Annotated in this window: 48 protein-coding genes and 4 pseudogenes (2 of these 52 cut by a window edge); 28 read left to right on the top strand and 24 right to left on the bottom strand. The window is 69.5% G+C overall.

Going from position 1 to position 57031, the window contains the following annotated elements; all coding sequences use genetic code 11:
* Both AC2W7K_RS04390 and AC2W7K_RS04385 read left to right on the top strand, forming a co-directional pair.
* Nucleotides 1–234: the final stretch of a 3-oxoacyl-ACP reductase gene (locus AC2W7K_RS04390; RefSeq protein WP_198499887.1), read on the top strand. 570 nt of this gene lie to the left of the window's left edge; the window shows 234 of its 804 coding nt (coding positions 571–804); its start codon lies beyond the left edge, outside the window; it ends in the stop codon at nt 232–234.
* 115 nt (nt 235–349) lie between these two features.
* Nucleotides 350–1210, top strand: a complete 861-nt coding sequence (locus AC2W7K_RS04385) for a MurR/RpiR family transcriptional regulator (RefSeq protein ID WP_198499886.1) — start codon at nt 350–352, stop codon at nt 1208–1210.
* Between the two features lie 16 nt (nt 1211–1226).
* On the opposite strand, the gene AC2W7K_RS04380 is transcribed toward AC2W7K_RS04385, so the two are convergent.
* The 4 genes from AC2W7K_RS04380 to AC2W7K_RS04365 all read right to left on the bottom strand — a co-directional run bounded on the left by AC2W7K_RS04380 (nt 1227) and on the right by AC2W7K_RS04365 (nt 5633).
* Complete coding sequence (locus AC2W7K_RS04380) at nt 1227–1472, bottom strand: hypothetical protein (RefSeq protein WP_198499885.1); 246 nt, start codon at nt 1470–1472, stop codon at nt 1227–1229.
* Between the two features lie 650 nt (nt 1473–2122).
* The gene (locus AC2W7K_RS04375) at nt 2123–2698 is read right to left on the bottom strand and encodes a dienelactone hydrolase family protein (RefSeq protein ID WP_198499884.1); all 576 of its coding nucleotides are present in this window, start codon (nt 2696–2698) and stop codon (nt 2123–2125) included.
* Nucleotides 2699–2715: 17 nt separating this feature from the next.
* Nucleotides 2716–4299, bottom strand: a complete 1584-nt coding sequence (locus tag AC2W7K_RS04370; protein ID WP_198499883.1) for an FMN-binding glutamate synthase family protein — start codon at nt 4297–4299, stop codon at nt 2716–2718.
* A 965-nt stretch (nt 4300–5264) separates the two neighbouring features.
* Nucleotides 5265–5633: a hypothetical protein gene (locus AC2W7K_RS04365; RefSeq protein WP_198499882.1), complete on the bottom strand. Its 369-nt coding sequence runs from the start codon at nt 5631–5633 to the stop codon at nt 5265–5267.
* Between the two features lie 108 nt (nt 5634–5741).
* Here AC2W7K_RS04365 and AC2W7K_RS04360 point away from each other — a divergent pair, with 108 nt between their 5' ends.
* From AC2W7K_RS04360 to AC2W7K_RS04350, 3 genes are all read left to right on the top strand, one after another.
* Nucleotides 5742–7553 carry an HNH endonuclease signature motif containing protein gene (locus AC2W7K_RS04360; RefSeq protein ID WP_232623747.1) on the top strand — a complete coding sequence of 604 codons (1812 nt, stop codon included), beginning with the start codon at nt 5742–5744 and terminating at the stop codon, nt 7551–7553.
* 66 nt (nt 7554–7619) lie between these two features.
* Nucleotides 7620–8798 (top strand): MFS transporter, encoded by a 1179-nt coding sequence (locus AC2W7K_RS04355; RefSeq protein WP_198499881.1) that lies wholly within the window; start codon nt 7620–7622, stop codon nt 8796–8798.
* Between the two features lie 11 nt (nt 8799–8809).
* A complete protein-coding gene (locus tag AC2W7K_RS04350; protein ID WP_198499880.1) occupies nt 8810–9601 on the top strand; it encodes an enoyl-CoA hydratase-related protein in 792 nt (263 codons plus the stop codon).
* 13 nt (nt 9602–9614) lie between these two features.
* Here the strand turns inward: AC2W7K_RS04350 and AC2W7K_RS04345 are convergent, their stop codons facing one another.
* Nucleotides 9615–10223 (bottom strand): NUDIX hydrolase, encoded by a 609-nt coding sequence (locus AC2W7K_RS04345; protein WP_198499879.1) that lies wholly within the window; start codon nt 10221–10223, stop codon nt 9615–9617.
* Between the two features lie 142 nt (nt 10224–10365).
* Here AC2W7K_RS04345 and cls point away from each other — a divergent pair, with 142 nt between their 5' ends.
* Nucleotides 10366–11853: a cardiolipin synthase gene (cls, locus tag AC2W7K_RS04340; RefSeq protein ID WP_232623746.1), complete on the top strand. Its 1488-nt coding sequence runs from the start codon at nt 10366–10368 to the stop codon at nt 11851–11853.
* Between the two features lie 140 nt (nt 11854–11993).
* On the opposite strand, the gene AC2W7K_RS04335 is transcribed toward cls, so the two are convergent.
* Nucleotides 11994–12650, bottom strand: a complete 657-nt coding sequence (locus AC2W7K_RS04335) for a hypothetical protein (RefSeq protein WP_198499877.1) — start codon at nt 12648–12650, stop codon at nt 11994–11996.
* Between the two features lie 218 nt (nt 12651–12868).
* Nucleotides 12869–13888, bottom strand: a complete 1020-nt coding sequence (locus AC2W7K_RS04330) for an agmatine deiminase family protein (protein ID WP_198499876.1) — start codon at nt 13886–13888, stop codon at nt 12869–12871.
* Nucleotides 13889–14185: 297 nt separating this feature from the next.
* Here AC2W7K_RS04330 and AC2W7K_RS04325 point away from each other — a divergent pair.
* From AC2W7K_RS04325 to AC2W7K_RS04315, 3 genes and pseudogenes are all read left to right on the top strand, one after another.
* Nucleotides 14186–15258: pseudogene (locus AC2W7K_RS04325) on the top strand (CaiB/BaiF CoA transferase family protein).
* Between the two features lie 129 nt (nt 15259–15387).
* Nucleotides 15388–16257 carry a DUF5819 family protein gene (locus AC2W7K_RS04320; protein WP_232623744.1) on the top strand — a complete coding sequence of 290 codons (870 nt, stop codon included), beginning with the start codon at nt 15388–15390 and terminating at the stop codon, nt 16255–16257.
* Between the two features lie 55 nt (nt 16258–16312).
* Nucleotides 16313–17527 (top strand): HTTM domain-containing protein, encoded by a 1215-nt coding sequence (locus tag AC2W7K_RS04315; protein ID WP_232623743.1) that lies wholly within the window; start codon nt 16313–16315, stop codon nt 17525–17527.
* 96 nt (nt 17528–17623) lie between these two features.
* Here the strand turns inward: AC2W7K_RS04315 and clpB are convergent.
* From clpB to AC2W7K_RS04300, 3 genes and pseudogenes are all read right to left on the bottom strand, one after another.
* Nucleotides 17624–20229 (bottom strand): annotated as a pseudogene (clpB, locus tag AC2W7K_RS04310) (ATP-dependent chaperone ClpB).
* 139 nt (nt 20230–20368) lie between these two features.
* Nucleotides 20369–20551 carry a hypothetical protein gene (locus AC2W7K_RS04305; protein WP_486005782.1) on the bottom strand — a complete coding sequence of 61 codons (183 nt, stop codon included), beginning with the start codon at nt 20549–20551 and terminating at the stop codon, nt 20369–20371.
* Nucleotides 20548–21948, bottom strand: a complete 1401-nt coding sequence (locus AC2W7K_RS04300) for a cation:proton antiporter (RefSeq protein ID WP_486005781.1) — start codon at nt 21946–21948, stop codon at nt 20548–20550. Before AC2W7K_RS04300 ends, AC2W7K_RS04305 begins: the two co-directional genes overlap by 4 nt.
* A gap of 285 nt (nt 21949–22233) precedes the next feature.
* Here AC2W7K_RS04300 and AC2W7K_RS04295 point away from each other — a divergent pair.
* Together AC2W7K_RS04295 and AC2W7K_RS04290 are read left to right on the top strand one after the other, a co-directional pair.
* A pseudogene (locus AC2W7K_RS04295) lies at nt 22234–22290 on the top strand (hypothetical protein); the annotation flags it as partial.
* Between the two features lie 74 nt (nt 22291–22364).
* Nucleotides 22365–23195 (top strand): NAD-dependent epimerase/dehydratase family protein, encoded by an 831-nt coding sequence (locus tag AC2W7K_RS04290; protein ID WP_486005780.1) that lies wholly within the window; start codon nt 22365–22367, stop codon nt 23193–23195.
* Here the strand turns inward: AC2W7K_RS04290 and AC2W7K_RS04285 are convergent.
* The 6 genes and pseudogenes from AC2W7K_RS04285 to AC2W7K_RS04260 form a co-directional block, all read right to left on the bottom strand.
* The gene (locus AC2W7K_RS04285; protein WP_198499872.1) at nt 23192–24859 is read right to left on the bottom strand and encodes an FAD-binding dehydrogenase; all 1668 of its coding nucleotides are present in this window, start codon (nt 24857–24859) and stop codon (nt 23192–23194) included. The two genes, AC2W7K_RS04290 and AC2W7K_RS04285, sit on opposite strands and share 4 nt — an antisense overlap.
* A 30-nt stretch (nt 24860–24889) precedes the next feature.
* Nucleotides 24890–25839 (bottom strand): annotated as a pseudogene (gene pheA / locus AC2W7K_RS04280) (prephenate dehydratase).
* Entirely contained in the window at nt 25836–26585 is a 750-nt protein-coding gene (locus tag AC2W7K_RS04275) for a glycosyltransferase family 2 protein (RefSeq protein WP_198499870.1), read from the bottom strand. The pseudogene pheA and the gene AC2W7K_RS04275 overlap by 4 nt, the downstream one beginning before the upstream one ends.
* A 2-nt stretch (nt 26586–26587) precedes the next feature.
* Nucleotides 26588–27460: a DUF5926 family protein gene (locus AC2W7K_RS04270; protein WP_198499869.1), complete on the bottom strand. Its 873-nt coding sequence runs from the start codon at nt 27458–27460 to the stop codon at nt 26588–26590.
* A 55-nt stretch (nt 27461–27515) separates the two neighbouring features.
* A complete protein-coding gene (locus AC2W7K_RS04265) occupies nt 27516–28427 on the bottom strand; it encodes a GTP pyrophosphokinase (protein WP_198499868.1) in 912 nt (303 codons plus the stop codon).
* A gap of 170 nt (nt 28428–28597) precedes the next feature.
* On the bottom strand, nt 28598–29383 hold the full coding sequence (locus AC2W7K_RS04260) for an exodeoxyribonuclease III (protein ID WP_198499867.1): 786 nt from the start codon (nt 29381–29383) through the stop codon (nt 28598–28600).
* Between the two features lie 37 nt (nt 29384–29420).
* Between AC2W7K_RS04260 and AC2W7K_RS04255 the strand changes: the two genes are divergently transcribed.
* Complete coding sequence (locus tag AC2W7K_RS04255; RefSeq protein WP_198499866.1) at nt 29421–30245, top strand: thioesterase family protein; 825 nt, start codon at nt 29421–29423, stop codon at nt 30243–30245.
* Nucleotides 30242–31042, top strand: a complete 801-nt coding sequence (locus AC2W7K_RS04250; RefSeq protein WP_198499865.1) for an SDR family NAD(P)-dependent oxidoreductase — start codon at nt 30242–30244, stop codon at nt 31040–31042. Before AC2W7K_RS04255 ends, AC2W7K_RS04250 begins: the two co-directional genes overlap by 4 nt.
* Nucleotides 31043–31443: 401 nt before the next feature.
* On the opposite strand, the gene AC2W7K_RS04245 is transcribed toward AC2W7K_RS04250, so the two are convergent.
* Nucleotides 31444–32604 (bottom strand): NAD-dependent formate dehydrogenase, encoded by a 1161-nt coding sequence (locus AC2W7K_RS04245; protein ID WP_198499864.1) that lies wholly within the window; start codon nt 32602–32604, stop codon nt 31444–31446.
* A gap of 103 nt (nt 32605–32707) precedes the next feature.
* Here AC2W7K_RS04245 and AC2W7K_RS04240 point away from each other — a divergent pair, with 103 nt between their 5' ends.
* The 4 genes from AC2W7K_RS04240 to AC2W7K_RS04225 are packed head-to-tail and all read left to right on the top strand — an operon-like array spanning nt 32708 to nt 35860.
* Nucleotides 32708–33514 (top strand): MFS transporter, encoded by an 807-nt coding sequence (locus tag AC2W7K_RS04240; protein ID WP_486005788.1) that lies wholly within the window; start codon nt 32708–32710, stop codon nt 33512–33514.
* Nucleotides 33511–33894, top strand: coding sequence for a hypothetical protein (locus tag AC2W7K_RS04235; protein WP_486005779.1), 384 nt, complete (start codon nt 33511–33513; stop codon nt 33892–33894). Before AC2W7K_RS04240 ends, AC2W7K_RS04235 begins: the two co-directional genes overlap by 4 nt.
* Entirely contained in the window at nt 33891–34877 is a 987-nt protein-coding gene (locus AC2W7K_RS04230; protein WP_198499862.1) for an LLM class flavin-dependent oxidoreductase, read from the top strand. Before AC2W7K_RS04235 ends, AC2W7K_RS04230 begins: the two co-directional genes overlap by 4 nt.
* The gene (locus tag AC2W7K_RS04225; RefSeq protein WP_198499861.1) at nt 34874–35860 is read left to right on the top strand and encodes an NADP-dependent oxidoreductase; all 987 of its coding nucleotides are present in this window, start codon (nt 34874–34876) and stop codon (nt 35858–35860) included. The genes AC2W7K_RS04230 and AC2W7K_RS04225 overlap by 4 nt, the downstream gene beginning before the upstream one ends.
* 217 nt (nt 35861–36077) lie before the next feature.
* Here the strand turns inward: AC2W7K_RS04225 and amaP are convergent, their stop codons facing one another.
* From amaP to AC2W7K_RS04200, 5 genes are all read right to left on the bottom strand, one after another.
* On the bottom strand, nt 36078–36674 hold the full coding sequence (gene amaP / locus AC2W7K_RS04220) for an alkaline shock response membrane anchor protein AmaP (RefSeq protein ID WP_198499860.1): 597 nt from the start codon (nt 36672–36674) through the stop codon (nt 36078–36080).
* A complete protein-coding gene (locus AC2W7K_RS04215) occupies nt 36674–37237 on the bottom strand; it encodes a DUF6286 domain-containing protein (RefSeq protein WP_198499859.1) in 564 nt (187 codons plus the stop codon). The genes amaP and AC2W7K_RS04215 overlap by 1 nt, the downstream gene beginning before the upstream one ends.
* Nucleotides 37234–37602 (bottom strand): Asp23/Gls24 family envelope stress response protein, encoded by a 369-nt coding sequence (locus AC2W7K_RS04210; RefSeq protein ID WP_232623740.1) that lies wholly within the window; start codon nt 37600–37602, stop codon nt 37234–37236. Before AC2W7K_RS04210 ends, AC2W7K_RS04215 begins: the two co-directional genes overlap by 4 nt.
* A gap of 5 nt (nt 37603–37607) precedes the next feature.
* Nucleotides 37608–37790 (bottom strand): DUF2273 domain-containing protein, encoded by a 183-nt coding sequence (locus AC2W7K_RS04205; protein WP_137824419.1) that lies wholly within the window; start codon nt 37788–37790, stop codon nt 37608–37610.
* 86 nt (nt 37791–37876) lie between these two features.
* The gene (locus AC2W7K_RS04200; protein ID WP_137824420.1) at nt 37877–38365 is read right to left on the bottom strand and encodes an Asp23/Gls24 family envelope stress response protein; all 489 of its coding nucleotides are present in this window, start codon (nt 38363–38365) and stop codon (nt 37877–37879) included.
* Nucleotides 38366–38694: 329 nt separating this feature from the next.
* Here AC2W7K_RS04200 and AC2W7K_RS04195 point away from each other — a divergent pair, with 329 nt between their 5' ends.
* The 7 genes from AC2W7K_RS04195 to AC2W7K_RS04165 all read left to right on the top strand — a co-directional run bounded on the left by AC2W7K_RS04195 (nt 38695) and on the right by AC2W7K_RS04165 (nt 44552).
* Nucleotides 38695–39228, top strand: a complete 534-nt coding sequence (locus AC2W7K_RS04195) for an RNA polymerase sigma factor (RefSeq protein ID WP_232623872.1) — start codon at nt 38695–38697, stop codon at nt 39226–39228.
* Between the two features lie 79 nt (nt 39229–39307).
* A complete protein-coding gene (locus AC2W7K_RS04190; RefSeq protein ID WP_486005778.1) occupies nt 39308–39703 on the top strand; it encodes an Asp23/Gls24 family envelope stress response protein in 396 nt (131 codons plus the stop codon).
* A 4-nt stretch (nt 39704–39707) separates the two neighbouring features.
* A complete protein-coding gene (locus AC2W7K_RS04185) occupies nt 39708–40421 on the top strand; it encodes a hypothetical protein (protein ID WP_198499857.1) in 714 nt (237 codons plus the stop codon).
* Nucleotides 40422–40567: 146 nt separating this feature from the next.
* Nucleotides 40568–41134, top strand: coding sequence for an orotate phosphoribosyltransferase (gene pyrE, locus AC2W7K_RS04180; protein ID WP_198499856.1), 567 nt, complete (start codon nt 40568–40570; stop codon nt 41132–41134).
* Nucleotides 41135–41284: 150 nt separating this feature from the next.
* Nucleotides 41285–42157: an ABC transporter ATP-binding protein gene (locus AC2W7K_RS04175; protein WP_137824425.1), complete on the top strand. Its 873-nt coding sequence runs from the start codon at nt 41285–41287 to the stop codon at nt 42155–42157.
* The gene (locus AC2W7K_RS04170; RefSeq protein ID WP_198499855.1) at nt 42157–43923 is read left to right on the top strand and encodes an ABC transporter permease; all 1767 of its coding nucleotides are present in this window, start codon (nt 42157–42159) and stop codon (nt 43921–43923) included. Before AC2W7K_RS04175 ends, AC2W7K_RS04170 begins: the two co-directional genes overlap by 1 nt.
* On the top strand, nt 43920–44552 hold the full coding sequence (locus AC2W7K_RS04165) for a TrmH family RNA methyltransferase (protein ID WP_198499854.1): 633 nt from the start codon (nt 43920–43922) through the stop codon (nt 44550–44552). The genes AC2W7K_RS04170 and AC2W7K_RS04165 overlap by 4 nt, the downstream gene beginning before the upstream one ends.
* Before the next feature lie 506 nt (nt 44553–45058).
* Here the strand turns inward: AC2W7K_RS04165 and AC2W7K_RS04160 are convergent.
* Complete coding sequence (locus tag AC2W7K_RS04160) at nt 45059–46204, bottom strand: acyl-CoA dehydrogenase family protein (RefSeq protein ID WP_198499853.1); 1146 nt, start codon at nt 46202–46204, stop codon at nt 45059–45061.
* A gap of 27 nt (nt 46205–46231) precedes the next feature.
* Nucleotides 46232–47425, bottom strand: a complete 1194-nt coding sequence (locus AC2W7K_RS04155) for an acyl-CoA dehydrogenase family protein (RefSeq protein ID WP_198499852.1) — start codon at nt 47423–47425, stop codon at nt 46232–46234.
* Between the two features lie 316 nt (nt 47426–47741).
* Between AC2W7K_RS04155 and AC2W7K_RS04150 the strand changes: the two genes are divergently transcribed.
* The 4 genes from AC2W7K_RS04150 to AC2W7K_RS04135 form a co-directional block, all read left to right on the top strand.
* Nucleotides 47742–50303: a helix-turn-helix transcriptional regulator gene (locus AC2W7K_RS04150; protein WP_486005777.1), complete on the top strand. Its 2562-nt coding sequence runs from the start codon at nt 47742–47744 to the stop codon at nt 50301–50303.
* A 3-nt stretch (nt 50304–50306) separates the two neighbouring features.
* Nucleotides 50307–52871, top strand: a complete 2565-nt coding sequence (locus AC2W7K_RS04145; protein WP_198499850.1) for a helix-turn-helix transcriptional regulator — start codon at nt 50307–50309, stop codon at nt 52869–52871.
* Nucleotides 52872–53124: 253 nt separating this feature from the next.
* Complete coding sequence (locus AC2W7K_RS04140) at nt 53125–55758, top strand: LuxR family transcriptional regulator (RefSeq protein ID WP_198499849.1); 2634 nt, start codon at nt 53125–53127, stop codon at nt 55756–55758.
* A gap of 241 nt (nt 55759–55999) precedes the next feature.
* Nucleotides 56000–57031 carry the beginning of a GNAT family N-acetyltransferase gene (locus AC2W7K_RS04135; protein ID WP_486005776.1) on the top strand. Its footprint extends 2208 nt past the window's final position, so only the first 1032 of its 3240 coding nucleotides appear in the window; its start codon is at nt 56000–56002; its stop codon lies beyond the right edge, outside the window.

Raw genomic sequence — 57031 nt, 5'->3', positions numbered from 1 at the left:
CTCGGGCCGCTCGGGGTGCGGGTCAACATGGTCTCCGGCGGTCTCCTGCGGACTACGGACGCCTCGGCGGCGACGGCGGAGGAGGTCTTCGACCGGATCGCTGAGGCGAGTGCGCTCGGGCACGTGACGACTCCGGAGGAGTTCGCCTCGGCGGTGGTCTTCTTCGCTTCCCCGGACTCCCGCGCGGTGACCGGACAGAACCTCATCGTCGACAACGGGTATGTCATGAGCTGACACCCCATTTCCAGTTCGGCCTCGCTATGCTGGAGCGATAGTTGAGGCGGTGACCTGCGGGAATCGTGCTGCCTGGGCGGTGGAGTCGAGGGCGATTTCCAAAGGAGAGGGACCGATGACGGACGACGGGCCGAGCCTGGCCATCAGCCTGCGTGCGGTGATGTCCCGGCTCACTCCGGCGGAGAAGAAGATCGCACGCGCCGTCCTGGCCGCCTACCCGTTCGCCGGGCTCGAGCCGATCGCTGACCTCGCGCACGCCGCCGGTGTCAGCGGACCCTCGGTCGTGCGGTTCGCGCGCACGCTCGGCTTCAGCGGCTACCGGGAGTTCCAGGACGCCCTCAAGGCGGAGATGCGCGAGCGCGAGGAGTCGAATCTCTCGCAGGCGCTCGCCCCCGGTGAGGGGGCGGAGTTCGATGCGGCGCGGGCCGCGTTCCACGCGGGCATCGATGAGACCTTCGACTCGGTCATCGGCGACGAGCTCGAGCGCACCGTCGAGCTCCTCGCCCAACCCAAGCGCAGCGTCGCCCTCGTCGGCGCGACGTACACGGCCCACATCGCCGACATCTTCCACGCGCAGCTCGGCTCGGTGCGTTCGGGGGTCGTCCGGGTGCACGCGAATCCGCTGCTCGCGGCCGCTGATCTCCTCGACCTCAAACGCGGCGACATCCTCGTCGTCCTCGATGTCCGGCGCTACGATCCGGCGATCACCGAGGTGGTGCGGATCGGGAAGGAACTCGGCCTCACCGTCGTCGTCTTCACCGACCTGTGGCTCTCCCCGGCGGCGTCGCTGGCTGATCGGGTGCTCACCGCCGAGGTCCGGGCGGCAGGGCCGGCGGACACCCTCGCTCCGATGCTCGCGCTCGTCGAGACGGTGAGCGAGCTCGTCGCCGCCGAGCTGGGGGAGGCCGCTGTCGACCGCCTCAGCCGCATCGACCCGCTGCGGCTGCGGCTGAGCAGGGGCGCGGACCGGCTGTGAGGGGCGGCGGTCCAGCTCATCGGCGTCGTCCCGGGTGGCGTCGCTGGCCGAAGGGGACGCTCGGGAACCCGGTCGGGATCGCGTAGGACCGTTCGCCGGCACCGCCGGTGGTCGTGTGCCCGTTTCCGGATCCGCCGAGGCTGCCCGAGCCGCTGTCGCTCGCCCGGTAGGGGGCCGGTCCGTCGGGCCCGGGCGGGGTGACGGGGATCCCGGAGGCCGGGGTGCCGATGATCGGGATGTCACCCGTCCCGCTGTCGTTCATCGCGACCACCGGCACGAGGGATGTCGGTGCTGTGTCGAGGAGACACGGGGAGCGCCGGGGTTCTGGGGTGCCGTCCGGGTACGTCGAGGGGTGGACGCAGGTGGGGAGTCGGGCTGCGTCCGCCGACGGCTCGTGGTGGGAGCCGTCGGATCGGGGCGGGTGCTGGTCATGGGGATCCGTTCGCAGAGGTGGGCGCAGGAGGGGAGCGGCGAAGTTCGCCTGGTGCGCGGTGCTCGCAGCGTGGGGTGGTCGCTGCCAGCCGGTGCGCATCGGAGTGCTGGCGATGAGGGAGCTCCGCCGTCGGAGCTCGCTGGAGGAGGCGGACGGTCGGGGCATCGCAGCCTGAGCCGGGGAATCGAGGGCACGGGGGTGACCGTGCGTCACGGATTCCGAAGGTCGCTCACCGGTATGGAATTTTCATTCCAGAGTAGAACATTGCGTGACGAATGTAACCCCACTTTTAGAAGATTTTCAATGACGTCATCAATGAGGCGGGCTTGTCAGGTGAGCTTGCCTGTATCGGAAACCGCCGCGAAAGGGCTCTGCCGCGGCGTGCGGGGCGCCGCGGGCGACGGCTGAGGGGCCCGGCGAGCGGCTCGGCGAGTGGCCCGGTGAGGGGCCCGGTGCGGGGGCGGCGAGGTGCCGCCGATTCAGTCCGCGAACTCCGCGAGGAAGCGGTCGGCGCGGGCGAGGAGCAGGGCGGCGCTCTCGGGCTCGAAGTCCGGCGATTCGGGGTCGCTGAAGAGGTGTGAGCCGCCCGGGTAGAGGAAGGACTCGGCCGGCGCCCCGGCAGCGGCGGCGGATTCCAAGAGGGTCTCCGCAAGACCCGGCGTGCGCCATTCGTCGTCGACGGCGAAGTGGATCTGCACGGGCACCTGCGGCTGCCAGCGGGTGCGGGAGGGGAAGCCGCCGCCGTGGAAGAGGAGGGCCGCGCGGGCGCGGGAATCGTTCTTGCCCATCTGCTGGGCGACGCTCGCCCCGAGCGAGAGCCCGGCGAACACGAGCGGCCCGGTCAGCTCGCTGCTCAGCTCGGTGACGCGGTCGACCAGCGTGCGGAACCCGACGTCCCGGGAATGGGCCACCCCCGCCTCGGCGCTGGTGAAGGTCTGCCCCGCGTAGTAGTCCGGGGTGTGGACCTCGTGGCCCCGGCTGCGGAACTCGTCGGCGATGCGGCCGATGCCTGGGGTGAGCCCGAACGCGGAGTGGAGGAGGACGATGCGGCTCATGAGCGTGTCCTGACTGGTCAGCGGCTCTGTCCGCGGGCGATGTGGAAGGTGTCCGCGCGGGCGGTGGCCCAGTCGGCGGCCCAGTCCTCGGGGGCGCCGTTGAGGAGTTCGCCGGGTTCGAGCCAGTCGTAGAGGCGGGCGTAGGACCAGGATTCGGACGGGGAGAGGTTGCGGCGGAGCATCGTCGGTTCGAGTTCGCTGGGATGGGCTGCGCCCATCGAGGCCATGAGGCGGACCGCCTCGGCGACGGTGCCGTCGTGGTAGTTGCGCACGCGTTCGGCTTTGTCGGGAACGTAGATCGCGCGAGCGCGGCGGGGATCCTGCGTGGCGACGCCGACGGGGCACTTGCCGGTGTGGCAGACCTGGGCCTGGATGCAGCCGACGGCCATCATCATGGCGCGGGCCGAGTTCGTGAAGTCGGCGCCCTGGATGAGGCGCTTGACGATGTCGGAGCCGCTCGCGACCTTGCCCGAGGCGCCGATCCTGATCTGGTCGCGCAGCCCCGCGCCGACGAGCGCGTTGTGGACGATCATCAGGCCCTGGGTGAGGGGGAGGCCGACGTTGTCCTCGAACTCCAGGGGGGCGGCACCCGTGCCGCCCTCGGAGCCGTCGACGATGATGAAGTCGGGGGTGATCCCGGTCTCGAGCATCGCCTTGCAGATCGCGAGGAACTCGGTGCGGGAGCCGACGCAGAGCTTGAAGCCGGCGGGTTTGCCGCCGGAGAGCTCGCGCATCTTCGCGATGAACTGGAGCAGCTCGATCGGGGTGGAGAAGACGCGGTGGTTCGGTGGGCTGATGCACGTCTGACCGACGGGCACGTCGCGGATCTTCGCGATCTCCTCGGTGACCTTCTTGCCGGGGAGGACGCCGCCGAGGCCGGGCTTGGCTCCCTGCGAGAGCTTGAGCGAGGTCATCTTGACCTGCGGGTCCTGGGCCTTCGCGGCGAACTTGTCGGGGTCGAAGTCGCCGTCGGGGGTGCGGGCGCCGAAGTATCCGGTGCCGAGCTCCCAGATGAGGTCGCCGCCGAACTCCTGGTGGTACGGGGAGATCGAGCCCTCGCCGGTGTCCTGGGCGAAGCCGCCCATCGCCGCGCCCTTGTTGAGCGCGCGCACCGCGTTGTCGCTGAGCGAGCCGAAGCTCATCGCGGAGACGTTGAGCAGGGAGATGTCGTAGGGCTGGGTGCAGTCGTTGCCGCCCACCCGGATCCGCGGCGGGGTGGGGGAGTTGGGCAGCGGGGTCGTCGAGTGCATGAGCGCTTCGTAGCCGGTGCGGTCGACGTCGTGCTCGGTGCCGAAGGCGTGCTCGGAGAGGATGCCCTTCGACCGTTCGTAGATCGTCGTGCGGGCGTCGCGGCTGAAGGGTCGGCCGTCCCAGTTCCGTTCGATGAAGTACTGCTGGATCTCCGGTCGGATCGACTCGAGGAGGAAGCGCGCATGTCCCGCGATCGGGTAGTTGCGGAGGATCGAGTGCTTCTTCTGCGTGACGTCCCAGGCGGCGAGTGCTCCGAGCCCGACCGCCGAGGCGGCTGCGGCGATCCGTGCGATGCGCTGTCCCGTGGTCTCACCGGTGACCAAGCGAACGATGGGGAGCTGACCTTTCATTGCGCCTCCTTGGGTTGCGCGTCAGCGCAGGCACCGAGGCGGCGGTGCGCGACGGTGGTCACTGCACGGACTGACGGTGCTGTGGGAACTGACGGCTCTGTGCGGAACTATCGGCTCTGTGGGAACTGATGGGTCTGTGCGGATCTGACGGCTCTGTGCGGGCGGCGAGCCGCGCAGGCCAGCGCGGACGACGTGCACAGATGTGCCTCAAGCCGAGCCTAGACCGCCGGAACGGAGATTTCAGGAAAGGGCCACCTGAGTTTTCGTGAACCCTGGGTGGTCTCGGTGTGCGCGGTGGGTGGTCTCGGCCTGCGCGGTGGGTGTTCGGAGGTGGTGGTGCGGGGTCGGTGTTGGGGTCGGGAGGGAGCGCGAGTCGGGAGTTGGCGTCTGGGGTGGCGGGGAGTCGTGGGTGGAGGGGAGTCGAGGATGGATGCGGAGTCTGGAGATGGGCGAGGCCGGGACGGAACTGCTCGGAGCTCAGGGGCGGGGCGGTCGGCGCAGCGAACCGAGGGTGAGTGCGGTGGCCCAGGGGCGGACGCGGCGGTGGGTGCGGCGGACCGGGACGGTGGGCGCGGTCGGCGCGGCGAACCGAGGGTGCGGTCGGCGTGGGGCGGTGATGTCGGGTGAAGTCGTTGCGAGTTCGATGAATTCCCGACCGCGTACGTCCGTGACCAGCGACTTCTGTCGGCAGGCGGAAATCACTGAGTGAATGAATTCATTGTGAAAAAAGATCGAATAAATTGGGAACAGACTGTTGTGCATGTCACACTCGCGGAGTAGAATCAGACCAACAACGATGAGCGTTGGCGAACGGATCAGGAGTCATGACACTCACCCCGGACAGGCAGAACCACGGGAACGGCGACCGTGCCCGTACGTCGCCTGCGGGGAAGCGGGGATCCGCGTCGAAGCGACCGGGTTCATCTGGGCCGAGTTCTTCTGGGCCGGGTTCATCTGGACCGGGGTCATCCGCAGGCGGCTCGAGTCGACCGACCGGAGCTCCGGAATCGCTGTTCGACCAGCTCAGGGATGCCGGACTCGACCTCAGCGGCAGCATCCACGCCGAACTCTTCGAGGAGATCCCGGCCGTACCGGAAGCTGAGGGTCCAGCGTCGCCTGAGACGTCGATCGCTGAGGCTTCGATCCAGGAGACTCCGGTCGAGGGGGCTCCGTTCGATGGGAATCCGGTCGGCGAGGTTCCCGTCGTTGACGCTCACATCGACGAGGCTCAGATCGGCGAGGCTCAAAGTGATGCGACTCCGGCCGGGGAAGCCCCCGGCGCTGAGGAGCCCGATGACTCTCCCGGTGCCAACGATCCCGATGACTATGGGCATCGCCGCAGCGCAGCGCTCGCGGCCGACGTCTCGGCGCTGTCGGTCGACGAAGACGTAATCGGCCCGGGACCCATCGATGACGACGACCCGGCTGCGGCGGTCGCCGACATGGCTGACACGGGGAACGTCATCTCCGCCTCGCAGAATGCCACGCTCGACACGGGGAACGCCACGTCTGACTCGACGCGCTCTATGCCGGACACGAGGAAGCTGAGCCGGCATCCGCTGCTCACCGATGCGGCCTGGTCCCGTCTGTCCGAGTTCGCGCCCGAAGTCCTCGACAGCATCACGAACCTGACCCGGCTCGAAAGCGAAGTCCGCACCTTCGAACGGCCGGTGGGCCCCGACGACGCGGTGATCCTCGCCGATGCGCTCGAAGCGATCAACCGCGTCAACGCCTCACTCAACGCCGTCACCCTCGCCATCTTCCAGCGAGTCGGAGTGCCCACGGACTTCGGCGCGAAGACGACGAAGGCACTCGTCAAGGATCGTTTGGGACTGTCGGACCAGGAGGCCTATCGGCGCACCGAGGCGGCGAACAACCTCGGCGGACGCGTCGACCTCTCCGGTCAGCCGATGCCGCCGCTGGCCCCCAAGGCCGCAGACGGCCTCCACGAGGGAGTCCTGTCGGCGAACCAGGCGGCGGTCATCGCCGAATGCATGAAACGACTGCCTGCCTGGGTGAGCGCCGAACTGCGGGCCGAGACCGAGGAGCGACTGGTCAAGGAAGCGCCCAACGTCCGCGTCTCCGACCTGCGCGAGATCTTCCAGCGCATGCTCGACATCATCGACCCCGACGGCAAGGAGCCGTCCGAGGGACGCGACCGGTCGGACTACTCGGTTCATCTGCGCGCTCGCCGCAACGGTGACTGGGAGCTGTCGGGTCGGCTCGACCCGATCACCGGCGGCCTGCTCAACGGCCTGCTGACCTCGAGAATCGAGTCATGCCGGACAACCGGCGAGCAGGGCGGCGCGGATGCAGCGAGCGGTCAGGGCGACGCCGGCAGGAATGGCGACGCCGGCAGGAATGACGACCCCACCAGTGATCGCGATGCCAGCCGAGATGGCGGCCTCGGCAGCAGCGGGTTCCCCGGCACCGAGGCGGCCGGCGAGGAGTCACCCAGCGCCTTCGACGTGCTCGATGCGGTGCTCTCCGGCGACCGGCACGATGCGCCGCTGTTCGCTCAGGACGGCACCGGCCAGCGACTTCCGGGCACGGGCACCAGTGCCGATGCCTCGGGAGGAACGGCTGCGATGGCAGGTCACGGCGGTGCGGACGGCAGCGCCTATGGAGTGCGCAGCGACGGCACGACGGTGAGCACGATCGACGCTCAGCCCTCGGCCCGCCGGTGGATCTACGAACGATTCGCCTCCCTGATCGGCAAGATCGAGATGAATCGCCCGAATTCGGGCGCGAGGTACTCGCTCGTCGTCACGGCGAAGGCCGAGGATCTCGCCTCGAGAACTGGCCAGGGCAAGACCGGCACCGAGAATCCGGTGCCGATGTCCGAACTCACCTCCTCCGGACTCAACGGCAGAGTGTTCTTCCACCTCATGAGCGACTCGGCCAAGACGGTGCAGGTCGCCACCGAGAAGCGCTTCGCCGACGAGAAGCAGACGGCGATCATCACGGCGAGGGATATGGGATGCACTTTCCCGGGCTGCGATGCACCGCCGGGGTGGTGCGAAGTCCACCACATCGTGCCGTGGATCGACAACGGCATCACCGACATCAACAACCTCACACTGGCCTGCGGAGCACACCACCATCTCATCGACAGATCCGATTGGCACGCAGTGATGCTCACCAGCGGGCAGCCGGCGTGGGTGCCACCCGCCTCGATCGACCCGGAGCGACGCCCCATCCTCCATGCGAAGTTCGTCGCCCAGGGGATCATCGACACGCTCTTCGACGGCTGAGCGGTCACGGGTTCGCTCTGCGGAACGGTTTGAGCGATCCCGTCCTGCAGGCATACCGTGAGGACCATGAGCACCGGTGAGCCGAACGCGACGAGCAACCGGCGCACCATCGTTGCAGTGTTCCTTGCCGGCATCTCGGTCTTCCTCGTCCTCTACGAGACCCAGGGCCTCATCCCCGCCATCCGCGAGGCGTACTCGATCGACACCCCCACCGCGAGCCTCACGGTCTCGGCGACGAACGTCGCCATGGCCTGCTTCCTCATCCCGTTCTCACTGCTCGCCTCCCGCATCGGCCACGCCCGGCAGATCGTCGGCGGCGTCATCCTCGCCGCAGTCCTCGCCCTCATCCTGCCGTTCACCCCCAACCCCGAACTGCTCATCACCGTCCGCTTCCTCCAAGGCGTGGCGATCGCCTCGGTGCCGGCCACCGCGATGGCCTACCTGTCACTGCGGCTTCCGCCCTCGGCTCTGCCCGGCGCGATCGGCGTCTACATCGCCGGGAACACGATCGGCGGCCTGTGCTCCCGGCTGCTCACCGGACTCGCCGCCGAAGTCCTCGGCTGGCACGGCGGCCTCGCCTTCACCGCAGCGGTCGCGCTCGCCATCGGACTCATCGTCGTCTGGCTCCTCCGCGGCGACATGGTCCGACCCGAGTCCGATACGACTCCGCGCGACACGACCCGATCGCCTCGACGAACCCCGAGCGGACTGTGGGGAATCTACCTCACCGGGTTCCTCTGCATGATCGTCTTCGGTGGCTCCTTCACAATGCTCGGCTCCCGACTCCAACAGGACCCGTGGAACCTCAGCGAGGGCACCGTCGCCCTCTTCTTCCTCATCTACCTCGTCGGCACCGTCGTGACGACGTACTACGGTCGCCTCGCCGTGGCCTTCACCCGCCGTCGCCTCACGCTCATCGGCATGGCCACCGCGATCATCGGCGCCTGCCTCACCCTCGTCGACTCCCTCCCGCTCATCGTCATCGGCATGTCGCTGCTCACCGGCGGCTTCTTCCTCGGCCACACCGGCGCCTCGGCCGCCGCGAGCACCGCCCGACCCGGCGTCGACACCACGCGGTCCTCCGCCATCTACCTCACCGTCTACTACCTCGGCACGAGCCTCGGGGCCTGGCTCTCCGCCGTGCTCTTCACCGACTTCGCCTGGCCGGGCGTCGTCGGCATGTGTCTGACCTCCCTGGTCGCCGTGATCGTGCTCACCCTTGTAGGGTTCAGACAACGCCAGTGAAAGGATCCTCGATGCCCCAGATCGTCCATTCCATCGCCGACGGCGTCGCCCACGTCGAGATCGACCGCGCCGACAAACTCAACTCCCTGACCAGGGACGTCTTCGAGGAGCTCGTCGAGGTCGGTCTCCACCTCAGCACGCTCCCCGAGGTGCGCGCGATCGTCCTCTCCGGCCGCGGGCGCGCCTTCAGCGCAGGTCTCGACCTCGCAGAGATGGCCCGGATCGCCGAGGAGGGACCCAGTGGCATCGGCGCCGACGGTGACCTCCTCGGTTCAGCCCGAGCACTCGCTCAGAAGGCCGTGCACGTGTGGTCCCTCGTCGAGGTGCCCGTCATCGCCGCGGTCACCGGGCCCGCCCTCGGCGGGGGCATGCAGATCGCCCTCGGCGCCGACATCCGAGTCGCGAGCCCCGACTCCCAGTTCTCGCTCATGGAGATCAAATGGGGGATCATCCCCGACATGTGCGGCACCCAGCTGCTGCCCCGTCTCGTCGGCCCCGGCATGGCGAAGAAGCTCATCGTCACCGGTGAGGCGATCGGCGGCGTCGAGGCGCAGCGGATCGGACTCGTCGAGGAGCTCGCCGAGGACCCGATCGCCAGAGCCCTCGAGCTGGCCGCCGACATCGCCGCGAAGTCCCGTCAGGCGCTCGTGTGGTCGAAGCGCCTCGTCGACCTCTCCTACTCTGTCCCCTTCGCCGAGGGACTCGCCGCCGAACAGCAGGCGCTCTCCGAACTCCTCGGCTCGGACGAACAGCGCAGGGTCGTCGAAGAGCGCCTCACCAGCATGCGGGCCTCCCGCCGCTGAATCGAAGCCTGGCTCAGCGTGCCTCGTCCGGGCGCACGACGTCGATGGCGCGGGGCCCTGCCGTGACCGCTGCGGCGGAGGCGAAGGTCGCCAGCTCGCTGAGCAGGACGAACGTGGGACGCATGAGCTTGAGCTCGCCGGCCGACTCAGCGGCGAGGAGCGCCGCGACCGACAGCCACTCGCTCGTGTGCGCCTCGGTCGTGACATGCTGCGGGGCCAGCGCATCATCGGCGGCCATGACGTAGAAGTACGTGTCGAAGCGCTTCGGCTGTCCGAGCGGGGTCACCCAGTTCGCCCACGGTGTGAGCGCATTCGGGTCGATGACGGCACCCGTCTCCTCGGCGACCTCACGGACCGCGGTCGCGATGAGGACCCGCCAATCGTCGATCGTGGAATCCTGCCACGCCGCCCGGTGGAGCTCGGGGTCGGAGACGATGACCGCCTCGGCGCCGGCGACATCGACGGGATCGACACGGCCGCCGGGGAAGACGACGACACCGGCGGCGAAATCCATCGTCGAGACCCGGTGCTGGACGAAGACCTCGAGTCCGGACTCGCCGTCCCTGACCATGATCACGCTCACGGCTGGACGGATGGGGACGGCGGTGGGATCGACGGTCATAGCAGTGGACACCTTCGGTCGGGGCTGGTCATCACATTATCGCGCGTTCGCACCGCGGATCGGCAGGGTGACCTTGCGCGATACGATGAGGAAGTCAGAGCCGCCCCGGCGGCCGGAGTGCCAGGCGGAGGAGGTGATCGACGTGGAGGTCTACCCTCTCTTCACCGTCGACAGCGCCTGGCCGAACTGGCTGATCTTCCTCCTCTTCGCCGTCGACCTCCTCATCCGGATCATCGCGCTCGGGTGGATCCCGCACAACCGCCGCCCGTCGGTGGCGCTCGGCTGGCTGCTCGCGATCTTCCTCATCCCCTATGTCGGGCTGCTCGCGTTCCTCCTGCTCGGCTCGTCGAAGCTGCCCAAGCATCGGCGGAAGAAGCAGACCGTCATCAACGACATCATCCGCGAGGAGTCGAACGAACAGGCGATCGTCGGCGAGCACAGCCACCTGCCCGAACCCCTGGCGACGGCGGCCCAGCTCAACTTCGACCTCGGCGCCCTGCCGATGACCCACGGCAATGCGTTCATCCTGCACACGGACAACCACGAGTGCATGGAGGCGATGGCCGACGCCATCGACGCCGCCCACGACTACGTCCACTTCGAGTTCTACATCGTCGCCATCGACGCGACGACGAAACGGCTCATCGACTCCCTCTTCAACGCCCACGCGCGGGGAGTGCGGGTGCGGATCCTCATCGACCACCTCGGGTCGATCGGGTATCCGGGCTATTCGGAGCTCGTCAAACGGCTCGACTCGTCGGGGATACCGTGGCGCCGCGCCCTCCCGATCCGCCCCTGGCGAGGCGAGTATCAGCGGCCTGACCTGCGCAATCATCGCAAGATCCTCGTCGTCGACGGGGTCAGGGCGTTCACCGGTTCGCAGAACATCATCGACCGCTCGTACAACAAGGCCCGCAACCGGCGGAAGGGCTTCCAGTGGATGGATCTCTCCCTCGAATGCGAGGGGCCGGTCGTCGACGAACTCGACGCGGTCTTCACCACGGACTGGTATTCGGAGACCGACGAGCTCTTCGACGAGTCCGCGCAGCTCGAACTCAACGCCCCCATCAGCGGTGGCGCCCTCGCCCAGGTCGTCCCGTCCGGTCCCGGGTTCGAGGACGAGAACAACCTGCGACTGTTCAACCACCTCATCTACAACGCCAACCGCACGGTCGTCGTGTGCTCCCCGTACTTCGTCCCCGACGAGTCGCTGCTCCACGCGCTGACGACGGAGGCGCGCTCAGGCGTCGACGTCCGCCTCTACGTCGGTGAGACGAGCGACCACTGGCTCACCCACCGCGCCCAGCAGTCGTACTACGACGAGCTCGTCCGCGCCGGGGTCCGCATCTTCATGTACCACGCCCCGACCGTCCTCCACTCGAAGTTCCTCCTCATCGACGACGATGTGTCGATCATCGGGTCCTCGAACATGGACGAACGCTCGTTCGCGATGAACCTCGAGGTGACGATGTTCATCGTCGACAAGGAGTTCACGGCGCGGATGTACGCGCTCGAAGCCGAGGAGTACGCGCCGAACTCCGTCGAGCTCGACGCCGAGGAGTGGCGGAACCGGCCGCTGCACAAGAAGTACATCGAGAACGTCGCGCGCTTGACGAGCTCGCTGTTGTAGTCGCGGGCAGTGCGCTGCTCAAGGCGCTGCCAGTGTGCCGCTGTAGGCGCTGTCTGACGAGCTCGCCGCAGTAGACATTGGCAATACGAAGCGGCGGCTGCCTCGATGAGGCAACCGCCGCTATCCTGCACTGAGCTCCGTCAGCTGCGGGCAGGTCCTTCGTCCTCGATCGAGCGCTCGGGGTCGGAGATGACATCGTTGACTCGCTTCGGCGTCGGGGTCGTGCCCCCGGCAGGCTTCGCGCTCGACCCAGCACTCGCGGTAGTTCCCGGAGTCGGCTTGGCGCCGGGCTTCGGCGAGGGAGTCGCGCCGCCTGCCGAGCTGCCGGCCGGTTTCGGCGTCGCGGCCGATCCGGACGTCGCCGAGCCGGGCGTGGAACCGGCCGTGGAACCGGTTCCGGTGGTCGGCTTCGAACCGCTGGTCGAGCCGGTTCCGGGCGTCACAGGCTTCGACGCCGCACCGGCAGCGGACGAACCAGCCGAGGCAGAACCGGCCGCGTTCGAACCCTTCGCCCCTGTCGAGCCGCTCGACGAGGGTCCGTCGTGTGCATCCTCGTCACCGTCGAGCTCCTGCGCTGCGGCGTTGACCTTGTCGGTCGCCGTCTGGACGGCATCGGCCACCGCCGGAGCCTTCTCGCGGATCGACTGGTTGGCCTTCTCGACCGTCTCCTGCACCTTCGGGTCGGTCCACAGCTCCTGCAACTGCGCCTTGAGCTTCTCGTAGCTCTGGCGGCCGGTCCGAGATCCGAGGACGTACCCGATTCCCAGTCCGGCCAGGAGAATCAATCGCTTCTTCATGGTTGTGCTCTCCTTCGCTGCGTCGCAAATGTGTTCTGAGCCACCAGCCTATACCGACACACCGGGTCAGTGGTGAGGCAATTTCGCGCTGCGAGGTCGATCGCGCCACCGTCCGCCAGGGCAGGCGCGCACTGCCGCGCACGGCGTCGATGGGGAAAAGCGACATTGCCGGAAAACTCCCAGCGTCAGCGGACTGTGTCCTCAGCGCAGCGACACCGTCACAGACTCGGCTGCTGCTGCGTGATGCAGTGGATGCCGCCGCCGCGGGCGTAGAGCTCGCGGGCATCGACCCCGACCACGGTGCGACCCGGGTACACCCGCTCGAGGATCGCCTGCGCCTCGGCGTCCATCGGGTCATCGAACGTGCACGCGATGACTCCGCCGTTCGTCACGAGATGGTTGACGTAGGAGTAGTCGACCCAGCCCTCGTCGTCCTCGAGGATCTCCGGCGCCGGAATCGGCACGACCTCGAACGGCTGACCGTCGGCGGTCGTCTCGTTCGCGAAGAACTCCTTGAGCTGCTCACTGAACTCATGGTCCGGATGCTCGGGATTGCGCTGATCGTGGACGAGGACGACACCGGGGCTCGGCATCGTCGCCACGATGTCGACGTGCCCGCGCGTGCCGAAGGTCTGATTGTCCCGGTGCAGCCCGTGATCGAGCCAGATGACCTTCTTCGCGCCGATCGTGCGGGCGAACTCGGCCTCGACATCGGCCTCGGTGAGCCCCGGATTCCGTCCCGGATCGAGCTGCACGCTGCGGGTGGCGAGCACCGTTCCGTGGCCATCGACGTGGATGCCGCCGCCTTCGTTGCGCAGCTGCGAGGAGATCACCGGAACGTCCGCGGCCTCGGCGACGAAGCGCCCGATGTGCTCATCGTTGTCCCACGTCGCCCACTCCTGCGCGCCCCAGCCGTTGAACACCCAGTCGACGGCCGCGAGCTTCCCCTCGTCGTCGACGACGAAGGTCGGGCCGATGTCGCGCATCCACGCATCGTCGAGTTCCGCAGTGACGATCTCGATGCCCTCGCCGAGGTGGCGCTTGGCGTGGTCGACCTGCGCCGGGGAGACGACGACGGTGACCGGGGTGAACTCACTGGCCGCATTGGCCACGGCCGCCCACGTCGTGCGCGCCGCCTCGGCGTCCTCCTCCGAGGCACCCAGCGCATAGCCCGAGGACGGGAACGCCATCCAGATGCGGTCGTGGGCGGCGGTCTCTGCCGGCATGCGGTACGTCATCGTCTACCTCTTCTGTGGTGCTCTCATCCGGAAATCTGGTGGTGCGACTGCGGACGCAGTGTGACTCCGAGTCTAGCGATCCTGCTCGCGGCAGGACCTGCGGATTCCGCACCTGCCGACCCCGTATAGTCGGGCGAGGAGATCAGTCCGGCAAGGGAGACCGACTGGCAGCGCCGAAGGGAGTCGCACGTGAAGACCGAGGACATCGACGAGCTCTTCGCCAGGAAGGGGACCGGTCCGCTGGCCGGGATCCTCGTCGCGGACTTCTCCCGGGTCCTCGCCGGCCCGTACGCGACGATGATGCTCGCCGACCTCGGCGCCACGGTCATCAAGGTCGAGGGCCGCACCGGTGACGACACCCGGTACTGGGCACCGCCTCGGCGCGGGGACGATGCGACGTACTTCCTCACGGCCAACCGGAACAAGCACTCCGTCGTCCTCGACTTCACCGACCCCGACGATCGCGCCCTCGCCCAGGAGCTCGCCCGCCGGGCCGACGTCCTCGTCGAGAACTTCAAGGCCGGGGGCCTGGCCAAGTACGGCCTCGACTACGACTCGGTGCGGGCGGAGAACCCGGGCATCGTCTACGCCTCGGTGACCGGTTTCGGGCGGGACAATCCGCAGCCGGGCTACGACCTCCTCATCCAGGGACTGTCGGGGTTCATGAGCGTCACCGGCACCGAGGAGTCCGGCCCGGTCAAAGCCGGTGTCGCGATCGTCGACGTGTTCACCGGCCTCCACACGACCGTCGGCATACTCGCCGCACTCGTCCACCGCCAGGAGACCGGTATCGGGCAGCTCGTCGAGACAACCTGCTCTCCTCGGCGCTCTCGGGCCTGGCGAACCAGACCTCGGCCTACATCGCCGGCGGTGTCGTGCCGCGGGCGATGGGCAACGCCCACCCGAGCCTCTACCCCTACCAGCCGATGCCCACCGCTGACGGCCAGATCATCATCGCCATCGGCAACGATGCTCAGTTCGGCAAGCTCGCCGAGGTGCTCGGCCACCCCGAATGGGCAGCCGACGACCGTTTCGCCCAGGCCGCGAACCGCAACGAGAACCGTGCCGAGCTCGAGCCCTACCTCGTCACCGCCCTCGCCCGGAAGACGAACCAGGAATGGTACGAGATCCTCTCGGCGGCCGGGCTGCCGAGCGCGCCGATCAACACGATCGCCGAGGGCGTCGAACTCGCCGCCCGGCTCGGCCTCGACCCCATCGCCGAGGCGGGCACCGGTGACCGCGTCATCCCCACCGTGGCCAACCCGATCCGCCTCTCCGAGACGCCGCCGAGCTACGATCTCGCGCCGCCGACGCTCGGGCAGAGCACCGAAGCGGTCAAGGAGTGGCTGCGACAGCCGGCGGGGGAGTGAGTGCGGTGGCAGGGCACATGACTCCGGCGGCAGGGATCGTTGCCGGCGGGAACTGTGTGATGGCGAAAAGTCGACGGGAGCGCTCGCGACTCGGTTAGCCTAGAGTCTGAACGAACCCTGAATCGCCAGGTGATCGGTGCCCGCGGCCGCGGGTTCCGCGGCGGTGTGGCCGACGACGAATCCGGAACTGAGATGGACGACACGAAGAGCACTGCTTCGCCGCGAACAGCGAAGTCGAAGACGAATCCCGTGGTCAAACGCACGATCATGGTCATCGCCATGGCGCTGACCGGGTTCCACCTGTTCGCCTCGTTCCTCTGGATCGCGCCGTCGTCGACGCTGCGGGAGGTCATCCCCGGCAACCTGCTCTCGCAGTACATGATCCCGATGTGGGGACAGTCGTGGAGCGTGTTCGCCCCCGAACCGATCAACGGCGACTACTACTTCGACGTCCGCGCCGTCGTCTCCACCCCGGATGGCGGAGAGGAGACGACGGACTGGGTGCGGGCGACCGATGTCGAACTCGACCACTCGACGTACAAGCTCTTCCCGCCGCGCTCCGCCGGCCTCGGCATCAGTGTGGCCTCGGATCTCAAGGGATCGTGGGACGACCTCAGCGACGACCACAAGTCGATCGTCGCCCTCGACTACTTCCGGGGAGAGGACTCGGTCGAGCGACTGACGACGAAGCTCGACGAGTACGCCGACCCCGACGGCGTGGTCGACGACTACCTGGCGGAGGAGAACACGGCGACGGCGTACGCGACGCAGGTCGCGCTCGCCGTCTGGGGCGAGGATGTCCAGCGGGTCCAGTTCCTCGCGGCCCGGCAGAACGTCGTGCCGTTCGCGCAGCGCAACGACAAGGACGCCGAGCGTCCCGCGGTCCAGCCCGCCGCCGTCGGCTGGCGGGCCCTGACCTTCGCCGATGACCAGTCGAATGAGGACTTCGCGGACTACTTCTGCGCCTCGGACACAGTGAGGTGCGTCAGTGAGCAGTGAGACTCCGGCCGGGAAGAGGACCACGACGCCGTCGGACGCAGTGTCGGCGGATGACGTGACGACTGCAGACAGCGCGACGGCTGCGGGCGCAGCGCAGGCGGGAACAGCGCAAGCGACGGCGAACCGTGACGACCGCAGCGGCGGCACTGACGGCTCCGGCGGCGCTGACCGCATCAACGGCTCCTACAGCACCGACACCCTCGAGGGCAGCCACCACAGCGCCGCCGACGACTCATCATCCGCTGACGGCTCATCCACCCCTGTCGCCGCCCGCGTCGTGGCGAAGCTCGCCAGCGGCTGGAACTGGCTCGAGGAGATGCTCACCGGCCGCTACCACGCGACCTACGGCCTCGCCGTCACCCGCATCCTCATCGGGGTGACGGGGCTCGGGCTCATCCTCACGAACTTCGCGGCCCGCAACTATGCGTTCGGCGTCGGGTCGGCCTGGAACGGCGAGATCGCCGAACCCCAGAGCGACTTCCCGAACATCTGGCTGTTCTCTCTCTTCCACCGTGCGGTGACGAACCCGCCGCTGTTCACGGCGATGATCATCGGCCTCGCCGTGCTCGCCGTGACGATCATCCTCGGCTGGCGCACCCGCATCATCCTGCCGTTCTACCTCGTAGCCTGGGTGAGCTTCATCGAGCTCAACGACAGTGCCGGCGACCAGGGCGACAACGCCTACCGGATCTTCCTCATCGCGCTCCTCTTCGCCGACACGACGCGACGCTGGTCTCTCGACTCCCGCCGCCACCGGAAGCGCTTCGGCACTCTCCCGGCAGCCGCCGACGGCCCGTGGATCCTCATCATGGCCAACAACCTCGCGATCGTCGTGCTCGCCTTCCAGGTCTGCGCGATCTACATGTCCGGGGGACTCTACAAGGCCGGCGGCCAGGCGTGGCAGCACGGCTACGCGGTCTACAACCCGCTGCAGACCCTCCAGTTCGGCACCTGGCCGGTGCTCTCCGACCTCGTCACCGCGTGGGGTCCCGGCGTCGTCGTCATCTCGTGGGGGTCGATCCTCTTCCAGTGCGCCTTCCCGTTCATGCTCTTCAACCGCTACACGCGGGTCGTCGCGCTCCTCGGCATCCTCTCGTTCCACCTCGGCATCGCCCTCCTCATGGGCCTGCCGTGGTTCTCGCTGACGATGATCGCCGTCGACGCGATCTTCATCAAGGACAGCAGCTACGAGAAGCTCAGCGCACTCCTGCGACGCTGGTGGTCAGCGACGGGCATCGGCTCCCGGAGCGGTGTCCGACAGACCGGCTGAGTGCGGCAGACCGGCTGAGCGCCGCACCCTCACCGAGGTGGCCGCAGACACAGCGAGGGGGCGACCGGTGCGGTCGCCCCCTCGCCCAATCAGTGGTCACTTCTTCGCGTGCAGCTCCAGGCCCGTCGTGTCGGCGTGCACCGGCATCGTCACCTCGACGGTGTCGCCGTCCTGGACGTCACCGGCGAGCATCGCACGGGCGAGCTTGTCGCCGATCTCGCGCTGCACGAGGCGACGCAGCGGACGCGCACCGTAGGCGGGATCGTAGCCTTCGAGCGCCAGCCAGTCCTTCGCCTCCTGCGTGACGTCGAGCGTGATCCGGCGGTCGGCCAGACGCTTGTCCATGCTCTTGATCTGCAGGTCGACGATCGAGGTCAGCTCGTCGCTGCTCAGCGCATCGAAGAGCACGATGTCGTCGAGGCGGTTGAGGAACTCGGGCTTGAACGCCGAGGCGACGACGTCCATGACCGCATCCTTCTGCTCCTGCTCGGTCATCGCCTGATCGACGAGGAACTGCGAACCGAGGTTCGAGGTGAGGATGAGGATCGTGTTCCGGAAGTCGACCGTGCGGCCCTGACCATCCGTGAGACGACCGTCATCGAGCACCTGCAGGAGGATGTCGAAGACGCTCGGGTGCGCCTTCTCCACCTCGTCGAGGAGGACGACGGAGTACGGCCGACGGCGCACCGCCTCGGTGAGCTGACCGCCCTCGTCGTAGCCGACGTAGCCGGGAGGCGCACCGAGAGCCGCGAGACCGTGTGCTTCTCGCCGTACTCGCTCATGTCGATGCGGATGAGGGCCTTCTCGTCGTCGAAGAGGAAGTCGGCCAGCGACTTCGCGAGCTCCGTCTTGCCGACACCCGTGGGGCCGAGGAAGAGGAACGAACCGGTCGGGCGATCCGGGTCGGAGACCCCGGCCCGGGACCGGCGGATCGCATCGGAGACCGCGGCGACCGCGTCCTTCTGACCGATGAGGCGCTTGCCCAGCTCGTTCTCGGCGCCGAGGAGCTTCTCGACCTCGCCCTGCATGAGGCGTCCGGCGGGGATGCCGGTCCACGAGGCGACGACCTCGGCGATGTCGTTGGCCGTGACCTTGTCGCTGACCATCGGATCCGAGCTCTGCCCGGCATCGGCTTCGGCCTCTTCGGCTTCGGCCTCGGCGATCTCCTTCTGCACGGCGGGGATCTCCCCGTAGAGCAGGCGGGACGCCGTCTCCAGGTCGGTGTCGCGCTGGGCCTTCTCGGCCTGCGACCGCAGCTCGTCGAGCTTCGTCTTCAGCTCACCGACCCGGTTGAGGCCGGCCCGCTGGGACTCCCACGTCGCCTCGAGGGCACGGAGGTTCTCCTCCTTGTCGGCGAGGTCGGCGCGCAGATTGCTCAGGCGCTCCTGCGACGCGGAGTCCGTCTCCTTCGACAGCGCCATCTCCTCCATCTTCAGGCGGTCGACCGAGCGGCGCAGCTCGTCGATCTCCGCCGGAGCGGAGTCGATCTCCATGCGCAGCCGGCTGGCCGCCTCGTCGACGAGGTCGATCGCCTTGTCCGGCAGCTGACGGCCGGTGATGTACCGGTTCGACAGACCCGCCGCGGCGACGAGCGCGCCGTCGTTGATCGAGACCTTGTGGTGGGCCTCGTAGCGCTCCTTGAGACCGCGGAGGATCGCGATCGTGTCCTCGACGCTCGGCTCCCCGACGTAGACCTGCTGGAAGCGACGCTCGAGCGCCGGATCCTTCTCGATGTTCTCGCGGTACTCGTCGAGGGTCGTCGCGCCGATGAGCCGCAGCTCGCCGCGGGCGAGCATCGGCTTGAGCATGTTGCCGGCGTCCATCGAGGAGTCGCCGCCGGCACCGGCGCCGACGATCGTGTGGAGCTCGTCGATGAACGTGATGATCTGACCGTCGGCGTTCTTGATCTCCTCGAGCACCGCCTTGAGCCGCTCCTCGAACTCGCCGCGGTACTTCGCGCCGGCCACCATGGCCGAGAGATCGAGGCTGATGAGCGTCTTGTCCCGCAGCGACTCGGGCACGTCACCGGCGACGATGCGCTGGGCGAGGCCCTCGACGACGGCCGTCTTGCCGACTCCGGGCTCGCCGATGAGGACGGGGTTGTTCTTCGTCCGGCGGGAGAGCACCTGGATGACGCGACGGACTTCCTTGTCTCGGCCGATGACGGGATCGAGCTTGCCCTCGCGCGCGGCGGCGGTGAGGTCGATGCCGAACTTCTCGAGCGACTGCATCGTGTCCTCGGGGTTCTCCGAGGTCACCTTCTTGCCCCCGCGCAGCTCCGGCAGAGCCGCGAGCAGGGCGTCGCGGCTGGCGCCGTTCGCGCGCAGCGCATCGCCGGAGCCGTCATGGCCGCCGGCGGCGGCGAGCAGCAGATGCTCGGTCGAGACGTACTGGTCTCCGAGCGAGGTCATCTCCTCCTGCGCCTGGTTCATCAGCTCGAGGGCGGCCCGGGACAGGCTCGGCTGCGCCACGGACTGTCCGCTCACGGTGGGGAAGCCGCCGATGACGGCGGCGACCGCGGTGAGCACGGTGTTTCGGTCAGCGCCGACCTTCGCCAGGAGGTTCGAGGCGAGAGAATCGGGCTGCTCGAGCAGTGCGGCCACGATGTGGGCGGGCTCGACCTGGTTGTTGTGGCGCGCAACGACGTCGTTGACTGCCGTCTGCAGCGCCTCTCGCGATTTGGTGGTCATCTGTGCGTCCATGCGCATCTCCTCAACAGTGGTGGATTGTGCTTCTCTCCGGTGCAACGCCTCCAAAGTTGAGTCTATTCCACTCAACTTTGATTTTCGAGGGTCAGTTCACACAAGCGATCATGTCAGGGGTCCCATGCCTCCGTCCCGGTCATGACTGCAGCACCGCCTGCAGGTCGAAGCGCCGCAGCACCTTGTCCGCCGCCTCGGGGTCGATGCCGCGTTCGCGGCGGGCCCGGAGCACCTCGTCGCGGGCGGCCTGCATCGCCCGCTTCTGCACGGCGAGGAGCCGCTGGCGGTTCTCCTTGAACTCGGTCGCCTTCTCCGCACTCACCTGATCATCGGGAGTGCCGAGCAGCTGGGTGCGCAGCGTCCTGAACCGGGTCCGCAGCGCCTCGGCGACATCATCGGGCAGGTCGTCATCGGACTGGATCTGCCTGATCGCCGCGGCATACGCGCGCTTCGCGATCTCCTCCGTCTGCCGCCTCTCCTTCTCCGCCTCGTCTCGATGCCGAGGGCACCGACGACGGCCGGGAACGTCAGGCCCGCGAGGACGAGGGTGACGAGGAGGACGACGGCGGCGGCGACGAGGAGGTAGGAGCGACCGGGGAACGGCTCGCCGGTGTCGGTCAGCTGCGGGATCGACAGGGCCAGGGCGATCGTCGCCAGCCCGCGCATCCCGCCCCAGGTCATGAGCACCGAGTCGCGGACGTTGAGCGGGGCCGCGTCCGGATCCTCCTCCCGGATGCGCTTGCTGATGAGGAGCATCGAGAGCAGGAGCCAGACGAAGCGCACGACGATGATGACCGCGGCGATCGCCAGCCCGATGAGCACGGCGCGCCCGAGGTCGGAGCTCTCGGTCTCGATGACGACGCGGAGGTCGAGGCCGATGAGGCCGAACGCGATGCCGGTGATGAGCATCTCGAGGACCTGCCACGTCGTGGCCTGCGTGACGCGTTCGGCGGAGTTGCCCTCGACGTCGCGCCGCCGGACCTCGAGGGCGGCGACGACGACGGCGATGACGCCGCTGGCGTGGAAGTGCTCGGCGAGCAGATAGACGCCGAAGGGGAGGACGAGGAGGAGGGAGGAGCGGGCGACCGTGTGGTCGATGCGCTCCATCACCCACCACGCGACGAAGACGACGAGCCAGCCGATGGCGATCGCGACGACCGCCGAGAGGACGAAGGCGACGGCGAGGCTGCCGAAGTCGACATCCGTGTCGGCGAGGGCGGCGGCCATCGCGGTCTGGAAGATGACGAGGGAGGCGGCGTCGTTGAACAGGCCCTCGCTCTGCAGGGTGCTCATGATCCGGCGCGGGATCGACACGGTGCCGGCGACCGCGTCGACGGCGACGGGGTCCGGCGGGGCGAGCATCGCGCCGAGGGCGATGGCCGCGGCGATCGTGATCCCCGGGATGAGGAGCAGCGCGGAGCCGGCGACGGCGGCGACCGTGACGCCGACGAGGGCGATGGCCATGCCGAGGATCGTCCGCCACCGGATCGCGAAGAGCGCCCACGAGGTCTTCTGCGCGGCGGCGAAGAGCAGCGGCGGGAGGAAGAGGGGGAGGATGAGCTCGGGGTCGATCGTGACATCGGCGAAGGTGGGGATGAACGCGCCGGCGATGCCGACGACGACCATGAGCGCTGGCCAGGGCAGGCGGAGCCGCTGTCCGATGCCGACGACGATGCTCGTCGCCGCGCCGAAGCCGATGACCATGAGCAGAGTCGTCATCGGCATCCTCCTGCGGCGGCGTGTGCGAGCAGGCTGTTCGCACAGGTATCGGTTGCGACAGTGCCCATTGTAGGCTCGCGCTCACCGCTTGAGAGGGGAAAGGATGAGGAAATCGCGGCGCCGAGGCGGGGCCGGGGTGTCGCGGGCCGGTGCGGACCGTGCGATGTCGCGGATGCGGATCGACCTTGTGGGCATCCGCGCGGATGCGGGCCCGGCGTCGGCTACAGTGGCACTAGCAGGGCGACGCACAGCGTGCGGGAGAGCGGTTGAAGGGAAGGAGCAGCGGTGGCGATAGTGGTGACCGGCGCAAGCGGCTTCATCGGGGGAGCCATCGCTCGCGCCCTGGCGGCGCGTGACGAGACGGTCTATGCGCTCTGCCGCCGCGACCCGGAGATCCCCGGGGTCAACTTCCACGAGTGGACATCAGGCAGCCGGCCCCGACCGCGGTGCAGTCGCTGGCGAAGTCCGTCACCGCGGTCTTCCACTGCGCCGGACTCACCGATGTCACCGCGGCCTACGACGACTTCTACGATGTCCGCGTGACCGGCACGCGCCACGTCCTCGACGTCTTCGCCGACGCCCGGATCGTCCACATCTCCTCGACGACGGTGTACTCGCCGACCCAGCCGCACACCGACCTGTGGGAGGAGGCGGGCCCGCAGGATCCGAGCGAGTACCACGACGACTATGCGAAGACGCATGTGCTCGCCGAACAGCTGCTCGCCCGCATCCGCCCGGACGCCGCCGTCCTCCGTCCCGCCGCGGTCTACGGCCCGGGGGAGACGATGCTCATGCCCAGCCTCAGCCACTTCGCGAAGAAGGGCGTGCTCACCCTGCCCGGCGGCGGTCGGCAGAAGATGACGCTGACGGCGATCGACAACCTCGTGCGGGCCGCGCTCGCGTGCCTCGACGTGCCCTCGGCCTCCGGACCGTTCAACATCGGCGACCCCACCCCGTACCGGCTCAAGGACGCCGTGGCCACGCACTTCGCGCGCATGGGCTATCCGCCGGTCGTCATCGAGGCGATCGCGAAGGACAAGGCCCTCGTCGCGGCGAAGGTCGGGCTCAAGGTCAAGTCCCTCTTCAAGCGCGGCGACAGCGCCCGGCTCTTCCTCGTCGAGTACCTGCAGTTCGACCGGACGTACAACCTCTCCCGGCAGCAGCGCGTCCTCGGCATCTCGACGACGCAGTTCCTCACGCCCTCGCGCTTCCAGCAGGGCCCCGACGCCCCGGACCGGAGCGCCTAGACCGACTGCGCCACGGCCCGTCCGGTGCGCAGCCCCGTGAAGATGCACCCGCCGAGGAACGTCCCCTCGAGCGCGTTGTACCCGTGCATGCCCCCGAAGCCGCTGACCTCACCGGCGGCGAAGAGCCCGGGGATCGGCGTCCCGTCGGGCGCGAGCACCTCACCCTCGAGGTTCGTCTCGAGCCCGCCGAGGGTCTTGCGTGAGAGGATCCCCAGCCGCACCGCGATGAGCGGGCCGTGCGCGGGATCGAGGATCGGATGCGGTGGCGCCACCCGCACGATCCGATCGCCGAGGTAGCGGCGGGCTCCGCGGATCGCCTGCACCTGCGGGTCCTTCGAGTAGGGGTTGGCGACCTCCCGGTCCCGGTCGACGATCTGGGCGACGAGGTGGTCGTGGTCGATGACGGGTCCGCGGGAGCGCGCGTTCATCCCCGCGACGAGCTCCTCGGTCGTGTCCGCGACGACGAAATCGGCACCGTAGCGCGTGAACGCCTCGACCGGGGCCGGTGCCCCGGTGGACCGGGCGCGCGCGAGGCTCAGCCGCCAGTCCTTGAGCGTGATGTCGGGGTTCTGCTCGGAGCCCGAGAGCGCGAACTCCTTGGCGATGATCGTCTCGTTGAGGACGAACCACGAGTAGTCGTGACCGGTGCCGAGGATCGCCGCCATCGTCCGGTTCGTGTCGAAGCCCGGGTAGTTCGGGGCGGGGAAGCGGTTGCCGGCGGCGTCGAACCACAGCGACGACGGTCCGGGGATGATCCGGATCCCGTGGCCCGGCCAGATCGGATTCCAGTTCTCGATGCCCTCCGTGTACGCCCAGATCCGGTCGCGGTTGATGAGGTTCGCCCCGGCCGCCTGCGCGATGTCGAGCATCCGCCCGTCGACGTGCGCGGGCACGCCGGCGAGCAGGTGGGCGGGGAATTCGCCGAGGCGGTCGGTGGGCCAGAAGCGGCGCAGCAGTTCGGCATTGTGGCCGATCCCGCCGCTGGAGACGATGACGGCGGGAGCGCGGAACTCGAACTCGCCGACCTCCTCGCGGTTCGAGGCCACACCCCTGGCCGTGGGACTCGGGGCGAGCACGTGTCCGCGGATGCCGACGACGGCGCCGTCGGCGACGACGAGTTCGTCGACCCGGTGGCGGAAGCGCAGGTCGACGAGCCCGCGCTCCTCCGCCGCCTCGACGGGTTCCCGGAACACCCGGACCACCTCGGGGCCGGTGCCCCACGTGAGGTGGAACCGGGGTACGGAGTTCCCGTGCTCGGAGGCACCGGACCCACCGCGCTCGGCCCAGCCGACGATCGGGGTGAGCCGCAGACCGAGCCGGCGCAGGTAGTCCCGCTTCTCCCCGGCGGCGAACTCGAGGTAGGCGTCGGCCCACGCGCGCGGCCAGCGGTCCTCGGCTCGGTCGAACCCCGCCGAGGCGGCCCAGTCCTGCCGCGCGAGGGCGAGGGAGTCCCGGACGCCGAGGCGGCGCTGCTCGGGGGAGTCGACGAGGAACAGGCCGCCGAGCGACCAGTGGGCCTGCCCGCCGAGGTTGGCCCGGTTCTCCTGGTCGACGATGAGCACGGACCTGCCGGCCTGCGTGAGCTCGTGGGCGGCGACGAGTCCGGCGAGGCCGGCTCCGACGATGATCGCGTCCGGGGTCGGTGAGGTGGCGGCGGTGCTCATCGGGCTCGACTCCTTCGTCGGCGGGTGGGGTCAGGCGGTCGGCGAACCGTCCGCGGCGTCGAGGATGCCGGACATCCAGGCGATCGCGTCGTCGAACGAGGCGTCGGTCGTCGTCGGGTCGACGATCGGCCGGGTGCCGTCGGCGCTCGGGTAGCTGCCGAGGAAGGTCAGGGACCGGGCGACCCGGTGGACGCCGATGAGGGCATCGGAGACCCGGGCCTCGTGGATGTGGCCGAGGAGGTCGATCGAGAACTGGTAGAGGCCGAGGCGGTCGCCGGTCGGGCGCGACTCGATCCGCGACATCGTGATCCCGCGCGTCGAGAACTGCTCGAGGAGTTCGAGGAGGGCGCCGGCCCGGTCGGAGCGCAGGGCCGCGACGACCGTGGTCTTGTCCGCTCCCGTCGGGTCGGGAATGCGTCCGGGCAGGGTGACGACGACGAAGCGGGTGACGGCGTCCTGGCGGTCGCCGATGTCCTCGGCGATGACGTCGAGGCCGTAGCGCTGCGCGGCCAGGGCCGGGCACACGGCGGCGACGTAGTCTGCGGCGTCGCCGGCGAGGTCGCGGGCGCCGCGGCCGTCGAGGACGTCGGAATGTAGACGGCGTCGGGGAAGTGCTCGGCCATGTAGCCGCGCACCTGCGCCTCACCGTGCGGGTGGCTGCCGAACGACGTGATCGCGGTCGGGTCGGTGCCCGGGCGCACGGCGAGGACGAAGCGGACGGGCACGACCACCTCGGCGATGATCTGCAGGTCTCCGTGCCCGGTGAGCGCATCGATCGTCGCGGGCACACCGCCTTCGACGGAGTTCTCGATCGGCACGATCGCGGCCGCGCAGTCGCCGTCGAGGACGGCGTCGAGGGCGGCCGCGGCGCCCCGCATCGGCAGGGTCGTCGCCGTCTCGGTCTGTCCCTGCTCGCCGAGGTAGCTGAGCAGGGCGGCTTCGGTGAAGGTCGCCTCGGGGCCGAGGTAGGCGTACCTCATGAGGACGCCTGCTTCGCCTGCCGCCGCCTGGCCATGAGCGCCCGGGCGACATCGCGGTACTGGGCGGCGCGGTGGAGCTGCGCCTTGAGATCGCGGCCGGTCACCCGGTGGTGGAGGTCGCATTCGACCTCCTCGACGCGCAGGCCGGCGTTGACGACGTCGATCGTCATGCCGGTCTCCACACCCCAGCCGGCGGCGAACGGCAGGGCCGCGTCGAAGGCCTCCCGGGAGAGGCAGCGCATGCCCGACAGGGGCTGGGTGGCCTCGAACCCGGAGAGTTCGGCGATGCCCTTCTTCGCGAGCCCGACGACGAAGCCGAAGCCCCCGCCCTTGCGCTTCTGCGCGGGCAGGATGGCGATCGTCATATCGGCCTCCCCGGCGAGCACGGGGGCGGCCAGGGGTGCGGTGTTGACCGCGGAGTCCTCGAGGTCGCCGTCGATGAAGAGCAGCGCCCGGTGGGCCGGTGTCTGCCCGGGCGGGGTCTGAGAGATCTCCCGGTTGCGGATCGCGAAGGCCCCGGTCATCATCGCCGCGGCCTTGCCCTTGTTCTTCGGGTGGGTGACGACCTCGGCGCCGGCGCGCCGGGCCACGGTGCCGGTGTCATCGCTCGACCCGTCGTCGACGACCATGACGATGTCGACGCCGGGGATGAGCTTCGTGCTCGCCACGGTCGCGGCGATGCGCTCGGCCTCATTCATCGCGGGGATGACGGCGGCGATGCCGATCGGGCTCGGGTGCTCAGTCATGGTCAGTGGATGGTGAGCTGGCGGGCGACGATGCCGGAGCGGGTCCGGCGGGCCTCGGTGCTCAGCGGGGAGTCGTCGCTCAGGGCCTCGTCGAGACGCGTCGCGAACTCGGCGATCGGCTCCTCGACGTCGTCGACCTGGGTGCCGAACTCGAGCTCCCAGACGGGCACGATGATCCCGTGGGCGCGGAAGTAGCCGAGGAACGTCCCCGGTCCGCCGAGGTCGTTGCGCCCCTCGGCCTGCAGCCGTGCGAGGGCGTCGACGACCTGGTCCTCGCCTTCGGACCGGGCCCAGCGCACATAGGTCCGGCCCGACATCTCCGTCCAGTAGGCGGAGTCGACGGAGGCGAGCTTCTCCGTCGGGGCGATCGAGTCGTTGGCCTGTTCGAGGGCAGCCGCCACCTCGGCGTCGTCACCGGGCAGCTCCCAGTACTCGAAGGTCTCGAGGACGCGGACGTCGAAGGGGTGGGCGTCGTCGAGGATGTCCTGCAGCCGCGGTCCCTCACCGGGTTCGGTCGTCGCCTCGATCGTCGTGCCGGGGGCCGCGTCGACGGCGGCGAGGATGCCGCGGGCGACGTCACGGGAGGCATCGGTCGAGGACACGGGCACCTGCATGCCGGCGAGCACGGTGCCGTCCTCGCGGTGCCAGGCCTGCCAGGCCGCCGGCAGCAGGGAGGCGATCGTCACGGTGTGTCCGCCGAAGTCCTCGCGCAGCCGGACCTCCGCGGTCGCGGCGGGCACGAGTTCGCGCAGGCAGATGAGGTCGGCTTCGAACGGCAGGCCCTCGAAGGGGCGGGGCACGAAGGCCGTGGCCTGAGCCCGGGCCAGACGCTTGGCGATGAGGTCTTCCTTGGAGCGCTTCGACTTCTTTCCCATGGGACGCAAGTCTAATCGGTGCCGGGCCCCTGGGCGGTCAGCGTCCGGCGCGGCCTCAACTCTCCCCGGCGACGGGGATGAAGTACCGGGTCGAGTGGGACTCGTCCATCCGCACCCGCAGAGTGTCGCCGGGGGAGGGCAGTCCCGCCCGGTCCGGGTTGTCCGGGGTGAGCCCGAGGGTCTCGAAGCGGATGATCCCATGGCGGCCCACCTCGTCGGCGGCGAGGACGTAGGAGTGCTTGAGCTCGCGGATGGTCACTTCGATCGAGGGCGCCTCGGTGTCGGGGTCGGTCATCGCCCGCGGCGGGGCCGCGTTGCCGAGGCCGAGGTAGGCGCCGACGTCGTCGGCGATGAAGCCGGCGACGGAATCGGCCTGCGCGAAGAGCCCGGCGAGGACGAGGCCGAGCCTCTCCTGCTGCGAGTCGGAGGTGAGCACCTGACCGGGTTTGAAGAGGTGCTCCTCGGAGAGCACGCACCACGCGTCCTGGAGGATGGTGCGGATCTGGAGTTCGACGAGGACGGAGGGCTCGGAGTCGAAGGGCACCTCGACGATGAGGTGGCGTCCCCGGTAGCCCGAGGGCTTCGGGTGTGCGGAGTAGTCGCGCACCTCGGCGATCGACAGGGACGAATCGTCGTTCGGATCGGTGAGCACGTCCCAGAGCACGGCCTGCTCGCGTTCGGTGCGGCACACCACTCGGGCTCCGACGACGTCGATGACCTGGTTCTCGACCTCGACGGCCTCGTGGATCTCATCGTTGGCGTCGGCGAGCTTCCGGCGCAGCTTCTCGCCCGTGCGCAGCGGGTCCTTGATCCGGCCGGGGACGATGCGGACGCGGTCCTCCGTCAGCTGCGGAGACCGCGAGCGGGCGGACTCGATCCAATCCTCGACCGTCTCGAGCGCTGCCCTCCAGGTGGACTCGCGCCGGTCGTAGGCCTCACCGACTAGCTCGCGGACTTTTGCTGACATCGTCGTCACCTTCCTCCTGGTTCAACTTCACCAGATGAGACGGGCGATGTCCATGCTTTGCGCGTCGTTTTGCGCGACCGGATCACTCGCCGAGGCGGTGGCGGGGAATCCGCGGGCAGAATCCGCGGGCGCGGTCGACCGCCCGCGCGACTCAGCAGTCCCAGCCGACCTCAGAGGTCGTAGTCGACGATGACGGGGGCGTGGTCGGACGCGCCCTTGCCCTTGCGCTCCTCGCGGTCGATCTGCGCGGACACCGCCGCCTCGGCGAGGACTGAGGATGCGAGCTCGAAGTCGATGCGCATCCCCTCCTTCTTCGGGAAGCGCAGCTTCTGATAGTCCCAGTACGTGTAGACGCCGGGCCCCGGGGTGAACTGCCGGGTCACCTCCTGCAGACCCGCGCCGAGGAGGTCGGTGAACGCCGCGCGCTCGGGCGGGGAGACGTGGGTGGCGCCGTCGAAGGCCGCCATGTCCCAGACGTCCATGTCGAGCGGGGCGACGTTGAAGTCGCCGCACAGGACGATCCGCTTCTCGGGGTCTGCGGCGAGCTGCCCGGCGATGTCGGCCGTGAGCGCCCGGTACCACTCAAGCTTGTAGGCCAGATGCGGATGGTCGAGCTCACGGCCGTTGGGCACGTAGAGGGAGTGGACCCGCACCCCGCCGCACGTCGCCGACAGCGCACGCGCCTCGACGACGCCTTCGTACTCGGGGATGCCGGCGAAGCCGATCTGCGGATCGCTCAGCCCCACGCGGGAGGCGATCGCCACGCCGTTCCACTGGTTGAGCCCGTGGAAGGCGACCTCGTAGCCGCGGGAGTCGAAGATCTCCCGGGGGAACTGGTCGTCCCGGCACTTGAGCTCCTGGATGGCGAGCACATCGGCATCGGAGCGGTCGAGCCACGCTCCGATCCTCTCCTGGCGGGCACGGATCGAGTTGACATTCCACGTCGCGATTCTCACCCCACCACCCTAACCGGTTACCGGATAGTCTGAAGCCATGCCTGACGCTCTCAACGCCCACCTCGGCCACGACGGATCACCGGTCCCCGACTCCTACTACGTGCGCCGCGGCGAGGACCGCTTCGTCTCGACCCTGCACAGCCAGGGGGCGTGGCAGCCCGGCGAGCAGCATCTCGCGCCCGCGTCGGGGCTCATCCTCGCCGAGGTCGAACGCCGCCTGCCGAGTGACAAGATCGTCTCGCGCATCAGCTACGACATCCTCGGCGTCATCCACTCCGGTGAGTTCACGATCGACGTCGACGTCGTCCGGCCGGGTCGGACGATCGAACTCGTCGAGGCGCGGATGCGCCACGGCGACCGCGTGAGCATCGCCGCCCGGGTGTGGCGGCTGCTCGGCAGCGACACCGCGGACGTGGCCGACCACGAGTGGACGCACCTGCCCGACCCGGAGTTCGTTCCCGCCGTCCCGTTCGCCCAGCGGTGGTCCGGCGGCTTCATCGCCTCCCTCGAGGGGCGACAGGCCGACGACGCCCGGCCCGGCCATGCGCGCAGCTGGATCCGCTCGCCCTTCCCGCTCGTCGACGGCGAGGTCGACCCGCCGACCGCGGCGCTGGTCAAACTCGTCGACACCGCGAACGGCCTCGCCGTCCGGGTCGATCCGGCGACGACGTTCTTCCCCAACGTCGACCTCACCATCCACCTCACGCGCACCCCGGAGCCCGGCTGGGTCGGCTTCGAGACCCGCGTGGCCTTCGGTCCGACCGGGATCGGGGAGACCGCGAGCGTCCTCAGCGACGCCACCGGCCCGCTCGGCACCGCGGCCCAGTCTCTGACCGTGCGAGTGGGGCAGGGCGCGAAGTGAGCAAGAGCCCCCGTCCGAGAGCCCTCGTCACCGGCGCGAGTGCCGGGCTGGGGCGCGGGTACGCGCGGGCGCTCGCGGCGGAGCACTATGACCTCGTGCTCGTCGCCCGGGCTGAGGACCGGCTGCGGGAGCTGGCGGCGCAGCTGTCGACCGCCCACGGGATCAGCGCCGATGTGGTCGTCGCCGACCTCGCGACGGAGGCGGGCATCGCCGCGGTCGCGGAGGTCATCAGGTCCACGCGCATCGATGTCCTCATCGGCAACGCCGGTTACGGACTGAAGGAGGGCCTCCTCGACTCCGACCCCGAGGCGCTCGCCGCTCAGGACCGGGTGCTCAGCACCGCCGTGCGCGAGCTCGCCCTGGCCGCCGTGCCGGGGATGCGGGCCCGCGGTCGCGGCGGGATCATCACGGTCTCCTCGCTCGCGGCCGTGACGACGATGGGCCAGTACGCGGCCTCGAAGGCTGCCGCCCTCGTCTTCACCGAGGCGCTCGCCGGGGAGCTGCGCGACGAGCCGGTCACGGTCACCGCCGTGCTCCCCGGTTTCGTCCGCACGGAGTTCCACGACCGCCTCGGCGCGAGGCGTCCGGGACCGGGCTGGATGTGGCTCGACATCGACGAGGTCGTCGACGTGTCCCTGCGTGACGCGCGGGCCGGGAAGGTCGTCTCAATCCCCGGAATCCACTACCGTCTTGCGGCAAATGCGGCGAGATTGGTCCCGCGCCGTCTCATCCGCTGGGGGTCGGCGGGATTCGCCTTCGATCGGCAGCGCGGCGAGGGCGGTGCGCGAGGGGCCTGAGGGAAACTTTTTCGCAAAGTTTTTTCGGCCGCACGCGGTAAGAGAAGTTGAGGGTTGAACCATCTGACCCACCGCTCTGAACTGGAAATTCGCGGAAGTTCGCGTTCAGCATTCTTGTTCAATGAGACCAAATATGTCTCAAATCATTCTTTACAACAGGCCGTGAAGTGTGGTGGAATTGTGATGTCCGCCCGGTGGGGATCGGGTGGACATAACGGACGTATGGGGATGCGTCCGGGTACTCGAGGGGAGTGCTGCGAGGACCCCGGGTTGACGCGATTACGCGCCCCGGGGTCTTTGTCATTCACGACAAACGCACGTCATGAACAAGTCGCTGACAGGTCACGAACGGGACATGACCGACCGGTTCGAACGGGCGATCAGCTGAGATCGCAACGAGGTCAGCGAAGTCCGTAGGACTGGGCACCCGTTCCGGCGAGCCCGCCGCCCTCGACGATGAGGTAGTCCTCTTCGATGGGGCGCCCCTCGAGGAAGCGCTGGAGGATGTCGAGGGTGCCGGCGGCATACCTCGCCTGGGCCGACAGCGTCGTTCCCGAGATGTGCGGGGTCATCCCGTTCCACGGCATCGACCGCCACGGGTCGTCGGCGCCGGCCGGCTCCGGATTCCACACATCGCCGGCGTACGCGGCCAGATGCCCCGAGCGCACGGCGGCATCGACGGCGGCGGGGTCGACGAGCTCGGCCCGCCCGCAGTTGACAAGGTACGTTCCACGCCTGAGGGAGCCGAGCAGCTCCGCGTCGAAGAGATGCCGAGTCGCCGGATAGAGCGGAACCTGCAGGCTGATGATGTCCATATGCTGAGCCATCTGACCGATGTCGGGATGGAAGGTGAGGCCGAGCTCCTCCTCGAGTGCGGGGTCGAGCCGGTGCCGCTGCGTGTAGTGGAGCTGAAGTCCGAAGGGCGCGAGCCGCCTGAGCACCCCACGGCCGATCCGTCCGGCGCCGACGGCGCCGAAGGCCATCCCCTGGACGTCGTAGCCGCGGGAGACGCATTCGGCGATGTTCCAGCCGCCGCTGGCCGCCGTTAAGTGCGAGGGCAGATAGTTGCGCACGAGGGCGAGGATCATCATGACGATGTGCTCGGCCACGGAGTCGGAGTTCGACCCGGTCACCTCGGCGACCGTGATGCCCGCCTCCGCCGCGGCCTCGAGGTCGACGTGATCGGACCCGATGCCCGCGGTGAGCGCGAGCCTCAGGTGCGGGGCGGAGGCGATCCGCTCCCGGGTGAGGTAGGCGGGCCAGAACGGCTGCGAGATGACGATGTCGGCGCTCGGCAGGAGGCGGGCGAACTCGGAGTCCGGGCCCTCCTTGTCGCTCGTGACGACGAACTCGTGGCCGTGGGACTCGAGGTACTCGCGCAGCCCGAGCTCTCCGGAGACGCAGCCGACGAGCTGGCCGGGGACGAAGCCGAGCGGCGGCTTGGGCATCGGCGCCGGTGCGCCGTCGACGTCCCATGTCACCGCCGGGATCTCATCGCGGGCATAGGGCGGAGGGTAGCCCGACTGCGGGTCGGGGTAGAGCACACAGAGGATTCTCGCCATCGAGATCAGCCCATCGCGTGAAGGTGCATTGTCAGGGAACCCTGAGTCTAAGTCCCCGGCCTGGGTATATTCTGACCGGACGGCGGAGGGTGAGGGGGTGAGCATGGTCAAGGAGGCGCAGACGGCGAGGTTCGCCGTGGCCGGTCTCATCATGGTCGCGCTGCTCGCCGCCGCGGCCGCCCCCTCCCCCCTCTATCCCGTCTACCAGCAGCTGTGGGGGTTCTCCGACTTCACCCTCACGGTGATCTTCGCGATCTACGTCCTCGCCCTGCTCGCGACGATGATCGCGCTGGGCTCGCTCGCCGACGTCGTCGGCACCCGCTCCGTCCTCGTCGCCGGACTCCTCGTCCAGATCGCGGCGATGGTCCTCTTCATCCTCGCCGACGGCGTCGGTCCCCTCATCGTCGCCCGCCTCGTCCAGGGAGCGGCGACGGGACTGTGCACGGGGGCGGCGTCGGCGATGATCGTCGCCCACCAGCCCAGTCAGCCGGCGGGCGCCCTCGTCTCCGGCGGTTCCTCGCCGATCGGGCTCGCGCTCGGCGCCGCGCTCGCCGGTCTCCTCGTCGAGTACGCTCCGTGGCCGCGCCAGCTCGTCTACTCGGTGCTGCTCGGCACCTATGCCGCTCTGCTGATCGCCCTCATCCTGTTGCCCCGCGATCCCGTGCCGCGGCAGCCGGTGCGCCTGCGGGCCCTCGTCCCGCGGGTCGGGCTTCCCGCGGCGGTGCGCCCGCTCTTCATCCGCCGGATCCCCGCGCTGCTCGCGATCTGGGCACGGCCGGACTCTACCTGTCCCTCGGGGCCTCGCTCGTCCACACCACCTTCGGAGTCGACAACACCTTCGTCGTCGGGCTCACCCTGGCCGTCTTCTTCCTCCCCGCGCCGGCGGCCACGTGGCGGATGCGGGGGATGACCCCGCGGCGGCACGGACTGCTCAGCTTCGGGCTGCTCGGGCTCGGGGTTCTCTGCACGGTCGTCGCCGTCCTCGTCGACTCGCTCGCCCTCTACATCGTCGCCTCGGCGCTGGCCGGGGCCGGCTTCGGCGCGGGCTTCTCCCGGGTCATGGGAACGATCGGCCAGGCCGCTCCCGCCGCGGACCGTTCCCGCACCTTCGCGACGACATTCATCGTCGCCTACACCGCGTTCAGCGTCCCCGCCGTGCTCGCCGGCCTCGCCGCCCAGCACTTTGGCCTCGTCCCGACCTTCATCGTCTACGGCCTCTGCGAGGTCGGAGTCGTCATCATCGCCGCCGCACTCGCCGCGACGTCCCCGAAGAGAGGAGCACCATCATGACCCCGCTGTCCATCCTCGACCTCGTCCCCGTCTCCCAGGGAATGGAGACCCGCACCGCACTCGACGAGTCGCTGGCCCTGGCGAAGCTCGCCGACCGTCTCGGCTACCGGCGGTACTGGTACGCCGAACACCACAACGTGCCGACGTTCGCCTCCTCGGCGACGTCCCTGCTCATCGGGCGGGCCGCGGAGAACACGAGTCGGATCCGGCTCGGCTCCGGGGGAGTGATGCTGCCCAACCACTCCCCGCTCATGGTCGCCGAGTACTACGGCACGCTCGCCGCGATGTACGGCGACCGCTTCGACCTCGGACTCGGCCGCGCCCCGGGCACGGACCCGCGCACGGCGGCGGCGCTGCGCCGAGGGCAGGCCTCGGCGGACACCTTCGTCGAGGACGTCGTCGAACTCCAGCGCCACCTCGGCGACGGGACGGGGGAGACGACAGCGCATCCCGGGCAGGGCACCCGGGTGCCGCTGTGGATCCTCGGGTCGAGCCTCGACGGGGCGACGGTCGCCGCGGCCATGGGCCTGCCCTACGTCTTCGCCTCGCACTTCGCGCCGGCCGCCCGCCACGAAGCGATCCGGCGGTACCGGGAGAACTTCTCCACCGACTACGTCACCGCGGAGCTCTCCGCGCCCTACGTCATGGCCGGGGTCAACGTCCTCGTCGCCCCCACCGACGAGGAGGCCGAGCACCTCTTCACGACCGCGCAGCAGCTCGCCGCCGGCATCGGCACCGGCCGGCGCACCCCGCTCGCCCCGCCGGTCGGCGACATCCGGGAGGTCGTCGATGCCGGCGTGCTCGCCTTCATCGAGGACTTCCAGCAGGTGCGGGCCGTCGGATCCCCGCAGACCGTGGTCACCGCCTTGCAGGAGATCATCGCCGACCTCGGCGTCGACGAACTCATCATCACGACGTACACGTTCGACCCGGCGATGCGCGCGCGGTCGTTCGAACTGCTCGCCGAGGCGTGGGAGCTGTGAGCGCGGACCCACCGGTGACGGCGCGGATGGTCCGCTTCGACCGTTTCGGCGGCGACGACGTCCTCCACGTCAGCCGGCTCGGAGTCTCGGCCCCGGACGCTCTGCAGGTCAGCGTCGCCGTCGCGGCGGCCGGGGTGAATCCGGTCGACGTCCGGATCCGGTCCGGCCGGTATCCCGGTGTCGGCGAGGACCGGCTGCCGTACACGCTCGGGCGCGACGTCGCCGGCGTCGTCGTCGAGTGCGGGGCGCAGGCGGAGAAGTTCTCCGTCGGCGACGCGGTCTTCGGGATGGTCGACATGCACGGCGGCGGATACGCCGAACGGGTCGTCGTCGACCAGCATGCGCTGACGACGACACCCGCCGGCGTCGATGCCGTCCGGGCCGGGTCGATTCCGACCGCGGGCCTCACCGCGTGGCAGGGGCTCTTCCGCTACGGGCGAGTCACCGCGGGCTCGACCGTGCTCATCCAGGGCGGCACCGGCGGGGTCGGGCACTTCGCGATCCAGTTCGCGAAGGCGGCCGGCGCCCGTGTCATCACGACGACGTCGACGCCGCACGTCGCCTTCGCCCGGGAGCTCGGCGCCGACGTCGTCATCGACTACGAGACGCAGGACCTCTCCGGCGTGACCGGCGTCGACGTCGTCCTCGATCTCGTCGGGGGTGCTGCGAGGGCGGCATCGTGGGCCGTGCTCGTCCCCGGCGGTGTGCTCGTGACCACGCGCGACGCGCCCTCACAGGAGGAGGCTCGGGCGCACGGGGTGCGGGCGCTGCGCTTCACCGTCGAAGCCGACGGCGCAGAGCTCGCCGAGATCGCCAGGCTCGTCGCCGCCGGGACGGTCACCCCGCACATCTCAGCGACGCACCCGCTGGAGCAGGCCGCCGCGGCGCTGACCGACATCGAGAGCGGACACACCGTCGGCAAGGTCGTCCTCGAGGTCGACCCCGGCAGCACTGACTCTGGCAGCACCGAACTCGGCAGCTGAGACGACATCACCCCGACACCAGGTCCTGTGCAGGGACCCGGGTCGGGGTGATGGTGCCGTCGGCTGGACGGCGGAGGCCGCCGATCCGGCCGGCGGCGGTGGAAGTGCCGGCCGAATCGACGACCGGCTGGGGGTCCGGGACTGCTCCCGGGAATCAGACCGGCGACTGAGCGCCGTCTCACCGCCGGGGATCCGGCGGTGAGACCCGCTGACTGCGCTAGGCGAGGGTGACGCTGCGCTGCTTGCGGTTGGGTGTGCGGGCGATGCCGATCTCGAGTCCGACCGCCGCCAGCGGCTCCCCGAGCGCACTGCTCGCGTTGCGGGCGACCCTGTCGGCCACCTCGGCGACGATCGCATCGATGTCGGCGCGATCGTCGACGTCGATGTGGATGACGAGCTCGGGGCGACGCGCGGTGCCGCGGACGATGACCTGAGCGGAGTCGACGCCCTCGATGGTCTCGAGGTCGTCGGAGACCGCCTCGGCGATGACATTGGCCGTCACCGTGGTCAGGCCGGTGCGCGCATCCTGCTGCAGACGCAGCGGCTTCGCCGCGTCCTTGCGCGGGATCTGCAGCGACAGCCACCAGATCCCGATGATCGCGAGCACGACCGCGATGAGCACCGCGACGAGGGCCGAGAACGACCACGTGAACGGCACCGCGAGGACGCCGAGGGAGCTCGACGGTTCGAGTCCGGCGACGATCGCCGACAGGAAGCCGAAGCCTGCGGCCGCGGCACCGGCGCCGACGATGAGGCACACGAGTCCGACGATGAAGAGCAGGGTGCGATTGGCACCTGCGGCCATTCTTCTCATCACTGCCTCCTCTGGGCGTGCACGCGCACGCTCGGTTGCCTGTCGAAGCCGATCGCCGAGAGACGGTCCGTCACGGCCTGGCCGACATCGCTGCGGATCGCGGCGGTGTCGCGCACCGGGGTCGCGACGGTGACGATCGTCGACCGCGCGTTCGAGGCCGCGCGGACGCGGGAGACCCCGTCGACGGAGTCCGCGGCGGCTGCCGCGAGGTCCGAGACCGCCGAGGTCGGCAGGGCGACTTCGAACTGTTCGATGTATTCGCTCGTCGGTGCCCGGAAGCCGACGATGCGTCGGGGTCCCGGGGAGATCGCGAGGATGATGAGGATGAGTCCGATGACACCGAGGACGATGCCTGCGCCGATGACGATCGGCATCCCCCACTGGAGGGACTCGGCGCCGGAGACACCCGGCAGCGTCGTCGTCAGCGCTGCCTCGGCGCCGGACTGGGCGATGGCGGCGATGCCCGCCCACCCGAGCCCGACGGCGACGAGGAGGAAGACGACGGCGACGATGACTGATGGCACGACCCGTGCGGGACGGGCGCGCAGGAGATGAGCGCTCATGCCAGACTCCTCACTTCGCTGGGATGGCTCGCCGATTCGGGCTTGAGCCAGGTCACGTCGATGTCGACCTGCCGGACGGTCACGCCCGTGAGCGATTCCACCTCGGTGCTCAGCTGCTGCCGAACGGTTTCGGTGGTCGCCGAGATCGGCAGCGGGTAGGCCAGTCCGAGCTTCACATCGAGGGTGCAGCTGCGGCCTGAGAGCGTGACGTCGACGCTCGGTCGGGTGTCGAGACTCGAGTTCCCGCCGATGCCGAGGAAGCCCGACGTCGACCCGCCGACCCCGGGGAGGCCCTTGAGGATCTCCGAGGCGGTCTTCTCGATGACTCGGTCGGCGATCGTGAGGCTACCGCGTGATGCAGCCACAGCGATCACCTCCGCGTCGTCGAACGTGAGCTCAGGGCTCCGAGGTCGAGTCGGCCGTCGAGGACCAAGCCGATCGTGAGACCGAGCCCGCCGCAGATCGCGACGACGAGGAATGCGACGAATCCTCCGAAGTACGCGACGATGCCGAGGGTGAGTCCGACAAGCAGTCCGATGAGTGTTTTCGACATGGCAGTCCTTCCGCTGCGGTCGTGATGTCCCCGGGGCGAGTGCCGGGTGGGGCCGCGCCCCGGGGCATCAGCGACGAATGGATGTGTCAGGAGAGTTCGTTGGTGCTGTCGCTCTTCTTCTGATCGTCATCGTTGTCGTCGTCGGGGAGGTGGACGTCGGTGACGTCGATGTTGACCTCGACGACCTGGAGTCCGGTGCCCTGCTCGACGGCGCGGATGACGTTGCGACGGATCGCCTCGGCGACATCGACGATCGAGGTGCCGTACTCGACGACGATCGTCAGGTCGATTGCGGTCTGCTTCTCGCCCTTCTCGACGGAGACTCCGCCGGAGACGTTCGTCTGCGAGCCGGGGATCCGATCGGTGAGGGTGTCGAAGGCGCGGCGTGCGGCATTGCCCATGCCGAAGACGCCGGGGACCTCGCGAGCCGCGATGCCGGCAAGCTTGGCGACGACGTTCTCAGCGATCGTCGTGTTGCCCTTGTCGGTGACGAGGGGGCTGTTGATGTCCTGGCCAGCGTTCGCAGTCGACGCCGAGGTGGTGGAGGAAGTGGAGGAATCGGTGTTGGCAGGCATGATCGTTCATTCCCTTTCGTGTCGGATGTGCTGACATAGGTACAGACGGGGCTGTTCGGAGATCCTCACGCAGCTTGGTGAAATTTCTTTCGCCGGATTTCTCGGCCGCCCGGTGCGGGGTGGGTCGGAGGCGGGGTCAGCTACCGCCGGACGGCCCGGTTGGGAGGGCCGATGACCGGGCCGGAGACTGGACCTGCGGGCGCGCCCGACGCGGCCCGAAAGTCTCGATCTGATGAACTTCGCGGCAACTATCCGACAAGGAGTGTTCCCATCGGCTCCTCTCGCCTATCATCAGGAGCATGGCAAGAGGAGATGATCGATTGGACATCGTGACACTCGTCGTGCGGGCGCGTGAAGGCGATGTCGATGCCTTCGCCTCCCTCGTCGATCGGTATGAGACGAAGCTGCTGCGGTTCTGCATGCGCACCCTCGGTGACCGGCAGGACGCCGAGGACGTCGTGCAGGACACGTTCGTCCAGGCCTGGAAGTCGCTCAACGCACTCGCCTCGCCCGAAGCCTTCGGGACCTGGCTCTACCGCATGGCCTCGAATCGGTGCACCGATGTCCTCCGCAAGCGCGTCAGCCGCCCGTCCGACCCGTTCGACCCCGAGGACTTCGGCGCGCACGCCGACGATCGCGCCTCGGTCGAGAAGCGCGTCGAGGCCCGCAGTGCGCTCGAGCGGTTCGCCCAGGTGTTCTCGACGCTGTCGTCGGAGCAACGGGTGACGTGGGTGCTCTGCCAGATGGAGGGCCTGAGCTACGCTGAGGTCGCTGACACCTTGGGCATCACGGAAGGCAGCGTGCGCGGTCGCATCCACCGCGCCCGGGCCGCCATCGTCGAAGGGATGAAGGGATGGACATGAGTGATGATCGCCGCGCGCCGATGGTGAGCGCGCCGCACCTGACCTCGACGCGCAGCTGCGCGACGTCATCGACGATTACATGGGTCATTTCGTTCCCGACCCCGAACAGACCGCGGGCATCCGCGAGCGCATCCTCCACCTCGTCCGCAACGACCTCTACCGGGGGCCGTCGACGAAGCTGCGCACCGATGAGGGGCACGAGTACTCGATCGCGTCGACGGCTGTGCGCGCGATCGTCCGCGATGCCGTCGACACGGTCGACGGCATCCGCTCCCGCAGTGTGAGGATCGTGTCCGCCGGGGAGCCCTACGGCAGTGCCGCCGAGGTGGCGCTGACCGTGACGATGCGCGCGGACATCCATTTCGTCACGTCAGCAGACGAGATCAGGACCGCGGTCTCCGAGGCGCTCGTGCGCGAGCTCGGGGTGCCCGCTTCCCGGATCGATATCGAAGTCGAGGATGCCTATGTCGAATGAGCCCATGTCGCCCGAGAACAAGCGCGAGACCGAAGCCGAGGCCCCCACGCCGCTCGAGGTCAGCCACGAGTCGGTCCTCGAACCCGAACTCGTCCACGAGGATCAGCCCTCTGCCCCGCTGCCGGCCGCACATTCGTCTGCCGCGACAACGTCGACCGGTGCCACGGCATGGTCGACCGGTGCCGCGGCGAAGTCAGGCGCCGCGGCGAAGTCGACTGATGCCGCGGCGAAGTCAGGTGCCGCAGCCGACTCGGGGCGTGTGAAGAAGGACGCGACAACCGCGCCGACCGGCACGGGCCGCGCGGCCGGCAGCCACGGGACCACTGACGCCGACGGGGCAACTGCTCTGACCGGGGACACGGCTGTCGACAGTGCCGCGGCCGACGAATCGGTTGAGGTGGTCAGCCCGCTCACTCACACCGCGCAGGAGCTGTCACGCTCGGTCTCCCACATTCCCGGCGTCGCCTCGCTCGCTCCGGGCATGAAGGACCTCGTCGTCAGCGCGACGGCGAAGGTGCTGCGGCGTGCCGGCGGTGAGCCGACCGGCATCGACCTCACGCAGTCCGACGACGGGTACCGGGTGCGCATCGACGCCCACTTCGACGACTCGCGGTCCGTGGCCGCCGTCGTCGACGACATCTTCGCCGCCGTCGACCGTGAGGTCGGCGAACCGGTCGAGATCGACCTCCGCGTCATCAGCCGGGGCGCTGCGAGCTGAGCGGCGAGCTGAGCGGCCGCGGGGAACCGAGCCACCCCGGCGAACGTCGACCGCGGCGGGCTGAGCCACCTCGGTGAAGCCTGACCGCCGCGGAGGGTGCCACCCTGCCGCCGCCTCGGCGTGCGCACACCGCCTAGACTGAGGGCATGACCGACAGCGCTGACTCCCGCCGCCAACTCCTCGACCTCATCGACGAACTCGCCGTCGTTCGCGGTCGGGTCACCCTCTCCTCGGGCCGCGAGGCCGACTACTACCTCGATCTGCGCCGGGTCACCCTCGACCACCGCTCGGCCCCGCTCATCGGCGACGTCGTCCTCGACCTCCTCGAGGCCGAGGGCCTGCTCGACTCCATCGACGCCGTCGGCGGACTGACGATGGGCGCCGATCCCGTCGGCACCGCCGTCATGCACCGCTCGGTCGTCCGCGGCACCCCCGTCGACTCGTTCGTCGTCCGCAAGGAGGCGAAGAAGCACGGGATGTCCCGTCGCGTCGAGGGTCCCGATGTCGCCGGCAAGCGCGTCATCGCCGTCGAGGACACCTCGACGACGGGCGGTTCCGTGCTCACCGCGGTCGACGCTCTCAAGGAGGCCGGCGCCGAGGTGGTCGCCGTGGCCGTCGTCATGGACCGTGACACGGGGGCGAAGGAGAAGGTCGAAGCCACCGGGATCCCCTATCTCACGGCGCTGACGACGAAGGACCTCGGGCTCGACTGAGCTCGCGACCACCAGCTGGGACTCGACTGTCAATTCCGTTGAAATCCCGGACCTGGTTTGAATCGCCCTGCGCGATTCACCACGATAGATGAGAAACTCTCAAGGGCCGTGGCTGCAAACGGCGCCCGTTGGACAACGTAAGGATCGCGTGTGCTCACACTGAAAGGGATTTCCCTGCGCAAGGGGAAGCGGACATATCTGGATGAGGTGAGCTTCACCGCCGAGCCGGGTCGGATCACCGCCATCGTCGGAACCCGATCGGCAGGCCGCACCGAACTCGTGCGCGTCATCATGGGCCTCATCACCGCTGATGAGGGCACTGTCGAACTCGAGGGCTACGAACTCGACTTCGGCGACCGGCAGAACTTCGGCTACCTGCCCGGTGAGCGCGGCGGCTACCCGAACATGCGCGTCATCGATCAGATCGTCTACCTCGCGCGCCTCCACGGCATCACCCTCGGCGCTGCCGAGCGCAATGCCCTGACCCTGCTCGGCCGGCTCGAACTCGCCGACCGCGGCTACGCCCCGCTGAAGAACCTCAGCGGCGCCGAGATCGCCCGCGTCGACATCGCAGCGACCCTGGCCGCCGACCCCGACGTCGTCGTCATCGACGACGCGTTCAACGGCCTCGACACGAAGTCGACCGAACTCGTCATGTCCCTGCTGCGGGCCCATGCGGCCTCAGGCGTGCCCGTCATCCTCGCCACCGACGACTGGGAGGCCGCGGAGAAGTTCGCCGACGACATCGTCGTGCTCAGCCAGGGCAAGGTCACCGCTGCCGGCAGCGTCGACGACCTCCTCGGCGAGCACCGCTACGAGGTCGCCCTCGCCGACGCCGAGGCAGCCGCGACGTCCCTGCGGGGACGCGCGGGGATCACGGAGATCGAGGTCATCGACACCGTCATCCGCTTCCGCAGCGACGATCCCGGCTCCGCTGCCGCGTCGGTGGCGACGCTGCGCAAGGTGGAGCGCTTCGAGCGGGTGCGCCCGACGTTGGCCGAGCAGTTCAAGGAGACTTTGTGATGGCACGCAAGGACGATGCGCGGGACGAGCAGACGCCCGACGACGACGCGACGAAGACGACGACGTCGAAGGGCACTGCCCCGACGAGCCTCGACGACCTCGGCGGAGTGACCGGCGACGTCTCAGCGGCTGGGAAGTCGGGTGCGGGGAAGGCCAGCGCCGCGAAGGCCGGCGCCGGAAAGGCTGCCGGCGGGAAGACTGCCGCCGGGAAAGCCGGTGCCGGGAAGGCCGCTTCGGCGGACGCGGACGACCGCCTCGGCGAGGATTCCGCGGATTCGACGCTCGGTCTCGACGAGGTTCCCTACGAACTCGCCGAGGACACCCCGGACCCCGAGGATCTGCCTGAGACGGGACTCGTCTCGGAGTTCGTCGACGTCGGCAAGCGCCAGGCTTCATGGCTCGTGTCGAACCGGGAGAGTTCGACGACGATGCGCAGTCCGTTCTTCCTCGTCACCGTCGCCGTCGTCGTCCTCGGCATCGTCGCGGTGATCGTCAGCGGGATCGTCCGCGACGCACAGGCGAACTCGGGCACCCCGAGCATGGCGATGGTCGGCGTCGGCGAGCAGGCCGCGATGTACGAGCAGCAGCTCGGCGTCTCGATCACCGATGCTCCCGATGCGCAGGCGGCCGAGCAGCTCGTCCGCGACGGCACGGTGGACGCCGCGTTCATCCAGGACCCCTCGGGCCAGTCGCAGCCGACGATCATCGCCCTCGACAAGCAGCCCACGGCGCTCCTCGAGCGCCTCGCCCCGCAGACCGAGGCGACGCTGCTGCAGACCCCGGCCGTGCCCGAGGACGTGGCGGTCCCGCTGCTGTGGGGCATGGTCGTGTTCTCACTCCTCGTCATCGCCACGCTCGGCACTGCGCTCTACCAGAACCTCCGGCTCGAGAAGCGCAACCGGATCACGGAGATCATCGCCGCGACGATTCCGCCGCGCGCCGCCGCCTCGGGGCGGGTGACGGGCATGCTCACGCTCGTCGTCATCCACCTTCTCGTGGCCGCCGTCGTCCTCGAGCTCGGTCTCTCGATCTCAGGTCAGACTTCGCTCGCGTTCGCGATGCTGCCGGGGCTCGGCTGGTTCGCGCTCACCCTGTTCTTCACCGCCTGGACGATCTTCGCCCTCCTCGTGTGGGCCTCGACGATCACCGGTGACAAGGCGCGCAAGACGATGGTCGCGATCATCGGCGTGCTCACCGTCGGAGGTGCGATGGCCCCGGTCATCGTCGGCGCCTCGGGAACGGTTGGCCGGGTGCTCGGCTGGGCTCCGTTCACCTCGCCGATCGGCATCGCCGACCGCTACTTCGCCGCCCAGCCGGAATGGTGGGAAGGTCTCGTGGCCGCCGCCATCGCCGCGGTGCTCGCCTTCATCATCCACGCGCTCGCCGGTGGCGCCTACGTCCGGTCGGTGCTCGCCGGCGGCGGGCGCGGCGGCAAGACCGTGAAGATGAGCAAGCGGGCCAAGAAGGTCGCTGCGGCCAAGGACGCCGATGCGAAGGGCACGGACTCGAAGGATGCGGACGCGAAGGACTCCAACTCGAAGACGTCGGGTGCCGAGGGCTCCGATGCGAAGGACGCCGACGACAGCGACGCGGACGCGTCCGACGAGGTGACGGTCGAAGAGTCCGAGACTGTCATAACCTCGGCGAAGGGGACCGCGTCTGCGAAGTCCGCCACCGCATCGAAGGGGACCACCTCGGCGAAGGGGACCAAGGCAACCGGCGCAGGGAACCCCGCGAAGGATGCCGACAGCGACGACGCGAAGTGACCGACGGTCACGAATCACAGCAGGTGGGGGTCGGTCCGTGGACCGGCCCCTGGCCTGTCGGCGAGCACTACGATCCGGAGCTGCTCGCCGAGGGTGACCGGCGCAACGTCGTCGACAAGTACCGCTACTGGCGGCACGACGCGATCGTCGCCGACCTCGACACGGTGCGGCACGGATTCCACGTCGGCGTCGAGAACTGGCAGCACGACCTCAACATCGGGTCGGTCGTGCGCACGGCGAACGCCTTCAACGCCGCCGCCGTCCACATCGTCGGGCGACGGCGCTGGAATCGGCGCGGAGCGATGGTCACCGACAAATACCAGCACGTCATCCACCATCCGAGCGTCGACGACCTGCTCCAGTGGTGCAGCGACAACGAGGTGCCGCTCATCGGGGTCGACAATTTCCCCGACTCGGTGCCGCTGGAGACCTACGACCTCCCGGAGCGCTGCCTCCTCCTCTTCGGTCAGGAAGGGCCGGGGCTGAGCGAGGAGGCGCACCGGGCGAGCTCGGCGGTGCTCTCGATCGCGCAGTACGGCTCGACCCGGTCGATGAATGCCGCCGCAGCGGCAGCGATCACGATGCACGCGTGGGTGCGCCGCCACGTCTTCGACCAGCCCGTCGGGTAGGGGGTTGCGGGCACGCCGAGCGCCGGGCAGCCTGCCCTCCTCGCCGAAGTGCGGAAGACTGAGGGTGGCCGCCCGGATTGCGCGGAAGGTTGAGGGCGGAATCAGCGTCGAATTCGCCATAGGTGCGGCGCACACTCACCTCGGAAGCGGCGCAGAATCGTCACGGCTGGAGCGCGCGTCGCGGACATGCCTCAGCAGGCCCGTCGTGACCCTCGCGCGAACACGGCGAGGCTCCCGCTCGAACGTCAGGCCGACAACCCCGTCGCTCAGGCCCGGCCCGGTCCGGAATCTGACTCGTCGATCAGGCCCAGACAAGGCCGGCGGCCCCGTCGCTCAGTCCCAGACGGAGCTGGGACAATTGACCGCGCGCGAACACACAACGGCGCCGGGAGACTCAGTCGGTCTCCCGGCGCCGTTGTGCTGTCGAACCTCTGCGAGCCGGGCCGGACCGCCCGCCCAGCCCCGCCCCGCCCGGTCAGGACAGATCTGCGGCCCGGCCCGCCCGGTCAGGACAGGTCTGCGGCGTGAGGCTCGATGAGCCCGCCGATCTGCGCGAGCTCCGCCGTGAGCGAATCCGCGTCGTCGAACGTCCGCGAGATCACCGTGAGGCGCTTCGCGTAGTGCCCGATCGGGTACTCCATCGTCATGCCGATGCCGCCGTGCATCTGGATCGACTCCTGCGCGACGTGCCGCGAGGTCGAATCGATGACGATCTTCGCCGCGATGACGTCGCGGTGCCGATCCTTCTCCGCGCCCTCGCTCTCGGCGGTGACCGCGAGGCGGGCGAAGAGCGCCATGCTGCGGGCGTACTCGAGATCCGCGTAGAGGTCGGCGGCCCGGTGCTGGAGGGCCTGGTTCGCGCCGATCGGCGCCCCGAACTGCTCGCGCGTCTTGAGGTACTCGGCCGTCATCGTCAGCGAGGCCTCCATCGCGCCGACGGCCTCAGCCATGATCGCGGCATTGCCGAGGTCGAAGACCTCGTCGAGCACGGCACGGGCATCGGCCGCGTTGAGGCGCTGCGCCGGAGTATCGGCGAAGCGCACGCTCGCACTGCCGAGGCCATCGGCCTGGCGGTGGGCGACGCGGGTGAGCCCCGCGGCGTCGGCGGCGACGAGGAAGAGCCCGAGCTCCCCGTTCTCGACGGCGGTGACGATGAAGTGGTCGGCGACGTCGCCGCCGAGCACACCGTTCTTCTCACCCGAGAGGGTGACGCCATCTCCGGCCGCTGTCGCCGTCGTCGTCGGCTGCGCCAGGGCGTAGCGCTGACCCGGTTCGAGGGCGGCGACGGCGAGGAAGGTCTCCCCTTCGGCGACGCCGGGCAGGATCGCCTGCTTCTGCTCCTCGCTGCCGGCGAGCAGCACGGCGTTCGCGCCGAGGACGGCAGTGGCGACGAAGGGCTCGAGCACGAGCGCCCGGCCGAACGCCTCGAGGACGACAGCCACCTCGGCGAAGGTCATCTCCGCTCCGCCGTAGGATTCGGGGATCGTCAGACCGGTCAGGCCCATCTCCGCGAACTGCTGCCACTTCTCACGCGAGATGCCCTCGTCGCTGGCAAGAATGGCTTCGCGGGTTGCCGTGTCGTACTCGGTGCGCAGATACTTCCCCAGCGTGCTGGCGAGTTCCTGCTGAATGTCGTTGAGTTCAAGATCCATCTGTGTTCGTACCTTTCAGTGACCGAGTCAGAGACCGAGCAGGGCCTTCGAGATGATTCCCCGCTGCACCTCGGACGAACCGCCGTAGATGGTGACCTTGCGGGTGTTGAAGTAGGCGGGCAGCGCGTCGACGGCGCCGAGCGGCAGGTCGGTCAGACCCTCGCCCTGGACGCGGTCGGTGACGAAGTCGAGTCCCTGCGGACCGAGCACGTCGACGAGGATCTCACTGATGTCCTCCTGGAGCTGCGAGCCCTTGAGCTTGAGGACCGAGGAGCGCGGGTCCGGCTTCTCGGATCCGGCGGCCTGCGTCGACAGGATGCGCAGCTGCGTCATCTCGAGGGCCGTGAGCTCGGCCTCCAGCCTCGTCAGGCGCGCCGAGAACAGGGGATCGTCGAGCAGCGTGCCGGTCGCCGTCTTCGTCACCGCGGCGTAGGCCTTCGCACGGGCGAGGTTGACCTTCGAGGCGCCGATGCGCGCGATGCCGGTGCGCTCGTTGCCGAGGAGGAACTTCGCGTACGTCCAGCCCTTGTTCTCCTCGCCGACGAGGTTCTCCACGGGCACCTCGACGTTGTCGAAGAAGACCTCGTTGACCTCGTGGCCGCCGTCGATGAGCTGGATCGGGCGCACGGTCACGCCGGGGGACTTCATATCGATGAGGAGGAACGAGATGCCCGCCTGCTTCTTGACGTCGGGGTCGGTGCGCACGAGCATGAAGATCCAGTCACCGTACTGGCCCAGGGTCGTCCATGTCTTCTGACCGTTGACGATGTACTTGTCACCCGACTTCACCGCCGAGGTGGTCAGGGAGGCGAGGTCGGACCCGGCGTTGGGCTCGGAGAAGCCCTGCGACCACCAGATGTCGAGGTTCGCCGTGGCGGGGAGGAACCGCTCCTTGAGCTCCTGCGACCCGAAGGTCGCGATGACCGGACCGACCATCGAGACGTTGAACGGCAGGGGCGCGGGCACGCTCGCCAGCTGCATCTCCTCGAGCCAGATGTGGCGCTGGACGGGGGTCCAGTCCTGGCCGCCCCACTCGACGGGCCAGTGGGGCACCGCATAGCCGTTCGCATTGAGGATGCGCTGCGAGGTGACCATGTCGTCCTTGGTCAGCTCCTGCCCGGTGGCGACCTTGAAGCGCAGCTCTTCGGGGATCTCCGTGCGGTAGAACTGACGCATCTGCTGCGCGAATTCGCGCTCTTCTGCGCTCAGAAGGGTGTCCATGAAAGCTCCTGATAGATCGTTCAGTAAGTTAGCTCCCATAGTACGGTCGCGTGAGGTCACTCACAAGTGGAGCGGCCCGCCCCGATGCCCGGGATGCGGGAAGCTCATTGCGTGCCATGGCATATGCGGTTATTGTGTCCCCACATCCCCAGCTTCGCGGTCGTCGACGGTCCACCCCACCGCAGACACCTGACCTGGAATCACGGCCACCCATGCCGCCGATGCCGAGTCGATCGCGAGGTACCCGGCCGAGAGCTGCGTCGGGCGAGCGAGAACTCGTCGGACCAGCGGATCGGTGACATCGAAAGAAGCGCGAATGTCGGTAACCGTCCCCTCACCCCAGGGCCGTGCATTCGGGTACGCCGACGAAGTCTCCGCACTTCGCCAGACCCTGGCCGATCCCGACCGCAGCGGGTGCCTCATCATCGGACCCGCCGGCAGCGGACGGACGACCGTGATGAATCGCGCTCTCGACCAGCTCGACCGGGACGCCGCGATCTTCCGCCTGCGCGGATCCGAGCTGCTGCGCGACCGCGCGCTCGGCATCCTCGAGATCCTCCTGTCGCAGGAGGGCGTCAATCGGGACATCGGACCGGGTGCCGCCCTCTCGGTCGTCGCCCGCGTCGTCGGCCGCAGCCCCGGGGTGCCGATCGTCCAGCTCGACAACGCCAACCTCGTCGACGTCGAGTCGATCTCCGTGCTCTGCCAGCTCGCCGACGCCCACCGCATCCGCCTCGTCGTCGGTGCCGAGTCGATCCGCCCGCCCGTCGATCTCATCGCGACGCTGTGGCTGGGCGGGTCGATGGTGCGCATCGACCTCGACGGCCTCGACGAGGGGGCGATCGCCGCCCTCCTCGAATCGCCCGGGGCGATCGACCGGTCGACCACCGAGGTGCTGCGGGACACCGGCGGCAATCCGCGGCTGGTCAACCAGCTCGTCTTCGGCCTCGACCAGACGCGGGCGCACGAGCGCATCCTGTGGAACATCCCGACCGAGCTGCGGCCGATCCTCGAGATCATCGCGATGGTCGACGCGGCCCCCTACGAAGCACTCGCCGAACTCTGCTCGGCCGATGAGCTCGACGACCTCGCCGACAAGGGACTCGTGACGATGGACCGCGGACGCGGATCCGGGGTGCGCCTGTCGGAGCGCGTCATCGCCGAGACGCTCAAAGCCCATGTCATGCCCGCCCACAGCCTCAGCCTCTACAAGGTCTACGAGTCCGTCGTCGACGTCGCCGCGCTGACCGGCCGCGCGCTCTTCGGCTACCTGCGCTGGGGGCTCTCCCTCGGCTTCGGCCAGGCCGAGGACACCGTCTTCACCGCGGTCGGTGCCGCGAACACGGAGGGCCGGTACTCCGACGCCGCCGAGCTCATCACCGCCTCCCGGTGGCAGACGAGCCGCATCCTCCTCGAACTCGTCCGCGCCGACAAGGAGCGCGGCAACGTCGACGAGGGGCGTCGGACCTTCGACCGCCTCGTCGCCCGGCTCGCCGACGGCAGTCCCGACGGGGCGAGCACGCGGGGGGAGGACGTCACCGGCTCCGACGCCGACGACGCGAGCTACCTGTCGCGGCTGGCCTGCATGGACATTCGGCTGACCGACCCCCGGACGCCGGAGGACCTCGTCGTGCAGTGGGCCAGGGAGAGGCTGACGAGTCCCGCCGACACCGGCCGCCTCGACGTCACCCGGGCCCGGTACGAACAGCGGGGCGGCCGCTTCGAGGAGGGGATGCGGCTCGCCGAGGCGGTCTACCGCGATCACGCGTGCCTGACCCGACACCGCCTGCGGGCCTGCGCGATCATCGGCATCGGACAGGTCACGCGGGGGCAGGTCGACCTCGGCCTGCGCTACATCGACCAGGCCGAGCTGATGTTCGGCCTTGCCGGGCTGACGAGCTACGAGGTCGAGGACGCCGCCCCGCAGATCTTCGTCGCGCGGTACCTCGCCGGGGATTGGGCCGGTGCCCGCCGCTCGGTGCGGCAGGCGCGGACCGGGGACCGGATGATCGACTTCGCCGGCGCCCTCGTCGATGCGCGCACCGGCCACCCCGCCCGCGCGCAGTCGACCCTGCACACGCTGCTCAGCCATTTCCAGGAGACCGACCTCATCGACATCACGCGGGTCGGCCACGCCGCCAAGCGCTACGTCGACGCCCAGCTCGGTCGCCTGTCGAACCCCGACGCCCTCCTCGAGTCCACCTCGTCGAGACCCGTCCCGACCAGTACTCGTGGTGGTCGGAGTTCGAGGCGCGGCTCTTCGACCTCCAGGCCCTCGCCGTCACCCGCCCCGACCCCGCGGCGGCCCGCCTGCACGCCCTCGGAGTCGAGGCCGCGGAGATCGGGGCGACGACGATGGCCGCCGGGGCGCTCATGGAGGCCGCCCGGCTCGGCCATGAGACGGCCGCCCCATGCGCTCGCCGAGGTGGCCGACCGCATCGACGGCGGCATCGGCGACCTCGCCCGGGCGACGGCCGAGGGGATCGGCGGCAGCGATCCCTCCGCCCTGCTCGACGCCGCCCGCCTCGCCCTCGAGTTCGGCGCCGTCGTCGCGTGCGCCGAACTGGCCAAGCGCGCCCAGAAGCGGGCCGTCGAGGACGGCGACCGCACGGCGGCGCGGGAGGCGCGCATCCTCATCGGCAACAGCACCCGCACCGTGCGCTTCTCCACTCCGGGCCCCAAGCTCCACGCCGTGCTCACCGAGTTCGAGCGCAAGCTCGTCGACGGCGTCATGGCCGGACGCAGCAGCCACGACCTCGGCGAGCTCCACCATCTCTCCGCCCGGACGATCGAATGGCACCTCACCCGCATCTACCGCCGACTGCAGGTGGCCAACCGCCGTGAACTGCGCGACGTCGTCGCCGCGTGGGGGGGATGATCCGTGAGCGACGTCGTCGACACTGCGATCTTCGGCCGTGATCGCGCACTCGCCGAGATCGACGCCGCCCTGCGCGGCACTGAGGTCTCCGGGGTCGTCATCGAGGGCGAGCACGGAATGGGCAAGTCCCGGATCGCGGCGCGGGTGCACGCCGACCGCGGCGGGCAGGAGACCTGGATCCGCGGTGACCGGGTGCTCGAGGCGGTACCGTTCGGGGCCTTCGGGCTCCTCGTCGACCTCGACGGCGAACCCGAGACGATCCTCGCCCGCGTCGTCGCAGCGCTGACGGAGGGTCCCGGCACTCCCGTCGTCTTCGCCGACGACGCCCACTGCCTCGACGAGAGCAGCCTCTCGGCACTGTGGCAGCTCGCCAGCGACGGGGAGATCAAGGTCGTCGCGACGATGACCCCGACCGTCGACGGCCGGACCGGGTCGTTCGGCGAACTCGTCGCCGACGGGGTCGTCCACCACATCCTCCTCGAACCGCTCACCCTCGACGATGTCTCCGCGATGCTCGAGCACCACCTCGGCGGGATCGTCTCCCACGGCGCCCTCGACGTCGCCGCCTTCCAGTCCTCGGGAGTCCCGGGCCTCATCATCGAACTGCTCCGCTACGCCCGCCGGCGCCGCCGTCTGGTCCTCCAGCGCGGTGTGTGGCTGCTCGACGGTCTTGACATCGACTACGATCAGCGGGCCCGCGACCTCGTCAGCAGCGATCTCTCCCGGTACACCGACGAGCAGCGCGAAGCGCTCGAACTCGTCGTCCTCGCCGGTGAGGTCGAGGTCGAGCTCATGCTCGCCGCGGGACTCGGGGAAGCCGCCGACTCGCTCGTCGCCGCCGGTGTCCTCGACCTCGGCGGTCGCGGCCGACCGATCTACACGTGCATCGAGAGCTACTCGACGGAGACCGTGCGGAACACGGTCCCCGTGGGACGCAGCCGGCAGATGTTCGCCCTCGTCGAATCCCACCCCGGCACCCCGTCGAAGCGGGCGCGGATGCTGCGGGCGGATTGGGCGCTCAGCTGCGGGGCGAAGGTCTCGGTCGCCGATTCCGTCGAGGCCGCCCGCGTCGCCGCCGGCATGGGGGAGTGGCAGCGGGCGCTGCGGATCCTCGCCGAGGTGCCCTCCGAGGTCATGGACGCCCCCGCGCTCTTCGACCTCGGCACCCTCTACTGCGACGTCAACCTCATCCCCGTCGGCTGCGACGTCCTCGCCCAGGCGATCCGGAAGACCGACGATCCGTTCCTCGTCGTCGAAGCCTTCGTCGTCTGGGTGCTCCGGGACGTCGAGCGCATCTCTCCGCCGCTGTCGGGGGCCGACTTCGTCGCCGCCCTCGATCGGATCCAGGCCGAGGCCGCCGCCGCGGGGCGCCTCGACGACGCCGTCGACGCCATCGACCTCGCCCGCGCGACCCTCGAGCGGGTCAGCGAGAGCTCGTGGGAGGGTCTGCCCGGCGACGACGGCTCGGTGCTCACCTGGCTCGGCGCCGAAGGCATCCCCGAGACCCTGCGGGTGGCGATCACCATGGTCGTCGCCGCCAAGGAGCTCGAACGCGGCCACGGGAACGTCGTCGGCGACCTCCTCGACCGGATCGAGGGCGTCTCGGAGAACATCGGCTCGGGCACGATCATCCTCGACCTCGCGCGCTCGTGGGCCCACCTGCAGAGCGGGGACCGGGAGGCTGCCGCCGCCGTGCTCGCCGTGCCCCGCAGCACCGACCTCGCGTATCGGGCGGCGGGCAGCGGGGCGCGCGACCTCATCGTCACCCGGCTCCACGCCGAGGCGGGACGCTGGGACCGGGCGTTCCGCCGGGCCTGCGCCGCCGCCGAGGCGATCGAGTACTGGCAGCAGTACGAGTTCGCCGCGCTCGCCCTCGCCCAGGCCCAGTACGCCGCGATGATGGTCGGCAACGCCGAGGCCGCCGATGACTTCGACGCCCGCTACCTCGACCTGCCGCCGGGTGCCGCCTACGTCGAGTCCCGTCGCGCGCAGATCCTCCGGCTCGTCGTCCGCGCCAAGCTCACCGGCCGGCAGCGGTATCGCGAGGAGCTCGATGCGGCGCTGCTCGCCGTCGAGGAGCGCGGGGCGCTCGCGGCCGCCGCCTGTGCGCGGATCGAGATCTTCGTCCACTTCGGGGACTACGACGCCGAGGCGATGTGCCGTCTGGCCGCGTCCCTCGACGGCGGTGATCGCGACGGACACCTCCTCGGCGAGCTCGGTGCCGCCCTCTGCGCCGAGGACGCCGAGGCGCTCGTCGCCTTCGCCCAGCGGCTGTCGCCGGAGCTGCCCGCGCTCGTCGACCGCTGCCTCACCCTCGCCGAGTCCTGGGCGGAGAGCCCGCCGCCCCACCGCCACCGCGTGCACGACGTCGAGCTGACGAGTCGCGAGCAGCAGATCTCCCGCCTCATCATCGCGGGCCTGACGAACGCCGAGATCGCCGACGAGCTCGGGGTCGCCGTGCGCACCGTCGAAGGTCACACCTACCGGCTGTACCGCAAGCTCGACATCACCTCCCGGTCCGAGGTCGCCGAGGCGATCACACGACTGCGCAATGACGCTCCCGCGTGAGCGGCCGCCGTCGACGAACCGCTGACCGGTGTGGTGAAATCCCAGTTCAGCGCGCATGCCGACCGACGACGAGCGAGTAGGGGAGAACGACAGGCACGTGATTCGAGTAGTCGTCGAAGGTCACGCAATCGACATCGCACGATGACCGAGTAGTGACTGCCCGTGCGCGTGCGCCCCGAGTCGAGTAATGACCGAAGAACATCCCGTAATGACCACCTAGTGACCGATCTCGCAGGTCACGAGGATGGACCTCATGCACATCCCCACAATCCCCACCCCAGATCCCGACCAACTCCAGACCCTGCTCGATCGCCATACGGCCGCGGCCGTCGTCGGTCGCGTCGGCCTCGGCAAGACCGGACTCCTCAGAGCCCTCGAAGCGCGCTGGGAGGGCCCGGTCTACCGCGTGCACTACAACCGCGCCGAGGCCGGCACCGACTACTCCGGCATCGACGTCCTGCTCGCGTCCCTCGGCGCCCCGAGCATCGAGGACGCGGCCGCCGTCCCCGAAGCGGTGCTGGGCGCGCTGCGGGCGGCCGAGCTGCCCGACGACGGCCTCATCGTCATCCTCGGCGCCGACAAGATGGACCGCCCCTCCCAGGACGTGCTCGGACAGTGGCTGCGCCGCTCGCAGTCCGGGCGGACCCGGATGGTCATCTCCGTCAACGCCCTGCCCACCGACAGTCCGCTGGCACCTCTGCCCACCGTCGAGCTGCGCGAGCTCGACCACGGCGAACTCGTCGCGCTCGCCCAGGAGGAGTGCGGCGGCGGACTCTCCGAGGCGGCGGCCCACGTCGCCGCTGCGGCGTCGTCCGGGCTGCCGCTGGCGCTGCGCCACATCCTCGACGCGATGAATCGCCGTGAGCGCCTCGGCGAACTCCCGCTGACGATCCCGCCGCGCCCGGGCACGCAGGCCGACGCGCTCGTGCGCGACATCATCGGGACCCCCGACGCTGACACGCAGAGCCTGCTCAGGCTGCTGGCACTGGCTCCGTCGACGCCCTGCGGCCCGCTCGCGGCACGGGTCGACGGCTTCTGGGAGATCGTCGACGACCTCGAGATGCGCGACCTCGTCGAGCGACGCGACGCGCACCTGCGACTGACCAACGGCCTCGTGCGGGCGTGGACCCACCAGACGATGAGCGCGACCGAGCGGATCGCCGGCCACGTCCGGCTCGCCGAGGACTGCGCGGGCGTCGATCCGCGGCTGGCCCATTGGCATGCGTCCTTCTCGCGGCCGACGGAGGACTCGGCGCCGACCCTCATCGCCGACGCGCGTCTCCTCATCCGCGAGGGGATGACCGCCGACGGCATCGAATTCGTCGAACGCGCGATCCGCGTGAGCACCGATGACGAAGCCCTCGCCGCCGACCTCCTCGCCGTCGCCCGCGATCTCTACGACCGCGGCGAGTTCGTCTTCGCCTCCCGTTTCGGGCACCTCGCGGCGCGATCCCGGCAGCCCTCGCTCGCCGTGCGGGCGCGGACCCTCGACGTCGAGATCACGTTCACCCGACGCCAGACGCTTCCGCCCCATCTCGTCAACAGCTGGTCGAAGCAGGAGCTCCTCGATGCCCCGGCCGACGTCGCCCGGCTCCAGCTCCTCCTCAGCATCGGCCGCTGCGATCGCGGCGAGTACGCCGAGGCCGAGGAGCTGCTCACCGCCGCCCGCGACGCCGGCGACCACCTCGGCGACGCCGAGTCCCAGCTGCTCGACGCCGCGACGATCAGGCTCGAGGCCGCCCGCGGTCGGGACGAGACGGCGCTGCGGTGCTTCACCGCTCTGCGGACCGGTGAGATCGAGGAGTGCGAGCCCCATTTCGTCCTCGCGGTCGCCACGGGCCTCATGCTCACCGAGCACTACGAGTCCGCGCAGGCCGCGCTCGCCCTGCTGCGCGGGGAGGTCGACGGGGCGACGATCTGGCGCACGCGGGCGCTGGGGCTGCAGGCGGAGATCGCCCTGCGCGCCGGAAGCCTGCGGGCGGCCAGCGAGCTCATCGACGACATCGGCCACGCGCCCGCCGGCGCGGGCCAGGTCAGACCCGACCGGATCCTGCAGCTGCGCTGCTGGCAGCTGCTCATGCGCGGTGAGGCCTGCGCCGCCGAACCCGTTGAGGCTGAGCTCGCGGCACTCGCGACGACGACGGACAACCGACGCCTCCTCGCCGAACTCAACGCCCTCCAGGGCAGCTGCCTGCTGCGTCTGGGCTACCCGGCCGAGGCCGTCCGCCATCTGCGGCGCTGCGACGAGCTTTCCGCCCATGAGCTCAACCCGAACGTGCGGCGCCACGAAGCCGACCTCATCGAGGCGCTCATCGAGATCGGACGGCGCGAACACGCCGGGATGCTCGTCGCGCAGCTGCGCCGCCGCGTCGACCGCTGCCCCTCACGCTGGGCCGCACACGCGCTGCGTCGCTGCGAGGCGCTGCTCGCCACCGGAGAGAAGAGCCTCGAGCTCTTCACGCTCGCCCTGGGGGCGTTCCGGTCCGAGGACTCGCTCTATGAGAAGGCGCTCACCCAGCTAGCCTTCAGCCGGCGGCTGAGCGGGATCGGCGCCCAGGCTCGCGCCCGGGAGCAGCTGAGCGTCGCCTCGGCGACCTTCCTCGAACTCGGGGCCGACGGCCTGGCCCGGCATCACACGGCACCGCCCGCCCCGGTCGAGACCGCCGCGCCCGAGCTGCCGCAGCTGCGCGAGCTCAGCGACGAGGAGCTCAAGGTCGTCGAACTCGTGCGGGCGGGGCTGAAGAACAAGGAGATCGCCCGGCGGGTCTTCGTGTCCCTGCGCACCGTCGAGCTGCGCCTCACCGCCGCGTACCGGAAGCTCGGAGTCGGGTCCCGCACCGAGCTGATCTCCCGCCTGGCCGGCAACCCGAGCCTCGCGGTCGTCTGAGTCTCGTCTGCCGGTGCGCCCGGTGTGGCGGCAGTCCGCACACTGATCGCGGATGACCGCAGATCACCGGCGCACACGGGTCTGACACCCCCGCTTCGGAAATAGCTTGGGAAGCAATCGCGAATCGCCCGGCGCTGCCGTTCCCCCTCAGCGGTCAGGTCACTGCCGTCCCCTCGGCGGCCCGGGCGTCTGCAGAACCGAGAACGGCGCTGCCGGTCTCACTGAAGCATTGGAGATCGCAATGACAGCATCGGCACAACCGGAGGCCGAACCAGGAACCGCAGGCAGCCGGTCGTCACGACTGGCGCTGGCGGTCTGGGAGCGCCGGGCGCGCCTCCAGATCGTGCTCGACGCCGCCGCGTGGGTCCTCGCCGCGGGCCTCACCTGGTTCGTCCTCGGATTCGGCTGGATCGACGGGTGGACGATCGGACTCGTGCTCGCCGTCGCCCTCGCACTCCAGCTGCTCGGGGGCCTGAGCCTCGGCCTCTACCGCAGCCGCTACCACTACGGCAGCTTCTCCGAATACGGAGGTCTCGTCCTCCTCAGCCTCGCCGTCACCGTGGTCCTGCTGCTCGTCACCGCGGGTGACTCCCCGTTCGTCCTGCTCCTCGTCTTCTCCGCCCTCATCCTCATGTCGGGCAGCCGGTACGTCATCCGCTACATCCACCAGATGACGACGCGGCCCACCCAGGGCGAGCGGGTCCTCGTCGTCGGTGCCGGAGACGCCGCCGACTCCCTCATCCGCCAGATGCTCTCGGATCCGGCGGGCGCCTACCTGCCCGTCGGACTCATCGACGACGATCCGCGCAAGCGGCACCTGAGCATCCAGGGCGTGCGCGTGCGCGGCACGAGCGAGGACATCGCCGAGGTGGTCGAAGCGCTCAACGTCGCCGGAGTCATCGTCGCGATCGCCGATTCCGATGCGCAGTTCCTGCAGGCCTGCCGCAGCAGCCTGCAGATGACCGGGCGCTGGCTGCGGACGATCCCGCCGCTGGCCGAACTCGTCGACCGCCGGGTCGAGATCGCCGACATCCGCGACCTCAGGGTCGAAGACCTCATCGGCCGCAGTCCCATCCACACCGATCTCACGGAGATCGCCGCGACCATCGCCGGCAGCCGCGTCCTCGTCACCGGGGCCGGCGGGTCGATCGGCAGCGAACTGTGCCGCCAGCTCTCAGCGCTCGGACCGGAGTCCCTCATCCTCCTCGACCGGGACGAGTCCGCCCTCCACGGCGTCGAGCTCACCCTCTTCGGCTCCGCCCTGCTGACCTCG

The sequence above is a fragment of the Brevibacterium sp. LAARM2_SD2 genome (assembly GCF_057364785.1).
Note: the sequence above shows the minus strand (reverse complement) of the source record. Positions and strands in the feature narration are given on the sequence as shown.

What these genes read in the sequence shown, in the direction of transcription:
- AC2W7K_RS04160 (WP_198499853.1), bottom strand. Translation starts at nt 46,204, where the DNA reads ATGGATCTTGAACTCAACGACATTCAGCAGGAACTCGCCAGCACGCTG.
- AC2W7K_RS04370 (WP_198499883.1), bottom strand. Translation starts at nt 4,299, where the DNA reads ATGAAAGGTCAGCTCCCCATCGTTCGCTTGGTCACCGGTGAGACCACG.
- AC2W7K_RS04255 (WP_198499866.1), top strand. Translation starts at nt 29,421, where the DNA reads ATGCCTGACGCTCTCAACGCCCACCTCGGCCACGACGGATCACCGGTC.
- AC2W7K_RS04275 (WP_198499870.1), bottom strand. Translation starts at nt 26,585, where the DNA reads ATGACTGAGCACCCGAGCCCGATCGGCATCGCCGCCGTCATCCCCGCG.
- AC2W7K_RS04385 (WP_198499886.1), top strand. Translation starts at nt 350, where the DNA reads ATGACGGACGACGGGCCGAGCCTGGCCATCAGCCTGCGTGCGGTGATG.
- AC2W7K_RS04300 (WP_486005781.1), bottom strand. Translation starts at nt 21,948, where the DNA reads ATGACGACTCTGCTCATGGTCATCGGCTTCGGCGCGGCGACGAGCATC.
- AC2W7K_RS04345 (WP_198499879.1), bottom strand. Translation starts at nt 10,223, where the DNA reads ATGACCGTCGATCCCACCGCCGTCCCCATCCGTCCAGCCGTGAGCGTG.
- AC2W7K_RS04185 (WP_198499857.1), top strand. Translation starts at nt 39,708, where the DNA reads ATGTCGCCCGAGAACAAGCGCGAGACCGAAGCCGAGGCCCCCACGCCG.
- AC2W7K_RS04285 (WP_198499872.1), bottom strand. Translation starts at nt 24,859, where the DNA reads ATGAGCACCGCCGCCACCTCACCGACCCCGGACGCGATCATCGTCGGA.
- AC2W7K_RS04230 (WP_198499862.1), top strand. Translation starts at nt 33,891, where the DNA reads ATGACCCCGCTGTCCATCCTCGACCTCGTCCCCGTCTCCCAGGGAATG.
- AC2W7K_RS04240 (WP_486005788.1), top strand. Translation starts at nt 32,708, where the DNA reads ATGGTCAAGGAGGCGCAGACGGCGAGGTTCGCCGTGGCCGGTCTCATC.
- pyrE (WP_198499856.1), top strand. Translation starts at nt 40,568, where the DNA reads ATGACCGACAGCGCTGACTCCCGCCGCCAACTCCTCGACCTCATCGAC.
- AC2W7K_RS04270 (WP_198499869.1), bottom strand. Translation starts at nt 27,460, where the DNA reads ATGGGAAAGAAGTCGAAGCGCTCCAAGGAAGACCTCATCGCCAAGCGT.
- AC2W7K_RS04360 (WP_232623747.1), top strand. Translation starts at nt 5,742, where the DNA reads ATGGCTGACACGGGGAACGTCATCTCCGCCTCGCAGAATGCCACGCTC.
- amaP (WP_198499860.1), bottom strand. Translation starts at nt 36,674, where the DNA reads ATGAGAAGAATGGCCGCAGGTGCCAATCGCACCCTGCTCTTCATCGTC.
- AC2W7K_RS04235 (WP_486005779.1), top strand. Translation starts at nt 33,511, where the DNA reads ATGACCCCGCGGCGGCACGGACTGCTCAGCTTCGGGCTGCTCGGGCTC.
- AC2W7K_RS04200 (WP_137824420.1), bottom strand. Translation starts at nt 38,365, where the DNA reads ATGCCTGCCAACACCGATTCCTCCACTTCCTCCACCACCTCGGCGTCG.
- AC2W7K_RS04355 (WP_198499881.1), top strand. Translation starts at nt 7,620, where the DNA reads ATGAGCACCGGTGAGCCGAACGCGACGAGCAACCGGCGCACCATCGTT.
- AC2W7K_RS04350 (WP_198499880.1), top strand. Translation starts at nt 8,810, where the DNA reads ATGCCCCAGATCGTCCATTCCATCGCCGACGGCGTCGCCCACGTCGAG.
- AC2W7K_RS04375 (WP_198499884.1), bottom strand. Translation starts at nt 2,698, where the DNA reads ATGAGCCGCATCGTCCTCCTCCACTCCGCGTTCGGGCTCACCCCAGGC.
- AC2W7K_RS04205 (WP_137824419.1), bottom strand. Translation starts at nt 37,790, where the DNA reads ATGTCGAAAACACTCATCGGACTGCTTGTCGGACTCACCCTCGGCATC.
- AC2W7K_RS04150 (WP_486005777.1), top strand. Translation starts at nt 47,742, where the DNA reads ATGTCGGTAACCGTCCCCTCACCCCAGGGCCGTGCATTCGGGTACGCC.
- AC2W7K_RS04265 (WP_198499868.1), bottom strand. Translation starts at nt 28,427, where the DNA reads ATGTCAGCAAAAGTCCGCGAGCTAGTCGGTGAGGCCTACGACCGGCGC.
- AC2W7K_RS04335 (WP_198499877.1), bottom strand. Translation starts at nt 12,650, where the DNA reads ATGAAGAAGCGATTGATTCTCCTGGCCGGACTGGGAATCGGGTACGTC.
- AC2W7K_RS04170 (WP_198499855.1), top strand. Translation starts at nt 42,157, where the DNA reads ATGGCACGCAAGGACGATGCGCGGGACGAGCAGACGCCCGACGACGAC.
- AC2W7K_RS04380 (WP_198499885.1), bottom strand. Translation starts at nt 1,472, where the DNA reads ATGAACGACAGCGGGACGGGTGACATCCCGATCATCGGCACCCCGGCC.
- AC2W7K_RS04155 (WP_198499852.1), bottom strand. Translation starts at nt 47,425, where the DNA reads ATGGACACCCTTCTGAGCGCAGAAGAGCGCGAATTCGCGCAGCAGATG.
- AC2W7K_RS04215 (WP_198499859.1), bottom strand. Translation starts at nt 37,237, where the DNA reads ATGAGCGCTCATCTCCTGCGCGCCCGTCCCGCACGGGTCGTGCCATCA.
- AC2W7K_RS04365 (WP_198499882.1), bottom strand. Translation starts at nt 5,633, where the DNA reads ATGCCCATAGTCATCGGGATCGTTGGCACCGGGAGAGTCATCGGGCTC.
- AC2W7K_RS04245 (WP_198499864.1), bottom strand. Translation starts at nt 32,604, where the DNA reads ATGGCGAGAATCCTCTGTGTGCTCTACCCCGACCCGCAGTCGGGCTAC.
- AC2W7K_RS04330 (WP_198499876.1), bottom strand. Translation starts at nt 13,888, where the DNA reads ATGACGTACCGCATGCCGGCAGAGACCGCCGCCCACGACCGCATCTGG.
- AC2W7K_RS04140 (WP_198499849.1), top strand. Translation starts at nt 53,125, where the DNA reads ATGCACATCCCCACAATCCCCACCCCAGATCCCGACCAACTCCAGACC.
- AC2W7K_RS04190 (WP_486005778.1), top strand. Translation starts at nt 39,308, where the DNA reads ATGGGTCATTTCGTTCCCGACCCCGAACAGACCGCGGGCATCCGCGAG.